Here is a 57,671-nt window from a genome sequence, read left to right as displayed (position 1 = left end):
CGCATAAGGCACGTACTATCATGGTAATCAAACGTTCAATGGCAACTGGTTATGCTGGACTCGATAATGACCTGTTCTACAACGAAAAAACTATGATGATTTTCGGTGATGCGAAGAAAGTGGTCGAGGATATGACCAAAGCAATTAATGGCACGGGTCACTAATTTCTAAAAAATAATGAAAGCCATCTTAGGGTGGCTTTTTTTATAATCTTATTTAATGTAGGCAAACAAAATTTATTCTAAACTACTATATAGTATTCAATTTAGCTTTCCTCATCTGTTTTATGGTATTTATTAAAAATTAAAGAAATCATTTATAACCCTTTCTATTATTTATATTGAATCTACTGTCTTATAGACTGGCAGGGTTAAGCCTGCAGGTTTAATTTAAATTGCTATTTCTTTTATAAAAAATATATTAAAGAAAATAATTGATCTGTTTTACGCCTTATATCTTCTATCTTTAATCCGTATACCTTACTTAATAGGAGTAGTAATGCATAGTATATTTGCTCGAAATAAATACTTTTAAAATGGTGGGCAATATGCTGCCTCACCTTTTCATATTGAATGCGGGAGAATAGGGAGTTTTAAATATTGCTATTCAGGAGGATTTAACCGGTTTGAAATTTTATGCATTATTCGACTTAAACTGGTCAAAAAAAACAGATCATATCCAAAAAATAAGTGGCATATCGGTTTTTTAACAGCTTTATATAATGAATTATTAAAAAGGTATTAAATATAAAAAAGCGACCGAAGAGGTCGCTTTTTCAGGGAGTTTTACGCTACAGATTCGGGTGCATTACGCCATAAGCTTTCTAGATCGTAGAACTTACGTGCAGTAGGTAGCATCACATGTACCACTACATATCCTAAATCAATCAGGATCCATTCTGCATCACGTTCACCTTCAATACCTATAGGACGGAAACCGGCTTTACGTGCTTCATCAGCAACATTATCAGCCAAAGCTTTTACATGACGTGTTGATGTACCACTTGCGATTACAATTGCATCAGCAACATTACTGATTGAACTGACATCAAGTTCAATAATATCTTTAGCTTTTACATCGGTTAAAGCATTGTGCACAACTTTTAAGCATTCCTGCACACTCTGGCTTTGAGAATTCATGGCGAGATCGTAAGAATTAGACACGCTGGGCGATGGTTCTAAATTCATAAAAAACATATTTTCCAGACTATTATTCAGTATCTAATATAGCGCTTTTATGAACAGATTTCAAATTATCGCGCGTAACATTTTATGTATTAAATCTGATCAGGAAAATATTTATTTTTCCAGTGAAAAGAAGCGTTTGAGTGAGCTCTTGGTTTATACTCTGCGGCAATAAATCCTGAATATTTACTTTGCTTTAACCAAGTGAAAATCTCTGAATAAGAAATCTGGGCCGTATCAGGCTCATGTCGTCCCGGGCAGTCAGCAAACTGGATATGTCCAATTGAAGCAATATTTTCTTGCAAGGATGCCAACACATCTTCACCCATCATTGCCATATGGTAGCAATCATATTGCATTTTTAAGGCTGGATGGTTGACTGCTTCAAGCATTTCCTGAGCCTGTGCTATGTTTTGTACCAAGAAGCGTGGCATGTCTGTGGCATTGATCATCTCAAAAACTGGCTGAATTCCCTGCTCTGTCGCAAGGTGACAGGCCAGTTTCAAGTTGTGTGCCAAGGTGTTTAGACAAGGCAGTAAATCTGCATCTTCGGGCTGTTTGCCGGCCAGTATATTTATACTGGGTACTTTAAGTGCTATAGCATAATCAATGGCCTGTTCAAGAGCACGATGAAAGGCAATTTCCTGCCCCGGGACTCCTGCTAGGCCATTACCGCCTTGCATCAGGTCGCCAGCCGGTACATTGATCAGACATAGACCCAATTTGTATTTGTGCAGCTGTCTGGCAATCTGTTCTATTTCGAGCTCATAAGGAAACTGGATTTCGACATGCTGGAAGCCATGCGCATGAGCAAGTGCAAAACGCTCAATGAGTGGCACTTCAGTAAAGATCATAGACAGATTGACTGCAAGCTTGCTCATATTTTCATTCCTTGAACAATTAAGATTTGACCTGCTGAATCACGGTAGCCAGGTCTTTTTTCGCAAAACCATTTTGCTGGTGTGAAGTTAACTGTGTTAAGGCCTGCTTTGCTACAGGTATATCAAGTTTGAACTGTTCTGCCAGCTTAACTGCATTTCCTAGATCTTTTGATAAAGTCTGCACTTTCCATTGTACCGGTTCAAATACATGAGTAGCCATACGCGGAGCAAGAATCTGAAACGGTTTTGAGTCGGCAAAACCACCTGCAAGTGCAGGAGCTAATAGCCGGGTATCAACACCAGCCTGTTCTGCTAGTGCAACTGCTTCGGCAATTAATGTACTGTTGGCCGCAACAATGAGCTGGTTGCAGATTTTGGTCGCCTGACCTGTGCCTGTTTCTCCCATACGAGTCACACGTTGTGACAAAACATTGTAGACTAAGGTGAGGTCCTGAATTTTTTCAGCATTTCCACCAGCGAAAATCACTAGTGTTCCCTGTTCGGCTCCTGCTGTACCCCCTGATACGGGAGAGTCAATCCAGTTGACATGTTGCCGTCGGGCTGCCTGTGCCAGTTCCAGGGTTTTATCTACTGATAGACTGGAAAAATCTACAATGGTCTGGCCGGGTTTTAAATAGGGCTGGATCTGGTTGAAAACTTGCTGGACAGCCTGATCATCTGCCAGACAAGTCAGAATAATTTTATAACGTCCCAGTTGCTCCAGATCTAATGCTTTTGCACCTGTGTCAAGCAGGGGGGCGCAAGCAGAAGCTGTCCGGTTCCAGACTGCGACCTGAAAGCCGGCATGAATCAGGCGTGCAGCCATGCGGCTTCCCATCAGTCCCATGCCTAAAAATGCTATTGGAGTGTCACGGTTAAAACTCATCAGTCTCGCTCTCTATTATTTGTATTGACGCGGCAGATATTCAATTTCAGGACGTTTATCTTTTTGACGGGCAAGACGTGTGTTTTTTGCTAGTAATAACTTGAATTGCCAGATTTTTTCTAGCCGTAATGACTGTTTTGGCTGATGTTGCATTGCTTCCAGAACCCGTTTTGCAGCCAGTAAAGCATCAGGTGAGCGTTGCAGCATTTCTTGTGCCAAAGCTTGAGCCCGTACTAGAGGCTGTTCATCCAAATGAGTTACTAAACCAATTTCTTTGGCATATTGAGCTTTGAAAATCCGTGCGGTCAGTGTTAATTCCTTAGCCAGATCTATACCCACCAGACCTTTTAAAGAACGTGACAGACCCATATCAGGAACTAGGCCCCAGCGACTTTCCATGATCGACATCTTTGTTTCAGGGTGGGCAATGCGAATATCGGCAGCCAGTGCAAGCTGCATTCCAGCACCAAAACAGAAACCTTCGAGGGCTGCAATTACCGGAACTGGCAGGTTTTGCCAGACCAGAAAGGCTTTCTGGAAAAGGCTTTGACCGGGTTTGAGCAGCTCCCAAACAGCATAGGCCCGGTTTTTAGGATTATTGAGGTCACCCAGATCAATACCCGCGCTAAATACATTGGCCTCACCTGTTAGAATAACACAGCGGATGGAACGATCTTTTTCTATAGTTTTGGCTGTACTGACCAGTTCACGTAACAAAGCAAAACTCATTGCATTACGTTTCTCTGGCCGGTTCAGATAGACTATCGCTATCCCATTATTTTTTTCTATACGCAGTAGTGCCATTTTTCTAACTCTTATTTTCTCTCTTGAGGCTGAGCATACCATTGCATGACCTCAGATGCATGACAGCCGAGTCACGTAAATGAGCTGTGTCTTGCATTTAAGTCAATTAATTTGCTTTAAGAAGCATCCAGAATGTGCCGGGCAGCAGTCTCAACTTCATGAATGATTGCTGTTAGTTCATCAAAACGGTTTAAGGTTTCCTGAATAAAAGCTTCATCTGCCTTACGGCGTTCTTTGCGCAAGGTAGAGACAAACTGTTCAAAACTTCCGCTGGTCTCCTGTAACTTGGGCGTACCTACATAACGGGTGGCGCCATATAGACGGTGCAGTACATGTTCAAGCTGGGGAAAATCTTCCAGCTCAATCAATTGCTGCATTTCAGCCAGTTCAGCCGGAAAACTGTCCACCAACATCTTAAGCAGATCATGGGCCAGGTCTTCCTTGTTCGCTGCCAGTTGAAGGCTTTGTTGCCAGTCCAGAACTTCAGGGTCTAGAGCATCAAGTAAAATACCGCTTTCAATTGCGGGAGGCTGATTAAACTGATTATTGGTCCACTGCGTCAGGATATGAATCAGCTGATCAATTTGAATGGGTTTGGTGACATAGTCATCCATCCCTACTTTCAGCAGTTTATTTTTTTCATCGGCTAAAGCATGAGCAGTCAGGGCGATAATCGGTAGATGGACTTCTCCCTCTAGCGTTGACTCCAGTGAGCGGATAGCCCGGGTGGTGTCAATTCCCGACATTACCGGCATCTGGATATCCATAAAGATCAGGTCAAATAGTTTTTCTTTGCGCTCAATCTGATGATGCAGGATATCTAGTGCTTCCTGCCCACTGAGCGCTTTGGTGGTTGTAACGTTAAGCTCGCCTAGTAATGCCTCAAGTACAATCAGATTTGGTAAGTGATCATCGACAGCCAATATATGCAAGCCACGGCCATTAAAACTTTCAAGGCTATCCTGTTCAAATACTGGCTGGTTGCTGAGTAGCTGAATTAATGCGGTACGGCTAAGAGGCTGATACAGAGGACGTGCACGATATTCAGTAAGAATATTCGGCTCAAGCACCATCTGGTATCCATAAACAGCAAGATGTCCCGAATAGCGGCTACGAATTTCTTTTAGTAATGCTTCACTGTCACCACTATGGTCTACAATGAGCCAAGTATTCTCACTCTGGTCTTTTAGCTGGTTCAGGCGGCTGAACAGATCCAGGATTGACTGTGTCTCAGTATGCTTAACCTGATAATTTTCCAGATAATGACGCAATACGTTAGCAGTAGCTGGATGGGCCAAGAAGGATAAAACATGAATATGTTCGAAATTCGGATGTTGCTGTTCATGCTCATCTTCTACGCCAAACATGGCGGTAAACCAGAATGTTGAGCCCTTTTCTGTAGGTGCACGCTCCTGATTATCTTCAAATCCGATTTGTCCCTGCATCAGGTGTACTAACTGTTTAGAGATTGCAAGCCCTAGACCTGTTCCTCCAAACTGGCGTGTTACCGAAGTATCACCCTGTGAGAAAGACTCAAACAGTTTTTTGCGATCAGTACCGCTCAGACCAATGCCGCTATCCTGCACACTGAAATGTAAGAGACATTGTTCCATACCATCTTGTTCCATCCGCGCCCGGACAATAATCTCGCCATCTGGGGTGAATTTGATTGCATTGGAAATCAAATTGGTCAGAATCTGCTTGAAGCGCAGTACATCACCTACAATATATTGCGGAACATCATCACCATAATAAAATGCCATATCGATCTGTTTTTGTGCGGCAAGGGGTGACAGCATATCCATTACATCAAAAATAGCTTCCTCAAGGTCAAATGGTGCAGTTTCAAGCTCAAGCTTACCGGCATCAATTTTAGAAAAATCCAGTACATCGTTAATCAGGGCCAGCAGGTGAGCAGAAGATTTACGGATAGTCTGCAAATACAGATTCTGCTCATTGCTAAGATTATCCTGCCTTAGCATCAAGTGAATAAAACCGTCAATACTGTTTAGTGGGGTACGTAACTCATGCGAGATATTGGCTAGAAATACTGACTTGGCCTGATTTGCAGAAATTGCCTGATCGCGTGCCTGGCGATAAGTAATATTCTGAACCTCTAAAGTATCCAGTGTCCGGCGCAGGTCATCCTCAGTCTGTTCGGTATGTTCTTTTAGCTCCAGAAAGCTAAAATGTAGGCGTTTCACTACATTGGCAATATCGCGCTGTAAGAGTCTCAGCTCGCCAGTACTGTTAATAATAATGTGCTGGTCTAAAGTATCGACATTTAACCGCTGTAGCTGCATGCGGATCTCATACATCGGTGCAATCCAGCGCCGTGAATAAAAATTCAGGCACAGTAACAGCAATAATAAGGTTAAAAGCCCGGTAGCGATCAACACTATCATGACCCGGTAACGCGCAATTTCCAATGGCTGGTTGTCCATTTCAATAACCAGCCAAGCTTTATTGGCTGGATCAGAAGATATCTGCAAGCCATAAAGATGATTGTGATGATAGGAAACAGGTCCAAAAAAGATAGAGTTTTGTGGAGGCTTTATTTGGGATGGCTCGCTTTGGAAGCCTATATCCAAATAGCTTTTACCATTTTTATCAATAATCATGGCACCTTGCAGGTGCTGCTCAATAAACATGTACTGTAGAATGTTACGTGCTTGAGTGTAACGGTCGGGGTTTTGACTAAGCAAATAAAACAACTGCTGGGCTACATGCTCATAGCGAGTCAGAATTGCAGTGGCTGTATGGCGCTGCTGGGCCTTAGCCGCATTCGAAGTTTCAGTTAAAACCAGTGCCGCGCCAACACATGCAAGAACCATAATGGGGACAAAAATCAAGGCAATAAGCTGCCCATAGGCATGATTTAAATGTAGGCGCTTGGATAGTTTCTTATTCAGATTCGACATGGCTTGAGCTGTTCATTCCCCATGCAGGCATATTAGCATGCTTTATATAAAACTGGCCGTGCATTAAGTGGTTTTAAGAAAAGCACGTTAAATGAGTGCAGGCGCAAGCATTTTTTCATACAATACTGATCACCTCGATATAGGTGCATACAATGACAACGATGACCCCTGACTTTACCGCGGATGAATTTCTGCTGGACTATTATGTTGGAAAAACTCCACTGGTACGTTTACAGCGCTTGGCTAACCACACTCGAGCGACTGTGCTGGCCAAGCTTGAAGGAAATAATCCAGCTGGCTCGGTAAAAGACCGCCCTGCTTATAATATGATTATGCAGGCTGAAAGGCGTGGACAGATCAAACCGGGTGATACGCTCATTGAAGCCACAAGTGGAAATACCGGTATAGCGCTAGCAATGGTAGCGGCTATGCGTGGTTATAAAATGAAGCTGATCATGCCGAGCAATATGAGTCAGGAACGTAAAGATGCTATGCTGGCTTATGGTGCTGAGCTGATTGAGGTGACACCACAGCAGGGAATGGAAGGTGCCCGTGACCTCGCGCTGCAAATGGAGCAGGACGGTAAAGGTCTGGTGCTTAACCAGTTTGGAAATCCGGACAATGTAGAGGCCCATTATCTCACCACAGGACCAGAAATCTGGAAACAGACGGGGGGTAGAATTACCCATTTTGTCAGCTCTATGGGTACGACCGGTACCATTATGGGGGTATCAAAATATCTTAAAGAGCAGAACCCGGATATCCAGATTGTGGGCTTGCAGCCATCTGAGGGTTCAAGTATTGCAGGTATTCGCCGCTGGCCCGAACAATATCTTCCTACAATTTTTGACCGTAGCCGTATTGACCGCACGATCGACATTCCACAGATTGAGGCTGAACGCACTATGCGCAGATTGGCCCGGGAAGAGGGAATTAGTGCCGGAACTTCATCAGGTGGAGCGGTCTGGGCTTCTTTACAGCTTGCAGAAGAAAATCCGGATGCCGTCATCGTTTGTATAATTTGTGATCGTGGTGACCGTTATCTGTCTACCGGTTTGTTTTCAGCTGAAGATAAATAATTATTCAAGAGAATTACATGCGCTTACCTGTCCTGATTTTTGATATCGAAACACTGACCGACTTGAAGGCAGGTGCGCACCTGTACAATCTGGATTTACCGGATGATGAGCTTGAACAGGCTTTGATTAAGCTGCGTCGCCAAGAAGCAGGGACCGATTTTCAGCGTCTGTCTTTACACGAGATTGTCTGTATTTCAGGCCTCTGGGTTGATGAACATGGCATGCGGCTATTTTCTTTTAGTCAGGAGCAGTATGCTGAGGCAGAGATTCTCAGAAAGTTTCTTTCCATTTTTGAAAAGCGTCATCCAACTCTGGTGAGCTGGAACGGGTCACAGTTTGACTTACCCGTTATTTTATTTCGCACCATGTATCATGGTCTTTCTGCTCCGAGCCTGTTTGATCAGGGCGAAATTGATATTCAGAAGCGCTATAATAATTACCAGAACCGTTATCATCACCGTCATGTCGATCTAATGGACGTGATGGCCATGTTTAATGGTCGCAATTTTCAGAAACTTGATGACGCTGCACAATTGCTGGGTTATCCGGGCAAGCGTACAGAAGGTTACCGAGTGTCTGAGCAGGTACAGCATGGTGAATGGCTAGAGCTAAGCCAACACTGTGAAGGAGATGTGCTAAATACTTGGCTGATCTATCTGCGCTGGCTACTTTTGAAAGGTCAATTGCTTGCAGAGGATCATCGTTTCTGGATTCAATCCACAATTGCGTATTTAAGCCAGCAGCCGCAACAGGCCGAGTTTGTTCGCCTGTGGCAAGACAGTTCGCAGCATACCGAATTTACTTCACATTATATTTTTCCTACAGTTAGAGATTAGGTTATTTCCTTGAGACACAAAGCTAAACCGCGTTCGGCTCAACCTGCGCATTATGTATTTAAGGTTGAGGCGCTTTCCCATGAAGGACGGGGTATTGCACACTATGGAAATGAGCCGGGACATCCGGCAGAAAAGCAGGGTAAAAAGGTTTTTATTACCGGTGCTTTGCCAGGAGAAACTGTTCAGGCCCGAATCACCCATCACACCAAAAGATTGGAAGAAGCAGACAGTGTTCAATTACTGAGTGAGCCATCCTCATATCGGATTGAACCCGTCTGTCCGCATTTTGGTCTATGCGGAGGATGCAGTCTTCAACATATGCACCCAGATGAACAGATCCGTTTCAAGCAAGACGTCCTGGCTTCACATCTTAAGCATTTTGCTGCCATTGAACCTGAAGAGTGGCTACCCGCTTTACGTTCGACCCGAGAAGACTACCGTCGTAAAGCCCGTATAGGGGTGCGATTTTTAGCTAAAGAGCAAAAGCTGAAATTTGGTTTTCGTGAGCGTCAAACTAATCATCTGGTTTCTATTCAGACTTGCAAGGTACTGGACCGAGCTATGGCTGACCACTTAAATGGGCTACAATTGTTACTCGAAAGTCTAACAGCCAAAGCAGCCATTGGGCATATAGAATTGGCCATGGGTGATCACGATATTGCTTTGGTCATTCGTAATATAGAGAAATTACCTCAAGTTGATGTCAACCAATTAACACAATATGCGTTAAGCAGGCAGTGGCAACTGTATTTGCAGCCTGCTGGACCAGAGAGTTTGTATCGGGTAGATCAGCCGGATGCATCAAAGTATTTGCATTATCGTCTGGAAGAGTTCGATATCGATTTTGCTTTTTCTCCACTAGATTTTACTCAGGTTAACTCTACGGTGAACTCGCAAATAGTCAGTCTGGCATGTAATTTGCTAAATCTACAGCCAGGTGAGCGTGTACTTGACCTGTTTTGTGGATTAGGAAACTTTTCTTTACCTCTGGCTCGCTGTGTAGGTGAGACCGGTCAAGTAATTGCTGTAGAGGGAAGTGAAGATATGGTTAAACGCGGTACTGAAAATGCCCGTAGCAATGAATTATTGAACGTGCATTTCTATTCACAAGATTTAACAAAAGATTTTTCTTCTCATTCTTGGGCAAAGCAGGGTTTTGATGCATTATTAATTGATCCTCCGCGGGCAGGAGCAGAAGAAGTAATGCATTATCTTCCTAATTTTAATGCGAAAAGAATCGTTTATGTTTCATGTAATCCAGCAACTCTGGCAAGAGATGCAGGTATTTTGGTAGAGCATGGGTATCAGTTAAAAAAAGCTGGTGTGATGGATATGTTTACTCATACCGGGCACGTAGAATCAATTGTGTTATTTGAAAAAATTAACAAGATAACCGATTAAAAAACATGAGTTACATGTGTATAGGAGAAGGGTATGGTCACAGTACGTGAGCAGCTTCCTGGACGACTAACCGAGTTGTCTGATGAAGCGACTGTCGAGCATGCCGAAGAAGCACAGCTGGATTTAGTCTCATGGCTAGACCGTGTGCGTGATATTCTGGGTGGGGCAGAGCTGAAGCAGCTAGAAGAAGTCGCTCAGCTAACATTAGAAAAAGAGCTGGAAACCAACGTCAATCACCGATCCAACACCTTTTATACCGGTGTGGAAATGGCAGATATTCTGGCGCATCTGCATGTAGATGAAGATACGCTCTCAGCGGCTATGTTGTACCGCAGTGTACGTGAAGGGATTACCAGTCTTGAACTGGTGCAGGAACGATTTGGTGAGAATGTCTATAACTTGGTCAAGGGCACCTTGGCCATGGGTAAACTCTCTGAACTGATTGAAAAAAATAAACGTCTCGAAGATCATTTTAATAATAATCAGCGCGAGCATTTGACCGGCATTTATAAAATGCTGATTTCAGTCACTGAAGATGTGCGTGTGGTCTTAATTAAGCTGGCTGAACGTACGTATGCCTTGCGTGAACTGGCTAAGTCTTCTAAAGAGCGTCAGGAGCGGGTAGCACGGGAAATTCTGACGATTTACTCGCCACTGGCGCACCGTTTGGGCATTGCACAGCTTAAGTGGGAGCTTGAGGATCTGGCATTTCGCTACTTGGCTCCTGAGCGTTATAAAGAAATTGCATCTTTACTCAATGAAAAACGTCTGGAACGTGAACATTATATTCAATTTGTCATCGATAAACTGAAAAATGAACTGGCTGATTACGGGATCGAGGCAGAGATTACCGGCCGTGCCAAACATATTTATTCAATTTACCGTAAGATGAAAAGCAAGAGCTTAAGTTTTGATCAGCTCTATGATATTCGTGCTTTGCGGGTACTCGTGCACAGCGTACCAGAGTGTTATCACGCTCTCGGGATCGTGCATCAAATCTGGCGACATATACCGCATCAGTTCGATGACTATATTACCAACCCTAAAGGCAATGGTTACCGCTCCTTGCATACCGCAGTAATTGCAGAAAATAAGTCTCTAGAGGTTCAAATCCGGACTTATGACATGCATGAAGAAGCTGAGCTTGGTGTATGTTCACACTTTAACTATAAGGAAGGTTCTAAAACCACTGACCATTCCTTTAATCATCGCTTGCATTCTTTACGGGCGGTTCTTGAGCATTATCAGGAGCGTAATGAAAGTAGTGGCTATCAGCAGAGTGATGAAACCGAGAATTTTGAGCATATTCAAGAATTTGAGGATTTTGAGAAAATTTATGTCTTTAGCCGTGATGGTGACATTAAAGAATTACCCCGGGGTTCGACCGTACTTGATTTTGCCTACCATGTACATACTGAAGTCGGCAACAAATGCTATGCCGCACGGGTCAACCAGCGTTACGTCCCTTTAACCTACAGCCTGAAAACAGGTGAGCAGGTAGAAATTCTTACCAAAAAAGACCGGGAACCGAACCGGGACTGGCTGGTGAATTCTCTAGGTTATATTCGCACCGCGCGAGCACGCGATAAGTTGCGTCACTGGTTCAGACAGCAGGACCGGAGCAAAAATCTTGAAGTGGGGCGTGATCTGCTGAATAAAGAGTTATCGCGTCTGGCAATTCATCCAAAGAGCATTGATTTAAGTGATTATTGCAATCATTTTAACGTTAAAAGTGGTGATGATATTCTGATTGGGCTGGTGAATGGAGACCTGAGCCTGCATGCCCTGATTAATCAGGTGAACCGGCACATGCATCTGGATCAGGACGAGCCTGAGCTGGTACTCAAACCGACACTGAATCCACGTGCCAGTCATACTTTATCGGCGCATGGTATCCTGATCGACGGGCTGGACAATGTCGAGTTGCATATTGCCCAATGCTGTCAGCCAGTACACGGTGAAAGTATTGCAGGTTATATTACCTTAAACCGAGGAGTCAGCATTCATAAGGTGGGATGCCCGGATTATATGCGTATGATCAGTCAAGAGCCTGAGCGTGCAGTTGAAGCAGACTGGGAAATGCAGCCTACTCGTGGCCAGAGTGTGCAGATTGTGGTAGAAGCCTATGACCGTCGTGGTTTGCTTAAAGATCTGACTCAGGTCATCTTTGCAGACCAGATCAATATCCGGCAGGTCAATACTATCTCTGAAGCTGATGGTATTGCCAATATGAAGTTGTTGATTGAGGTTAAAGGGCTAGCACAATTATCACGTTTGCTTGCCCGTTTGGAGCAGCAACCAGGAATTATCAGCGCACGCCGTCTGGTTCAAGGTAGTTAGATCTAAAATTTCTGAAAAAATATGCTTCCAGCGAGAAGCATATTTTTATTTTAATCGGTAGATCGGTAGAAGTAGAAATTTTTTAATCTATTTTTTTCGGCTTAAAGCTAAATTGGTCAGGCGGTTTATAAATTGCGGGCTGATCTGTGAAAGCTGAAAAAGAAATTTGGTTTTTAGGCCAACTGGCTGATGTGTAGGAGTTAAAAAAGTAGTTTTCATATTGGCAAGCTGATAAATTTTTTGAGCAACATCTTCTGGTGTCAACGAAATACCCATATTCTGGATGGTGCCGGCATCCATATCTTTTACCATAGCAGTCTGCACAAATAATGGCATAACATCTAAAACACGAATTCCAAATTTTTGCCACTCTACATCAAGCCCTTCGGTAATACCGCGTACTGCAAACTTGCTGGCTGAATAGGAAACCAGGTCAGCCTGTCCATAAATAGCTGAGGCAGAAGAGAGGTTGATCACGCGGGCAAAAGTGGCTGTTTTTAAGTAAGGTAGAACTGCATGGCAACCATTTATCACACCCTTAATGTTAATGTCAACTGTACGGTGATGGGCAGAAATTGGTGTATTTTCAAAAGCACCAGAGTATAAAACTCCTGCATTATTAACCAGAATATTGAGTTCTCCAGCCCAGCTAACAAATTCGTCTAATGCCATGTTCCATTGATGATAGTCGGAAACATCCAGTTGCCCCGCCATTGCATTGGATCCTAAAGCTTGTGCCAATTGCTGTGCTTGTGCGTAGTTAATATCATATAGACCAACTTTGTAACCCTTCTGGTAGAAGAGCCGTGCAACTGCGGCGCCAATTCCTTGAGCTGCACCACTGATCAATATACTGTGTGTCATACTTATTCTCTTTATTGATATTTTAATTATTAACAATCAGCCTGACTGTTATTGCAGGCCTATCTTAACAAAAGCCACATGATTTGGCACAGGTGAATGTAAAGCAGGACAAAAGATGAAAAATTCAGAGCAGTCAATTAAGGAGCTATTGGCGATTATGCAGGAACTCCGGCAAAAATGCCCATGGGATCGCGAACAGACACCCTTGAGCCTGACACGCTATGCAATTGAAGAAGCCTATGAGGTCGAAGCCGCAATACGTGAAGGCGATATAAGCGAAATCCGTGATGAACTGGGAGATCTGCTGCTACAGGTAGTATTCCAGGCACAGATGTACAGTGAACAAGGTGCATTTGATTTTCAGGATGTGGTCCAGGCGATTTGTCAGAAACTTGTGCGTCGTCATCCCCATGTGTTTAAAACTGAACAATGTGATCGTCTAACTCAAGAAGATGTCAGCCAGCTCTGGCAACAGGTTAAGCAGCAGGAAAAACAAGGTAAGCCTGCTGCCCGACTAAATGAAATCAAGCATGGCCCAGCATTAGTTCAGGCCGAACAAATACAGAAGAATGTGGCAAAAATCGGTTTTGATTTTCCGGATGTAAATAGTGCTTATAGGAAACTTGAAGAGGAGTTGCTCGAACTGAAAGAGGCGATATATCATCAAAATTCCGATGAAATTATGGATGAGTTTGGCGATTGTCTATTTTCACTGATCAATGTAGGCCGTAAACTTCATGTTTCCAGTGAGATGGCTTTACTTTCAACCATCCATAAATTTAGAACCCGTTTTGCTTTTATCGAGGATCAGGCCATACAGCAACAGCGAACTTTAGAACAGCTGAGTCTGGAAGAAATGGATCAACTCTGGGAGCAAGCTAAACAACAATTAAAATGAAGAGCTCTATATCGTGATGAAAAAAATCAATAAATTTTTCCGGTTAAAAGAAATATTATCTCTAATGTTGGGTTTGCTGGGGTGTCTCTGGCTAGCAAGTGCCGGTCAGGTACAGGCGCAACAGTTTGATGATTCTTATTTGAAATGGAAAAACCAGCAATTGGATCATGACCGCCGCTTATTGCAGCAAACTGGTTCAATGATGATGTCATCGGGACCAGCAGCCCAGATCAGTACAGAAAAAGTAAGCCTGAACCGTGGTACTGCTGATCAGTTGCAGCAGGTACTGAGCGGCGTGGGCGAAAAGAAAGCTCAGGCAATTGTGGAATATCGTAACAAAAATGGAAAATTCAATAGCATCGAAGATTTGCAGAAGGTCAAAGGCATTGGGCCCAAGCTATTTGAAAAAAATAAATCGCGTCTGACATTGTAAGTTGTTACGCTAGTTGATATAAGAACTCAACAAACAATAGGGCAATATTGAGATTCAAATTGCCCTTTAATCATGTTGGAGCTATGATTACAGCATCTTAGCAAATTTACGTCCTGACGTAGGAGACAGCGTCTTTTGCAAACTTTGCGCGCGTCAAAATGTGGTTTATCAACCACTCAATTACCTTCTTCTATTTTAGATGTTATCGAAAGTTTAACCAAGGCCGGTTATGAAGCTTATATCGTTGGTGGCGGTGTAAGAGACCTGATGCTGGGGTTAAACCCTAAAGATTTCGATGCTGTAACCAATGCAACTCCTTCACAGATCAAGGATGTATTTGGGCGTCGCTGCCGTATTATTGGCCGCCGTTTTGAATTGGCTCATGTGTATTCTGGCCGTGAACTGATTGAAGTGGCAACTTTTCGTGCTCCTCCTAAAAAAGCTGTGACCAGTGCCTCAGGCATGATCCTGCGTGATAATAACTGGGGCAGTATCGAACAAGACTTTTCCCGCCGTGATTTTTCTATTAACGCCCTGTATTATCAGCCGCATAAAGGTATTGTGCTTGATTTTTGTGATGCGGTTCAGGATATCAAAAATAAAACCTTGCGTTTGCTTGGTGATCCGGTACAGCGTTTTGAAGAAGATCCAGTACGGATGCTACGCACTTTGCGTTTTGCAGCTAAACTGAATTTCAAAATTGATCCAGCTATTCTGAAAATTTTTACAGCCGAGCTGGCACAACTGCTCCGTGATGTGTCTCCGCACCGTTTGTATGACGAATCACAAAAGCTGTTTACTATGGGGCATCTGGCACGTGTGCTACCGATGCTTATTGATTTTGATATCTGGAAGCAGTTATTTGCAGATATCCGCCCGAATATTACTGCCTTTATAGAGTTGGCTGCGAAAAATACTGATTATCGTATTCAGATCGGTAAAACTATTAATCCAGCATTCTTCTATGCTGTACTACTTTGGGAGCCCTTCCTGGAGCGCTATGAATTTTATAGCGGTAAGGGTATTGTCGCTGCTGAGGCGCGTGCTCAGGCTGGGCTGGATGTACTTAAGCGTCAAGCCACACGTACTGTTATTCCACGTTTTGCAGAAACCTTTATTCGTGAAGTCTGGGAAATGCAGAGCCGGTTGCTAAATCCGAAACCTCAGCAAATTGAAGCCTTGGCCAGCCATGCGCGTTTCCGTGCCGGCTTTGACTTTTTATTATTGCGTGAGAAGGCAGGGGACCCAACGACTCAGGGAATGGGGCAATGGTGGGATGCTTACCAGAATATGGGAGCTGATGAAAAAGAAAAAACTATTAGTCAGTATAACCGGCAGCGTGCCAAGAATCGCCGTAAACAGAACGAAGATGTACTGGATGAAGTAAAGCACCTGGAAATTGAACCCTTAGTCGATATCCCCGAACCGCGTAGCCGACGTGCTAGAAAAACACGTAAGCCGGAGGTTGATCATGAAGCGGTTAAAGCAGCAGAATCTGTGGGAGACTTCAATAGTGATCATCCGATTATGAAGCGCAAACGGGTAAAGCGTGACCTCAGTCAAGTGGTATTTGGACCAACACAATGAGTACCATTGCTTATATTGGCCTAGGCAGCAATCTCGGTGACTCACGCCAGATTTTAACTCAAGCTGTATCAAGACTTAGTACGTTGGGGCCGGTAAAAGTTTCCAGGTTATATCAGAGTCCGCCTATGGGGCCTCAAGACCAGCCGCATTATTATAATGCCGTAGCACAGCTTGAAACTGTGCTTGAGCCTTTGCCTCTATTAGATCAGTTGCAAGCTTTTGAGCAGGAAGCCGGGCGGGTGCGTCTACGCCGGTGGGGCGAGCGGACACTAGATCTGGATCTTTTGCTTTATGGTCAGCAGTCTATACAACATGAACGGCTGAATGTGCCACATATTGGTCTGCTGGAGCGGGATTTTGTCGTTATTCCACTGCTTGATCTGGATGCGAGTCTCAGCGTAAACGGACAGCTACTTCAACAACTGGATTTGGTCCAGCAATCAGAACTTACTGTTTTGGCCGATGAACAATGGGCCAGCATTTAATCTATATATTTAAGATACTGTGCAAGAGGATATCTTCATGATTAGTCTGAGTGATTTAAGACAGTTCAAAGCTCAGGGGCGTAAATTTTCTTGCCTGACTTGCTATGATTCCAGTATGGCAAAAGCCATGGAACTTGCTGAAATTGATTCTATTCTGATTGGTGATTCACTGGGAATGACAATTCAGGGTCATGACTCAACATTACCGGTACTGGTTGAAGATATGGCTTATCATACTGCGGCAGTGCGTCGTGGTAATCAGCATGCCATGATTATGACTGATCTTCCTTTCATGAGTTACGCCACTCTGGAAGATGCGCTCAAAAATGCTCGCATCGTAATGCAGGCCGGTGCTCAGATGGTCAAGATTGAAGGTGGGGCATGGTTATCTGAAACAGTACAGAATCTGACCCGTAATGGTATTCCGGTTTGTGTACATCTTGGTCTAACGCCGCAGTCTGTTCATGTTCTCGGTGGTTACAAGCTACAGGCAAAAAGTCGTGAAGCCGCTGATCAGCTAATTGCTGACTGTAGAGCATTAGTTGAAGCAGGGGCAGCGGTATTATTACTCGAATGTGTACCTGCCCAGCTGGGTAAAGAAATTACTGAACTGTTTCCGCATACTCCAGTGATCGGTATTGGTGCTGGTGCAGAGACGGATGGCCAGGTATTGGTCGTACAGGATATGTTGGGACTGTCTTTTGGGCGTGTAGCACGCTTTGTGCGTAATTTTATGAAAGAGCAAAGTGGTGAAACTGCAATTCTGGATGCTTTCAAGGCCTACCATCAGGCAGTACAGAATCAGTCTTTTCCAGCTAGAGAACATACTTTCCAGGTTGAGTTGTAATTTATGAAAACTGAAGTGACCATTCAAGGATTAAGTGCCTCTCTAAATCCTGCTCGTACAGCGCGTAAAATTATCGGTTTTGTACCGACTATGGGAAATTTACACGAAGGTCATCTGAATTTAGTGCGTGAGGCACGTAAATTATGTGATGTTATTGTCGTCAGTATTTTCGTAAATCCAATCCAGTTTGGACCGAATGAAGATTTCGAAAATTATCCGCGTACCCTGGAGCAGGATAGTCACCTGCTGGCAGATGCTGGCTGCGATATAATTTTTGCACCAAGTGTAGAGCAAATGTATGGTTCACAACCTCGTCTGACCAATATTAGCGTGGGTAAAATTACGGATGATCTGTGTGGGAAATCACGTCCGGGTCACTTCGATGGTGTAGCTGTAGTCGTAACCAAGCTGTTTAATATAGTACAGCCGAATTATGCATTTTTTGGCCAGAAAGATTATCAGCAATTGGCAGTCATTCGCCAGCTGGTACGTGATTTGAATTTGCCTCTCGAGGTCATTGGAGTGCCAATTACCCGAGCTACAGATGGACTGGCTTTGAGTTCACGTAATGGTTATCTGAGTACTGAAGAACGTCAGCTTGCTCCGTCAATTTATCAAAGTTTAAAAAATGCTGAACTCGAGTTACAGCAGGGCCAAGCTTTGTCACAAGTGTTAGATCATGTGAAAAGTCAATTGACACAGGCGGGTCTGGTTGTGGAGTATGTAGAGGCGCGCACGCCTGAGCTCCAGGCTGTACATGAGTTTAATCAGAGTCTTGTATTGTTTGTAGCAGCCAAGCTTGGAAATACACGTCTGATTGACAACTTGCAGGTCAATTATTCTCACTGAAGCATAAAGATATAATAAGGACAGTTATTGCCATGAAGCGTATTTTGATCGTGACAGGACAATCCGGTTCAGGAAAATCATCTGCATTGCAGGTTCTTGAAGATTTGGGTTATTACTGTATCGACAACCTGCCATTGGCATTGCTGACAGAAATTGTTTTAAAATTAGATCGTGAAAATAATCTTGAGCAGCTGGCACTTGGTGTAGATGTACGTAGTACCCGGGCCGATTTACAAGAATTTGATCAGGTTTTTGAGCAGTTACAACAGCATGGGTCAGTTGATGTCATTTATCTGACTACACAGGATCAGGAACTGATTGCGCGATTTAGTGCTTCACGACGTCCGCATCCTTTGGCGAGCCGGTTTAAGAGCCTGAATGAATGTATTCAGGAAGAGAAACAGCTGCTCATGCCTATTCAGTTTCGTGCCACTGTACATATTGATACGACTGATAAAAGTGTACATGACCTGAAACACACCTTGCTTTCAAAATTGGGGCAAGCTAACCGTTTAATCCTGATTTTACAGTCATTCGGTTATAAGCATGGTATTCCATTAGATGCAGATTATGTATTTGATGTAAGGCATTTGCCCAACCCGCATTGGGACCTGGAATTACGCAAGTATTCGGGACTGGATGAGCCGGTAAGAAAATTCCTTGAATCAAGTGATCAACCCAATGAGATGTTCTTGGATATTTACCACTTTCTCAACAAGTGGCTCCCGGCCTTCGCCAAAGGCCATCGTCATTATATGACAGTATCAATCGGATGTACGGGTGGGCAACATCGTTCAGTTTATATCGTGGATAGACTAAAAAAATCGCTTGAGGCACAATGGTCTATTCAGGTCTTACATAGAGAAATGAAGCACTGGTCATGATTGATACAACAGTTGACGTAATTAACAAACTAGGTTTACATGCGCGTGCATCAGGTAAGTTGATTGAGGTTACGACCAAGTTTCGTTCTTCAATTCAGATCGGTAAAAATGATAAACTGATTGATGCAAAAAATATTATGTCCTTACTCATGCTTGGTGCAGGTAAGGGTACCACTTTGCGAATTGTGATTGACGGTCCGGATGAAGAAAAAGCTTTATCGGAAATTCAGGCATTATTTGCAGCAAAATTTTATGAGGCTGAATAACTGTGGCGCGTCGTCCAACACGTTTTACTGAAGAAGACTTTGAAGTTTTAGAGGGACGTGCAAGTAAAACTGAACAAAAAAAAGCAGTTCAGCGCATGGCTGCTTTAGGTGCACAACTGGCAGAGCTGCCACGTAAGCAAATTGAGAAGCTGCCGGTAGAAGAGCGTTTAATAGACGCTTTACTGGAAGTTGAATCAATAACTTCACATGAAGCCCGTCGGCGTCAATTCCAGCGGATCGGTAAACTGCTGCGTAATGAAGATGAAACCATGATTCTTTCTTACCTGACGCCACAGCAAGGTGCGAAAAAACAGGCACAGCTCATGCGTTGGGTAGACCGTATTATTGACCAGGGGGATCCGGTCATTAATGAGTTTGTAAAACTTTATAATGCTGCCGAACGCCATACTTTACGTCAACATCTGCTGCGAATTCAGCGTGATGTTGCCAAGCAGGTAAGTGAAGAAGAATTGCTTGAATCTAAAAACAAACTGGTCAACTATATCCAGCAGGTTGCTTTAATCTCGGATCAGAGATAACACAGTTAAGCAAAAGCGGCATGTATGCCGCTTTTTTATTGTAATCACTGAATGCATTATAATTTTTTAACTGAATCTTCATGCAGTGATTCATTGAGCTGGTCAATGACAATGGCCCAGTCATCGTCTGACTTCATGTGTTCCCGAATAAACTGGCTTTGTGCGGTGGTCCAGAAATCAGCTTCACTGATATAGACAGGAGCTGCCAGTTGATGCTGTTCAATAAATTGAGCAATAGCTGCTTCAGAAGAATCAAGCCCGAGCTGCTGAAATAAATGGGTCATGCGCGTAGTAGTTTTACTGCTCACTGCTATTCTCCTTATGTAAATAGGATTTTTTATAGTATTTAAGATAATGAAATAAATAAATTTTAATAATTTATCTAACTTGCTATGTATATAACTATATAAAGATTTATAACTTTACTTCAAGAATGAGATAAAAGCTGCAACGTTCGCTGATCTTCAGCGCCCTGAAAATATTTGTCTAGCAAAATTTGAAATAAAGGATTTTTGTGCTCACTGGCTCTCTTGAACAGTGTTAAAGAGGATTTTAATTTCATGTCATCAGGCGAGCCGAAAATTATATGAATATCTGTTTCAGATAAGACAGCTAGAACTTGGCAGAGTTCCAGATAACGCTGGCCCAAAATTGGATGACGCAGGAAAGCTTGGGCTTCTTCCAGGTTATTGATACCGTAATAGGTCGCGGCATGGCTATGCCCTAATCCTTTAAGCTGTGGAAAGATAAACCACATCCAGTGGCTGCGCTTATGTCCGGTTCTAAGCTCATCCAGTGCTTGATTATAATATTGTGCCTGAGCTTGTATAAAACGGTTTAAATCCGCCATTTTACTTACTCCTATTTTTAATGGAAGCCAGCAGTTAAGCTGGCTGGTATGGAGTACGTCATTTAGAATTGGCTATTTTAGCCAAATTCACCTACTGAGCGCTCCTTGGCCCATTCACGTAAAATAAATTTTTGCAATTTTCCGGTGGAGGTCTTCGGAATATCAGTGATGATGATCTCTTTAGGCACCTTGAAGCGGGCTAGTCCCTGTTTACAGTGTTCAGTAAGTTCTTCCGCAGAAATACTTATACCCTCTTTTAACTCCACAAAAGCACAGGGTACTTCCTGCCAGCGTGGGTCCGGTTTGGCAACTACTGCAGCAGTTAGCACTGCCGGATGCTGATAAAGCACCTCTTCAACCTCAAGTGATGAAATATTTTCTCCGCCCGAAATAATTACATCCTTGGCACGATCAGTAATCTTGGCATAGCCATCAGGCTGACATACGGCGAGATCACCGGTATGGAACCAGCCCCCTTTAAACGCCTCTGCTGTTGCTTCCGGATTTTTTAAATAACCCTTCATGACAATATTACCGCGGAACATGATTTCCCCCATGCTCTGTCCATCATTTGGCACAGGTAGCATGGTTTCTGGGTCAAGTACCTTCATACCATCTTGAAGCGGATATGGAACACCTTGACGTGAATGTAATTGTGCCTGCTCCTGTATGGTCAGGTCACTCCAGCCTGCCTGTGATGCACAAAGTGCAGATGGGCCATAAGTTTCTGTCAATCCGTAAACATGCGTAACATTGATACCAATATTACGCATGCCTTCAATAATTGCAGCAGGTGGCGCAGCACCAGCCACCATGACTTCAACGCGATGATCAAAATAAGTTCGTTTCTCTGCTGGTGTATTGATCAGCATGGAAAGCACTATTGGAGCTCCACAGAAATAATCCACCTTATGCTCGGCAATCAGTTTAAAGATCAGTTCTGGGTCAACTTTGCGCAGGCAGACATTGGTCCCACCATTTGCTGCCATGGTCCAGGCAAAACACCAGCCATTACAGTGAAATAAGGGCAGGGTCCATAAATACGTTGCACGTGGCGTCATGCCACAGGCAATGATATTACTTGCAGCATTGATATACGCACCGCGATGATGATAAACCACTCCCTTGGGGTTGCCGGTAGTGCCTGAGGTATAGTTCAGACTAATAGCATCCCATTCATCTTGCGGTAGATGCCATTCAAAATCAGCATTGCCTTCAGTCAGCCAGTCTTCATATTCAATTTCACCAATCGGTGCATTAAAGCAGTTTTCATATTCGGCATCATCCACATCTATGACATAAATATCTTGTGAAACCAGTGCCAGCGCTTCTTTTGCTAAAGTAGAAAACTCAGGGTCGACCAGTAAAACTTTACTCTCTGCATGTTCGAGCATAAAGGCTAAAGTTTTGGCATCCAGGCGGGTATTTAAGGTGTTCAGAACTGCCCCTGCCATTGGTACAGCAAAATGTGCCTCAATCATCGCAGGCACATTTGGCAAAAGCACCGATACAGTATCGTTTTTCTGGATACCCAGCTTTTGCAGCTGATCGGCAAACTGCCGACAGCGCTGATAGGTTTCCCGCCAGCTAATCTGGCGTGAACCATGAATAATCGCTGCCTGATGAGGGTAGATATATGCTGCACGTTCTAGATAACGTAGAGGAGAAAGTGCCACGAAATTTGCAGGGGTGCGCGGTAATTCATCATAAGCACTCACCATTTTTATAACTCCCTTTCATCATTGTTTTATTCTTTCAGCTTATGAAAAGATAGGTCTTTCAGGTCCGGACTTCATTTATGCTTTAGTCTTAGTTCCTGTTTAATTACTATATAAATCAAATATTTAATTTTGATTCTAAAACTAAAAGATTATTCTTTCAAATTATGGTGAAAGCTGTTTTGTAGGTTCAGTTCATTATGTACAATAAACTAAATCACTCACAATACAGGATTTTATCGTTTTTGCTGTTTCTTCATAAAGCCAAGACGTGTAAAATTCTTAACGAAATTTGTTCTATCCACCGTTTTTATATTTTTGAGGTTTTCCTCGATCATAATCTCGCGGTGAAATGCCCTATGGTACGGGGCATCACTCCTTAAGGATTCATTTTATGCCAATTATCACGTTGCCAAACGGCGATCAAAAACAATTTGATCAAGCTGTTTCTGTTATGGACGTTGCCCAAAGCATTGGACCCGGGCTTGCAAAAAATACAGTTGCCGGTCGTGTAAACGGTCAACTGGTTGATGCTTCTGACCTCATTACAGAAGATGCAACCTTGCAAATCATTACCCCGAAAGATGAAGAAGGCGTCGAGATTATCCGTCATTCTTGCGCACATTTAGTGGGTCATGCAGTTAAGCAGCTGTTTCCAGAAGCGAAAATGGTGATTGGTCCGGTCATTGAAGAAGGTTTCTACTACGACATCTGGATGCCACGTCCGTTTACTCTGGATGATATGGCAGCGATTGAAGAGCGTATGAAAAAGCTCATCGATCAGGATTATGATGTCATCAAGAAAATGACCCCCCGTGATGAAGTAATTGCTGAATTTACTGCACGCGGAGAAGAGTATAAATTACGTCTGATTGCAGACATGCCAGAAGAAACCCAGATGGGGCTGTATTATCATCAGGACTATCTGGATATGTGCCGTGGACCACATGTACCTAATACCAAATTCTTGAAATCATTCAAACTGACTAAAATCTCTGGCGCTTACTGGCGTGGAGATGCCAAGAATGAACAGCTGCAACGTATCTATGGTACTGCATGGGCAGACAAGAAACAGCTTGCGGCTTATATCAAGCGTATTGAAGAAGCTGAAAAGCGTGATCACCGTAAAATCGGTAAAGCGCTCGATCTGTTCCATATGCAGGAAGAGGCACCAGGCATGGTGTTCTGGCACCCGAATGGCTGGACTATTTACCAGGTTCTTGAGCAGTACATGCGTAAAGTACAGCAGGATAATGGCTATCTAGAAATCAAGACTCCACAGATCGTAGACTTTACACTCTGGGAAAAATCGGGTCATGCGGCTAACTATGCCGACAATATGTTTACGACCCACTCTGAAAGCCGTAACTATGCCGTAAAGCCAATGAACTGCCCATGTCATGTTCAGGTGTTTAATCAGGGCCTGAAATCTTATCGTGACCTGCCGATCCGTCTGGCCGAATTTGGTTCGTGCCACCGTAACGAGCCGTCTGGTTCACTTCATGGTATTATGCGTGTTCGCGGCTTTACTCAAGATGATGCACATATCTTCTGTACCAAAGAGCAGATCGGGTCTGAAGTTGCAGACTTCATCAAATTGACCCTGGACGTCTATAAAGATTTCGGTTTTGAAGATGTGCAGATGAAGTTGTCTACACGTCCAGAAAAACGTGTAGGTGATGATGCACTTTGGGACATGGCTGAAAAATCTCTGGCAGATGCACTCGATGCGGCAGGTTTGGAATGGGAGCTGCAGCCGGGTGAGGGTGCATTCTATGGTCCGAAGATTGAATTCTCACTGAAAGACTGCTTAGGCCGTGTCTGGCAATGTGGTACAATCCAGTGTGACTTTAATTTGCCAGAACGTTTAGATGCTTCATTTGTGACTGAAGATAATGAACGTGATCAGCCGGTTATGTTACATCGTGCAATTCTTGGCAGTTTTGAACGTTTTATTGGTATACTTATTGAACATTATGCGGGCTTTATGCCACCTTGGCTTGCGCCAGTTCAAGCATGTGTCATGAACATTACCGATTCTCAGGCACAGGCCTGCGAGCAGGTAGTGGCCAAACTTAAGGAAAACGGAATTCGTGCAATTTCTGACTTGAGAAATGAGAAAATCGGCTTTAAGATTCGTGAACGTACACTTGAGCGCATTCCTTACTTGCTGGTTCTAGGTGATCGGGAAGTAGAGGAAGGTACGGTCAACGTGCGTACCCGCTCAGGAAAAAATTTAGGTACTATGTCTATTGATGCCTTCAATGACTTAGTGAAAGTAGCCGTAGCCGAACGCGGCCGGTATATTGTGGAGTAATAAAGATTAAACAGCCTGACCGTAACCAGCAACAAGGTGCTAAGAGTAACCGTCCTGCCATTAATGACGAGATCCGTGCGAAAGAAGTACGCCTCGTTGCTGCGGATGGTGAACAAAAAGGAATCGTTTCACTTGCTGAAGCGTTGCGTGCTGCAGAAGAATCAGATCTTGACCTGGTCGAGATCGTTGCTAATGCAGAACCGCCTGTTTGTAAAATCATGGATTACAACAAGCACTTGTTTGACCTAAAGCAAAAGCAAAAAGATGCAAAGAAAAAACAGCATCAGGTGCAAGTCAAAGAGATCAAGTTGCGTCCAGCTACTGATGTTGGTGATTACCAAGTTAAATTGCGTGCAATTATCAAGTTCTTGGAAGAAGGAAATAAAGTAAAGATTACTTTACGTTTCCGTGGCCGTGAAATGGCTCACCAGCAACTTGGTTTGGCTCAATTGCAAAAGATTGAAGCAGATGTCGCTGAAATTGGTGTAGTTGAACAGGCACCAAAAATGGAAGGCCGTCAAATGGGTATGTTACTTGGACCGAAAAAGAAAAAGTAATTATCTCATATCAAAAAGCACCGCGAATGCGGTGCTTTTTTATTGAAGAGTTAAAAATTTAACCCTTTATTCTTGAGAAGCAGGAATCTCATAAACTTTGCCAGCTTCACTTTCATTAGCTTTACGGCCAATTGCAATCTGGCGTGGCAGTTTCTCTTCAGGCACAATTCGCTGCAATTCGATGATCAATAAGCCATCTTCATAATCAGCTTGTTGTACTTCAATATGCTCGTCCAGACGTAATGAAAGCTTGAAGGAACGACGTGCAATTCCTTTATGCAGGTACTCAACACTATGATCGCCTGTTTCATTGTCTGGCTTGCCGGTAATAGTCAGAACCCGGTTTTCCAGATTAATCGCCAATTCCTGCTGTTTAAAACCGGCAGTTGCCACCACAATACGGTACTGATTATCGCCCAGCTTTTCAATATTGTAAGGTGGATAGTTCGGTGCCTCACTTTGCATGGCGTAGTCGAATAAATCATTTAAACGGTCAAAACCAATACTACGACGGAAAAGTGGACTAAGGCTTACGCTACTCATTGATATAACCTCCTGATGAGTTCAGCAAAGTTGTATAAACAAGAACTACTGTTACGCTTGGCATCAACAGTAATTACCAGCAATATCCGGAAGATCATTGCTGTACTAGATATATCGGTATGCCAGTAAAAAAAATCAAGAGAGATTTTTAAAAAATTCTCAAATCTCTTGCTATGAGAATTTGTGCACTTTAAATAGGGTTATTTCAGTCATAAACTTCAAACTTTTAATGGTGCAGTCACAGAAGTTATTTATAAAACTGTGTTATAAAGACAGATATAATGCGTTTGTTCATGACAATAACTATAGCAGTGAAAGGATAAAAAATGATTGATCTATATTATTGGGCTACGCCAAATGGCCATAAAATTACGATTGCCCTTGAAGAAATGGAGCTGGATTATCAGATTTTTCCGATCAATATTATGGAAAATGACCAGTTTCAGCCAGACTTTCTGAAAATTTCTCCTAACAATAAAATTCCGGCAATTGTTGATCAGGATGGGCCACGTGGTGAACCTATTTCTGTTTTTGAATCAGGCGCAATTTTGCAATATCTGGGTCGCAAAACGGGCCTTTTCTATTCACAGGATGAGCAGGAACGGGTAGAGGTTGAACAATGGTTAATGTGGCAAATGGGCGGACTTGGCCCGATGCTTGGGCAAAATCATCATTTTAACCGTTTTGCGCCGGAAAAAATTCCATATGCCATAGAGCGCTATCTAAATGAAACAAAGCGCTTGTATAGCGTATTAAACAAACAGCTCATCGGCCAAAAATTTGTAGCTGGGGAATACTCTATTGCAGATATGGCAATTTTACCCTGGATTTTACGCTATGAATGGCAGGGAATTCAGTTAGAAGACTATCCAAATGTGAAAGAATATGTAGAGCGCCTGACAGCACGTCCTGCCATACAGCGGGCTTTAACTATTCAGCTTTAATTTATTGTAGAGTAGATAACCCAGCCATAGAGACAGTTTATACTTCAGTCCTTATCTGGGACTGATCTTCAATGGCATACCTTCTACTGTTTATATCTGCATTTGGTGCAGCGACTCTATTACCCTTGCAGTCTGAGGCAGTATTGCTTGGTTTGCTGACGCAACAACATTATTCAGCTTTATTGCTATTAATGGTTGCCAGTGCCGGAAACATTTTAGGTTCATGTATAAATTGGTGGCTGGGAATTCATATTGAACACTATAAGCATAAGAAGTGGTTTCCGGTATCTGAAGCCAAGATACAAAAAGCACAGAACTTTTATTATAAATATGGATATTGGTCACTGTTACTTAGCTGGTTACCAGTCATTGGTGATCCGATTACCCTAATTGCGGGGCTGTTAAAAGAAAATTTTTTAAGATTTCTGTTGATGGTGACCTTGGCCAAAACAGGACGTTATCTTTTTATTTATTTAGCTTATATTTTATTTTAATACAGGAAGTAGAATAGCTACTTCCTGTATTTCTGGAAATTTACTGGCATTCTTCCAGCTTAAAATGAATCTGGTCTTTAAAGTGTGACTTTTTATAAATCCAGAATTTACGCGGAGCAGAAACTTGTACCTGTGAAACCGCCTGTATTACTGCCTGGTCAAGTGCGTAGGTTCCTGAACCCTGCTGTATTTTTACTTTTTTAATATTACCCTGTCTATTGCTTTTAAAACTAAATTTAATGCTACGATCATAACCATTCAACTGGTCGCGATTAATTTCCAGTTGAGGCTGATTTAGATACTGGAAAGGAACTTTTTTATTCTGTTGCTGAGTCAGCCAGTTTTCTGAATTAAAATTATAAAGACAGTCCTGACCGGCATTGTCGTCTAATTTCAGGCTAAAAGCCTGATAGCCAATCACTGGCAAAGCTGTGTCATTTTCAATATAGGCTTTGACTTGAGCTTGTTGCACAGCATTCAGCAGGATGTCGTCAAGAGTTTTAATACCCGTACTTTCCTGAATTGCAGCTTTATTAACCTTACCTGTTTCATCTGCATAAATACGAATGATGGCGTGGCGATCTTGGCCCTTTAAATCCTCATCTTTATAAACTGGCTGAGGAAAACGGACCCACTGAATGCGTGTTGTTAAATGTGCAGGTAATGCAGAACTGGTTTGTGGGGTAAGTTTCATAGTTGCTGGTGCCGCAGCATAACTTGTACTTAGCGGCAGACCCATTAGAAATAGAACAGGAAGAGCATATTTCATAAGTTCATTCATTTCATTATTAGATAAAGTGAGCCGTTGCCCGTTCGGCCAGCTCTGGCGGCTAAGTATTATCTGTTTCTATCCAGATGACAATATAAAAGAAGTCTGAAAAGGCCTAGGCGCCCCAAGCCAAATATCTATTTGAATTGATTATCTGAACTCTGGGTTATATCTATACCAAATAGATCTTTGGTTTTGGCCCAACTAACTACGACTACAGCCATGGTCATGCAGCCGCCAAATACTGTCGCCATAACTGTACCCATATATTTGGCCGCCAGGCCCGATTCAAATGCGCCCAGTTCATTTGAAGATGAAACAAACATTCCATTTACGGCAGCTACACGGCCCCGCATATTTTCGGGAGGAAAAATCTGTAAAATAGTCTGTCGGATAACTACAGAAATACTGTCACAAGCTCCAGTCATGGCAAGAGCGAAAAGTGAAAGCCACACATGATCTGAAAAGGCAAACAGCAGGGTAAATATACCAAAACCAGCAACTGCCAGTAACATGTTGCGCCAGGCATGCTGAGTGGGAGGGAATTTGGTTAAAGCTATCATGGTAACTAGGGCGCCAATTGAAGGAGCAGCGCGCAAGTAGCCTAGGCCCTCGGGTCCGACCTTCAAAATATCTTCTGCAAAAATGGGCAGCAGTGCGATGACACCACCGAACAGGACTGAAACAAGGTCCAGAGAAATGGCCCACAGTACAATTTTGGTTTTCCAGATAAAGCGAAACCCCTCACCCAGTGAATCCAGCACTCGATGTTCTTCCATCACAGGAAAATTACGTTTTTGAAGCAGATTAATAAGCATAAAACATAGGGCAAGTAATATTGAAACAGCAATCAGGCTGGTTTCGCGGCCAAGAAAGGCCAACATAAAACCACCTAGCATCGGGCCTAAAATCACACCACTTTGCCAGCCAATGGTGGTCCATGTTGCGCCATTGGCATAGATGGCTTTGGGAATCAGAAAAGGTTTTAGGGAGGTCGCAGAAGGGTTGTAAAAACCGCGAATGGTGCCTAGTCCAAAAATAACTGCATAGATTCCCCAAGAAAGACTGTTAATTGTGATCGAATCTATTGCATAGGCATGAAAGAGCCACCATAAGATAAGCGGCAAGGGGGCTGCAAAAAACAGGCAAACTTTCATAATCGTCTGCTTGTTAAAACGGTCAGCAAAATAGCCACCCCATAAGGAAAGTGCAATAAATGGTATGGCTTCTGCCAGTCCAATCAGCCCCAATGTGAGAGGATCTTTGGTAATTTGATAAAGAGAATAGGCAACAATAATTTCTTGAATCAGAATGGCAAGAGTGAGACAAAACTGGTTGAGTGTAATAATCGAGAAGTCTCGATACCGCAAGGCGGCAAAAGCATCATGCTGGTTAGACATATAAGAGGGTTCTACATATTTTTGTAGTGATTATACTCCTGAATAAAAGCTGAAATTTCCATCATTTCTAAATTATTCAAGAAATATATCTTCTGTATTGAAGCCCGATTAAAATCATGAAAATCCGATTAATTGCTTTTGTTTTAGGCAGAGTTGCTATAAAATGTCGCCTTCCTTACCTGCAGGTCGTTATTGCAATGGTGCAGACGAGCCGAACAGGTGCTTAAAGAGGTTGTTATGGCAAAGTTAAAAACTCGCCGTGGTGCAGCTAAACGTTTCAAAGCGACTGCAAACGGTTTCAAGCGTAAACAAGCGTTCAAACGCCACATTTTGACCAAAAAATCTGCTAAGCGTATCCGTCAATTGCGCGGCTGTGTAATGGTTCACGTAAGTGACGTTGCTTCAGTTCGTCGTATGTGCCCATACATCTAAGGAGATTATAAATGGCTCGTGTAAAACGTGGTGTACAGGCTCATCGCCGTCACAAAAAAATTCTTGCTCGTGCTAAAGGTTACTATGGCGCTCGTTCACGCGTTTACCGCGTAGCGTTCCAAGCAGTAATCAAAGCTGGTCAATACGCTTACCGTGACCGTCGTCAGAAGAAACGTCAGTTCCGTTCTTTATGGATTGCACGTATCAATGCTGGTGCGCGTCAAAACGGTCTGTCTTACAGCCGTATGATTTCTGGTCTGAAAAAAGCTCAGGTAATCATCGACCGTCGCGTACTTGCTGACATCGCTATGCATGATGCAGTTGCTTTTGCTGCTTTAGCTGAAAAAGCTAAAGGTGCGTTAGCTGCTTAATCATCTTCGATGATCTAAAAAAGACTGCTTTTGCAGTCTTTTTTATTATCTTTAAAAACATCTGGTCGTAAGTAAAGTAAGCCTTTAAATTGTTGAAAATAGTTAAAATATTTTATTTATTACTATAAGGCCCAAAATTATTCTTCCAGCACTAATTTTTATCATGAGCGGGAGCAACTCGCTTATAAATCTTGTATAAAACTTTAAATTTTTATTTTGACTGATAATAATGATGAGTAAATCTAAAAATAGAAACTGATTTAATTCATAAATTGTACCAAGTTTCTCTAAGCTGATTATTAGAGTTCTGACATTGCGTTCATACTGGGTCATAGACTCAATATGAACACAACTTTGGGTTAGAAAAATATTTAGCAGTTACAATCCAAAATAATAGGCGACGACACAAATTACGATTGTTAAAAGAAGCAATTTAATCACATTTCCCATGCCGGCTTTATGTGTACCTGCTGGTACTTTTTCTTTACGTACGGGTTGTGCCAGGGTAACTGCTGGACTATCTAGTGGGGTTGCTACCGGTTCTACATAAGTTAACTGTGCAGATTTATAGTGATTGGCAACTTTAACGATCAGCTTGCTGAGCAGGTCATCAATTTTTTGAGAAAAATGTCTCAGGTTAATCTGTTCTTCAGGCGTTAAAGTCGTACCCTGCTCATCAAAAGGATGTTTACGCTTATACTCGACAAATTCTGACAGTGCAGTTACCCGGTGTAATAGTTCATGTGCAATATCGGCAGAATAGTCAGTTGGAATTAAGGCCAAATATTGTAATGATATACTGTCAGACGCTACTTGGGATGCTGGCTCACTGACACCGTAATATGGTAGGTGGCGGTTTGCAGGCTCTACATAACCTTGGGCAAATTGGGTTCTGAAAAGTTCCTGTTCAATGAACTGGTGTATTTCATCCCAATTGGCATCTTGCAGGTCAATATCAACCAGTTTGGATAAACGCCCTGGTAACTCATAGCTCCAGAATGTTTCATGACGCTTATCCAGACGTTGTCCAGCAGGTGCTTCAAAATCGTTTTCAGCAATATACCATTCAGCCAGTTCCTTTCCGAAAATCCATGCTGTCTTTTTTTGATGCTCATGACTGACAATAAAATGAGCAAATGGCAACAGCTCAACATTTGCATTCGGGTTTTTCTCATCAATCAATAAATTTGAACTATGCAGACTTAAACGGTAAACCCCACGTTTCTTTAAACCCTCCAGCCAGATTTGAAAATGCTGGGCTAGCAAGTGCTGTGTATGCAAGTTGCGAAAACTGAAGATATGTTGCTGAAAAATAGAATGATGTAGCCAGCGGCTAAAGGGCAGGTCATGGCTTAAATATTCATTGCCATAAGTAACGAGACTTAATTGTTGTTTCCAGATTTGATCGAGTGCCATTAGGGTTGATCTCATTGTCATTCATCTTATCTTATACTTTTTATAAATCATCCTGCCAATCTAATTTTCCTGCCTGATGGCTTCATCAATCCGGATAAAAACTGTTAGAATGCAGAGTTTTATTATATTTCCAACTTTGATGCTTTGAGAGTTAATATGTCACTGGAAGCCCTGACCACTGAAGCGCTGGCTGCAATTGCAGCGGCTCAAGACCTTGCTACACTCGACCAAGTACGCGTTCAATTTACGGGTAAAAAAAGCCAGCTAGCAGAACAGTCCAAGGCACTGGGCAAAATGGACCCTGAAGAACGTAAGATTCAGGGCGCTGCCATTCATGCCGTACGTGAAGCGATCAATACTGCGCTAACAGAACGTCAGAAAGAATTACAGCAGGCTGCATTACAACAAAAACTTGCCAGTGAGACTATTGATATTACTTTGCCAGGCCGTGGCCAGCGCATGGGCAGTATCCATCCGGTGACTCAGGTGCAAGAGCGCATCTGTCAGTTCTTTACTAAAGCCGGTTTTACTATTGCAACCGGACCAGAAGTTGAAGATGACTATCATAACTTTGAAGCATTGAATATTCCTGGCCACCATCCGGCACGTGCCATGCATGATACTTTCTATTTTGATGCCAAGCATTTATTGCGTACGCATACTTCGGGTGTACAAATTCGCACTATGGAAACGTCTGAGCCGCCTATTCGTATTGTATGCCCGGGCCGCGTTTACCGTTGTGATTCGGACCAGACCCATTCACCAATGTTTCACCAGATTGAAGGATTATATGTCGCAGAAAATACCAGCTTTGCAGAACTTAAAGGCCTGCTGATTAACCTGCTTAATGAGTTCTTTGAAAAGGACTTGAAGGTCCGTTTCCGCCCTTCATATTTCCCGTTTACTGAGCCTAGTGCGGAAGTGGATATTATGGATGAACGTGGCCGCTGGCTGGAAGTGCTGGGCTGCGGTATGGTACATCCGAACGTACTGCAAGCTGCTGGTATAGACCCTGAAAAATATAAAGGCTTCGCATTTGGTCTGGGAGTAGAGCGCTTCGCTATGCTGCGTTATGGCATCAATGACCTGCGGATGTTCTACCAGAATGATGTGCGTTTCTTGCGCCAATTTGCTTAAGACAAGATTTGAAAATTTGTAAGGTTTAATCGATATGAAAATTAGCGAAAATTGGTTACGTAGCTGGGTAAATCCGGCCATCGATAGTGAAACGCTGTCAAATCAACTGACAATGCTCGGTCTTGAAGTCGATGATATGTCACCGGCAGCAAAACCTTTTACCGGAGTTGTCGTGGGTGAAGTTCTAAGTGTAGAGCAGCATCCCGATGCAGACCGTCTGCGTGTAACGACTGTTAATATTGGTTCGGATGAGCCTTTACAGATTGTATGCGGTGCACCTAATGTGCGTGCAGGTATGAAAGCAGCAGTCGCAACAATTGGGGCAGTTTTGCCTGGTGATTTCAAAATTAAAAAAGGCAAACTTCGTGGTGTTGAATCTCAGGGAATGCTCTGTGGTGCCTCTGAAATTGATCTTGAAGATAAACTTGATGGACTGCTTGAGCTGCCAGATGATGCACCGATTGGTATGAACGTCCGTGAATATCTTAATCTTGACGATCATATCATTGATATCAGTATTACACCTAACCGTGGTGACTGCTTTAGCATTCGCGGTATTGCCCGTGAAATTGGAGTAATTAACCAGTTGGCAGTTACTGCACCTGAAGTTGCAGACGTTGCAGTCACTATTGCCGATGAAAAGAAAGTGATAGTGGACACTGCTGGCTGTCCACGTTACCTGGGCCGGGTTATTAAACATGTAAATACCAAAGCAGCTACTCCACTCTGGATGGAGCAGGCTCTGGCCCGTTCCGGAATTCGTCAGCATAGTATTCTGGTCGATATTACCAACTATGTATTAATGGAGCTAGGCCAACCATTACATGCTTTTGACGCTGGCAATGTACAAGGTGCGGTACATGTCCGTCAGGCAAACCCGCAAGAAAAACTGGTCTTGCTCAATGAGCAGGAAGTTACACTTTCTGAGGATATAATGGTCATAGCTGATGATGAAAAAGCATTAGCAATTGCCGGAATTATGGGAGGCCTGTCTTCTGCAGTTTCTGATGAAACTACGGAAATCTTCCTTGAGTCTGCATTCTTTGCACCACTTGCTATTGCTGGACGTGCCCGCCGTTTCGGACTGCATACGGATGCTTCACAGCGCTATGAACGTGGCGTGGATTTTGAGTTGCCAATACTGGCCATGAACCGCGCATCTCAATTGATTCAGGAACTGGCAGGTGGTGACTTCGGTCCAATTACAGTGGTGGAACAGTCTGAGCTTTTACCAACACGTGATGCCATTGAGCTGAAACAGACACAGGTTGACCAATTACTAGGTTATCAGCTTGATGGAGAGTTTATTACAGACGCTTTAACGCGTTTAGGCTGCCGGGTTGAAATACGAGCTGAAGGACACTGGATAGTTGTGCCACCTTCACATCGTTATGACTTGGCCATATATCAAGACCTGATCGAAGAAGTCGCTCGAATAGATGGTTATGACAACATCCAGATCAGTCTACCGGTCATTGATGTCAAACTGGCAAAATATCAGGATCAGCTTGAGCTTGGTCAATTACGTCAGACTATCGCAACCTTGGGATACCAGGAAGCCATCAGCTTCAGTTTTGCTGATGCTAAACTTGAAAAGCAGCTTAATCCACAGGTACATCCATTAATGTTGGCAAATCCGATCTCAAGTGATCTCGCTGCCATGCGAAGTACTTTATTATCGAGCCTGATTCCATGTGTACAATATAACCTGAACCGTCAGCAAAACCGTGTGCGCCTGTTTGAACTGGGTTTGCGCTTTGACTATCAGAATGCAACTGATATCTCTGGTCTTCAGCAAATTCCAACTCTGGCCCTTATTGCAGTTGGATCCCGTGTACCTGAATCTTGGCATGCTAAAACTCAAGTGATGGATTTCTTTGATTTAAAGGGTGATGTAGAAGCAATTTTGGCAGCAGGCCGGATTAAGGTCGAGTATGTTCCTTCAGAACGATCATGGTTACATCCTGGTCAGTCAGCCGAAATTCTGGTGGATGGAAAAACCGTGGGTTATCTGGGACGTTTGCATCCTTCACTAGAAGATGAGCTTGATTTAGGTATCACTTGGGTTGCCGAACTGGATCAAAAGGCTGTTTTGCAATCTTATGTATCTAATTTTACAGAATTATCACGTTTTCCATCGGTTCGACGTGATATTGCACTTTTAATTAGTGATAAGATAAATGTTAGTGAAATTCAGCAGTTAATCGAACAAACAGGCAGTGAGCTGCTTCACTCAGCTTGGCTGTTTGATGTGTATACGGGTCAAGGTGTTGAAGAGGGCAAACGCTCACTAGCATTTGCGCTGTTGTGGCAACACCCAACACGTACGCTTGAAGATGCTGAAATTAAATCAGGTATGGATAAAATTATTGAAGTGTTGGAAAACACTTATCAAGCGACATTGAGGGCCTCATGACAGCATTAACTAAAGCAGAAATGGCCGATCATCTTAGTGAGCTTACGAGCCTGAACCGCCGTGAAGCGAAACAAATGGTTGAGTTATTTTTTGATGAGATTAGTCAAGCTTTGATTGCCGGTGAACAGGTAAAACTCTCCGGTTTTGGTAACTTTGAGTTACGCGATAAGCGCCAGCGCCCAGGTCGTAACCCAAAAACAGGTGAAGAAATTCCAATTTCAGCACGTCGTGTAGTGACTTTCCGAGCAGGACAGAAATTTAGACAACGTGTGGGGAATGAGCAGGTCGATTGACCTGCTTTTTTTTAATTATTTTTAGGTCGGCTCTGAATTGTAAGACACTGGAGCAGAAATTTTTAAAAACTATAGAAGAAGAGAGGAAAGCCTGAAAGATAATAAAAATGTTAGATAGAAAGATAACTTATAATTTTTTAAAGATTTAGACAATAAAAAAGAGAGCCAAAGGCTCTCTTTTTTGACAAATAATCGTATAGATTATTGAGCAGCTTTTTCAGTAGCTGGAGCGTCAGTAGCTGTAGCATTAGTTGCATTAGCATCAGCAGCTGGAGCTTTAGTTGCAGCGTCAGCAGCATCAGTAGCAGCGCCAGCAGCATCAGTAGCAGCGTCAGCAGCTTGGTCAGCAGCTTGAGCAGCATCAGTAGCAGCTTGTTCAGCAGCAGGAGCAGCTTCTACAGCAGCAGCGTCAGCAGCAGTTTCTGCTTCGTTTGCAGCAGCAGTAGCTTCAGTAGCAGCAGCGTTTGCATCAGCAGCAGCATCTTCAGTTTTTTTAGCACAACCAACGAAAGCTAGGGTAGTAGCAACTGCAGCAGCAATAGCGATTTTCTTGAATAACATGGCATCACTCTCATAAAAAAGTTGAGATTAAAAAAAACCTGAGCCAGCCTGTTTTGTGCTTTTATTATTCCTAACGTTAGATAGGTAACAACGCATGGAGCAGACTAACTGGGCTGTAAATATGCTATCACTGCCATTTTTTAATTACTACTGCCTAACCTTAAAAAAAGGTCAAAAAATGCAAAAAAACGTCTGATTTTTAACAGAAAATAACAATGGAAAATGAAAAATACATTGGACAAGTACTAAATAAATGCTTAAAAGTTATAGGTTTTTTTAAATGAAGGCTTTATTAATCAAAAGCTTGTAAACAAATTAAACATGAAGTTAAGTCGTTTGTATCAATATGTAAAACTTGTCAACTAAAATATAAAGACCATCGTTATAGATGGCCTTTATATTATGAGTACTTACTTTACAGTTCTTGCTTATTGCTTGCGTTTCATCTGATCAAAGAAATCATCATTGGTCTTGGTTTCTTTCATACGGTCAAGCAGGAATTCCATAGCTGCCAGTTCATCCATAGGATGAAGAAGTTTGCGCAGAATCCAGACTTTGCGCAGATTCTCTTCACTCATCAGGCGCTCTTCACGACGCGTTCCTGATTTCTTGATATTCATGGCAGGGAAAACACGCTTTTCTGCAATACGGCGGTCTAGGGTGATTTCTTGGTTACCTGTACCTTTAAATTCCTCATAGATGACGTCATCCATCTTGCTGCCAGTTTCAATCAGGGCAGTTGAGATGATCGTCAAAGAGCCGCCTTCTTCGATATTACGTGCAGCACCGAAGAAACGTTTAGGACGTTCTAAAGCATGTGCATCTAAACCACCAGTCAGTACTTTGCCTGATGATGGAATTACCGTGTTATAAGCACGGGCCAGACGGGTAATCGAGTCAAGCAGGATTACCACATCTTTTTTATGTTCAACTAGACGTTTAGCTTTTTCAATAACCATTTCAGCTACCTGAACATGGCGAGCAGGTGATTCATCAAAGGTAGATGCTACTACTTCACCACGAACCGTCCGCTCCATTTCAGTTACTTCTTCTGGACGTTCATCGATGAGCAGCACGATCAGAAAAACTTCCGGGTTGTTACGAACAATTGACTGAGCAATATTCTGCAGCAACATGGTCTTACCGGCTTTTGGTGGCGCTACAATAATTGAACGCTGACCTTTACCAATCGGAGCAACCAGGTCAACCACACGTGCTGTCAAGTCTTCCGTTGTACCATTACCAAGTTCCATTACCAGCTGTTCGGTTGGAAAGAGTGGGGTCAGGTTTTCAAAGAGAATCTTGTTACGTGAGTTTTCAGGTGTGTCATAGTTAATCTGGTTAACTTTAAGCAGGGCAAAATAACGTTCACCCTCCTTTGGCGGGCGAATAGTACCTGTAATGGTATCACCCGTACGTAAATTAAAACGGCGAATTTGGGATGGACTGACATAGATATCGTCTGGGCCTGCGAGATACGAACCCGCAGCTGAACGTAAGAAGCCAAAACCGTCAGAGAGAATTTCAAGTACACCATCACCAAAAATTTCTTCGCCATTCATAGCATGACGTTTCAAGATGGCAAAAATAATATCTTGCTTGCGGTTACGAGCCATTCCTTCAAGGCCCATAAACTCAGCAATTTTAATAAGTTCGCCAATCGGTTTTTTCTTGAGTTCGGTTAAGTTCATAGATGGTCAGATAGGTCTAAAAAGGGACATATGAAGTGGAAGTTAAGAAGAAGCAAAAGTCGGCCGCATGCAATATGAGTAAGTCCGTCGTAATTGCACAATAACAAACTCAGATGACTGATTAGTTGTATCGAAGAGAAATGTATAAAACACTTTCTGTTGCCGAGCGGCGATCTTATGTTTTGTATCTTTTAAGAAAGTGGAGAGCGAGAATTGCTCCAACGTTTCTTGAGCATGAAATATAAGTCAGAACAGGAAGTTTGTCAATTTAAGCATGAAAAAAATACGCTATTTTATAACAGCGTATTTTTATAACGGATGTTTAAAACCAGATTAGATATTTTCGTCAATAAATGCAGCCAGTTTCGAGCGTGGAGCAGCACCTACCTGCTGACCTACAACTTCGCCATTCTTAAACATCAACAGTGCTGGAATATTACGGATATTGTATTTTACAGCCGTATCTTCGCATGAAGTCACGTCAACTTTAACGATTTTGACCTTGCCTTCGTATTCACGTGATAAATCTTCAAGTACAGGAGCAATTGCCTTACATGGGGCACACCATCCTGCCCAGAAATCTACCAGCACTGGAGTTTCAGCGTCCAGAACATCTGCCTGGAAGTTTTCATCAGTTGTATTAACAATATTAGCAGACATGGGTATGACTCCAAAAGTATTTTAAAGATAGCATTGTAATTTTGCGAATATTACACAGCCATCAGGTTCAATGAAAGAGTTAAAGTTATTTTTCCTCTTATCTGTTGTTTTGTCTAATGGAAGCTCACGATACTGACAATCGTGATACACAATCATTAAGTAAAACAAAAAATATAAACTCGAGTAAATGTTGAGTAAACGTCTTTTAAATTCATAGCATGTGAATTACTCTAAGCGACAATTCGGTGAAGGTATGTGTAAAGAATGTCTGATTTTTTGATCGATGAAGAATTGCTTGCTGCCATAGACATGGGGTCAAACAGTTTTCATCTTGCAATTGCCAGAGTTGATCATGGGGAAGTCAAAAAAGTTGCCTCAATGTCAGAAAAAGTTCAACTGGCGGCCGGCCTTGATGAAAATAAAAACTTGACTGAAGCTGCACAACAGCGGGGTTTAGCCTGCCTTGCCCGTTTTGTGGCGCGTTTGGGTTCAGTACAACCTACCCGCATGCGAATTGTAGCAACCAATGCCTTGCGTCAAGCGAAAAACGGGCATGAATTTATTCAAAAAGCTGCCGAAATCTTGCCAAAGCCGATTGAAATCATTGCAGGGCGTGAAGAAGCCCGTCTGATTTATCTGGGAGTTTCACATACTATTGCTAATGGTGGCCGCCGGCTAGTCGTCGATATTGGTGGCGGTTCAACTGAGCTGATTATTGGTGAAGAGTTTGAACCCTTGCATACTGAATCTTTACAGATGGGTTGTGTGGCCTATACCAAAGCCTATTTTGCTGACGGCTCTATTTCTGTAAAAGCTTTTGATAAAGCTGTGGTTGCTGCACGTAAAGAGCTCTCTGCAATAGCTAATACCTATAAAACTGAAGGATGGGATACTGTCGTAGGCTCAAGTGGAACCATTAAGGCCTGCCGTCAGATTATGGTTAATATGGGGTTGAGTGACGAGCAGGAAAAAGTTACCCGTGAAGGTCTATATAAATTAAAAGAGAAACTGCTTAAGTTTAAGCATGCTTCTGAAATTGATTTCGAAGGTTTAAAAGATGACCGGCGTGCTGTTTTACCTGCCGGGATTGCCATCTTGTATGCTGTATTTGAAGTCCTGGAGCTAGATAAACTGGTGTATTCAGATGGTGCACTTCGTGAAGGGGTGATGTATGACCTGTTGGGACGTTTTAAGCATGAAGATATTCGGGACCGTAGTGTACAGGCATTGATGGGACGCTATAACGCTGATCCGAAACAGGCAGAGCGTGTAGTAAAAACTGCCCAGCAACTATTTGATGGCGTGGCAGAATCATTAAATCTGACTTGTGATGATCGCGATCTGCTACGTCGTGCCGCCTATGTGCATGAAATTGGTCTTGCAATCAGTCATGGTGGATATCATCGTCATGGTGCCTATTTACTTCAACATTCCGATATTCCGGGATTCTCCCAGATTGATCAAAATCATCTGTCTCGGCTGGTGGGCTTTCATCGCCGCAAGCTGCGTCATGAAGCAAAAATTGAAGTAACGCGGGCAGGAGGCGAAAAACTGGCCTATCTTTGCCTGTTATTACGTTTAGCAGTTTTAATCAATCATAGTCGCAGTGATCAGGTGCTTCCTGCCATTGAACTGTCTGTAGTAAATGATCAACAATGGCAACTCAGTGTTTCGGGTGATGCCAAACAATGGCCTCTGCTGATTGCAGATTTGCAGGATGAGCAAGTGCAGTTCAAGCATTGGGATATTGAGTTGAATATTCAGTCGGAAAAATTTATCAATTAACTCAATTTTGTTAATTCAGGAATAATACTCGGCCTATGAAGAACAAAGCTGCTCAATCTAAAGCATGGAAAACAGTTCAAATTGCACGTCACCCGGAACGTCCGCAATTTCTGGATTATGTGGGCGAAATTTTTACAGAGTTCGATGCGTTGCATGGTGATCGCGTTTTTGGCGATGATGGCGCGATGATCGGCGGATTGGCTCGTTTTGATGGCCAGCCGGTGATGGTGGTAGGACAGCACCGCGGTCGTAGCACTCGTGAGAAATTGCAACATAATTTTGGGATGTGCAATCCTGAAGGCTATCGCAAGTCACAACGTCTACTCGATATGGCAGAGAGATTCAATCTGCCGGTATTTACGTTTATTGACACTATGGGCGCATACCCGGGTGTAGGGGCTGAAGAGCGGGGACAGGCTGAAGCTATCGCCAGTAGTCTTGCCCAGCTTTCAAGCCTGAAAGTTCCGGTTATTGCAACGGTACTGGGTGAAGGCGGTTCTGGCGGAGCGCTGGGAATCGGGGTTGCAGACCGCGTGATTATGCTGTCACACAGTATTTATTCTGTAATCTCGCCAGAAGGATGTGCCTCTATTTTATGGAAAACTGCTGAAAAGGCAGAACAGGCCAGTGAAGCGTTATCATTAACAGCAGATAAACTTCAGGCACTGGGTATTGTAGAATATGTCGTCGATGAAGGTGAGGGAGCACATTTACATCCCGAACTGGTTATGGACCGTCTTCAAGAAGTGCTTAAACAGGCACTTGATGAATTGAAAGGAATGGATGCTAGCGAACGATGCGAGGCACGTTACCAACGTTTAATGAAGTTTGGCAGCGAGAATTCAGGTCTGGTTGCTTAAAACAGCTTGAGCAGTTTTCACCAGAAACTTCTTTCCTGATCGGATGTAGTGGGGGCATGGATTCCATGCTCCTATTATATTTTATGGCGGCGCTTTGCCCCGGACGGATCAGGGCTATCTATGTTGATCACCAGTTACAGGCTCAGAGTAGGGACTGGGGTATTCATGTGCAAGCTGAATGTATGAAGCTTGATGTTCCATGCATTGTGCAGCCTGTACATGTAAATGCAGGTAATCTTGAACGTCAGGCCCGTGAAGCGCGCTATCAGGCTTATCATCAGCATATTAAATCTGGCGAAGTACTTGTTCTTGCTCATCATCAGCAGGATCAGGCTGAAACCGTATTGTTAAGATTGTTTTCTGGCACAGGTATTTCTGGACTCTCTGCTATGAGACAACTGGATCAGCGTCATGAAATGCCAATCTGGCGTCCGATGCTGTCCCTCTCCCGTGAGCAGATTTGCCAATGGGCTGAACAATTAAACATCAGTTTTATTGATGATCCTTCAAATAATAATACCCATTACGACCGTGCCTGGTGCCGAACAATGCTCTGGCCGCTCTTAGCTTCCCGCTTTTCTAAAATGCAGCAGGCAGTCTCCCGCACAGCTTCATTAATGCAGGATGCCGATGAGATTCTGCAGGAATTATTACAAGAGGATTTAAAAAATTGTGGCAATGCACAGCAGCTTGATCTCGCAAGATTAAAACTACTTTCAAAACCCCGACAGCGACAACTGCTTTCAGCATGGATGAAAGGTGAAGATATATATCGGCCAGCTTTTGAAATGGTTGAGCGGATTCAGCATGAAGTTATTGCTGCCAAAGCCGATGCACAGGCGGCGCTACACTGGAACAAGTATTATTATGTTCGTTATCATGGGCAGCTTCACCGTTTACAGGCAGATGAATATCTGGCTGAGAAAAATACTCAGCTCATTTTTGAACAAAGTCTTATTCCCGAGCTTTCTCATGTTTACCAAACTGCTTCTGGCCATTATCAGATTCAACCGCAAGCAGTCGGTTTATCAGCAGATTTATTGAAACAGAATCTTGTATTAACATCGCGGCAAGGTGGGGAAAGAATTCATCTTTATGGCCGGGTAGGTGCATGGCCGCTCAAAAAGGCTATTCAGGAAGCACAAATTTTTCCTTGGCAGCGTCATCAGATTCAAATATTAAGCCGAGATAATGTTATGCTTGGGGTTTTTACGCCCAAAGGGTTTTGGTTGGCGCAATCTCCATATTGTGAGCGAGGTGGCTGGCAACCGGTATTAATCACTCAGCAACAACAAATGTAAATGACGAGCATTGAACATGAGCACAGCTTTAAATTGCAATATCTGTTTTATTGGCGGTGGCAATATGGCACAAGCCTTAATTGGTGGCCTGTTAGCACGTGGGTTGCCTGCTACCCGTATTACAGTAGCTGATCCGGTTGAACAGATTCGTTCATTGCTTCAGGAAAAAGATATCCATGTGACTGAAGACAATGTTGCAGCTATTCATGATGCCGATGTGGTCGTTCTGGCTGTTAAACCACAGGTATTGGCTAAGGTATTGCAACCTTTAAAAGGTCTGTTTGCTGGAAAACTGCTTATTTCAATTGTAGCAGGTGCTCAGATTGCAACTATCGCTGAGCTGGTCGAGAGTGATCAGGTGGTACGGGTAATGCCGAATACACCGGCACTGGTACAGACTGGTGCACACGGATTATATGCCAGCCCTGCTGTGCAGCAGGCGGACCGTGATCTGGCTAGCCAGATTCTGGCATCGACCGGTTTGACCTTGTGGGTTAATACCGAAGAACAGATTGATGCCGTTACTGCGGTCTCTGGGTCTGGCCCGGCATATTTTTTCTATATGATGGAAAGTATGATACAGGCGGGTAAAAATCTTGGTCTGGATGAGAAAGTAGCTACCGCACTGACTTTACAAACAGCTTTAGGTGCTGCACAAATGGCGATTACCAGCTCCAGCTCACCGTCTGAGTTACGTAAAAATGTAACCTCACCGAACGGCACAACACAGGCTGCACTGGAAATGTTTGATCGTGCCCAGATTTCCCAGAATATTCAGGCTGCACTTGCTGCAGCGAAAAAACGCAGCCAGGAACTCGCACAAGAGCTGAGTGAAAGCACTAAATAATTTGATTTGATTAGGAAAGTTAAAGTATGGGTGCAAATTCTGCGCTAATTTTTGGCATTATCATTAACGTAGCGATTTTGCTCGTCTTCTTCCGTTTCTTGGTCCAGTTGGCTGCGGTGAATCCTTACAACCCGGTAGTAATGTCTACGGTCAAGGCAACCAAGATTGTTGATGTGTTCGGCCGTATCCTGCCAACACTCGGTAAAGGCCGTGTAAATCTGGCAGCTCTGGTTCTGATCGTGGTGTTATATCTGCTCAAGATTTTCGGCCTGATGTATCTGTCTGGTGTTATGCCAAACAGCCCTGTGCATCTGGTGATCTTGACTTTTGTGACCATGATTCAGGATTTATTACGTTTCTGTCGCTATCTGATTTTTGCAACGATCATCCTAAGCTGGGTGGTGATGTTTACCCAGTCGCGCGGGCCTTATATTGAAGTCATTCAAGATCTGGCTGAACCTTTATTGGCACCGTTTCGCCGCTTGATGCCTAATATGGGGATGATTGACCTGTCTCCAATTTTGGCATTCCTGGCGCTCTATATTGCCGAGATTTTGATGAATGAAGTTGCCCGGATTTTGTTAGTGGGTTTATAAAGCGCTAAAATAAAAAAGGACCGTTAGGTCCTTTTTTATTTTCTGGTGATTGGGTAAAGCAAGTCGTAACTTAGTGTGCCTCTTCCCAGTTACAACCTTTACCTACTTCTACCAGTAAAGGTACAGAGATTTCGACTACCGACTCCATAACCTCAGCCAGTTGAGGGGCCAGCTCATCTGCGATATTTTCATCAACCTCGAATACCAGTTCATCATGAACCTGAAGTAATAAACGCGCCTGATCTTTCGGTAAGATTTTATCTACCGAAATCATGGCCAGTTTAATAATATCTGCCGCGCTTCCCTGTAATGGTGCGTTAATCGCAGCACGTTCAGCTGCTTTGCGTACCATCATGTTACGGGCATCAATATCTGGTGTGTATAAACGGCGACCAAATAGCGTGTCTACAAAGCCCTGTTCCAAAGCCAGTTGACGGGTACGTTGCATATACTCATAAATTCCCGGATAACGGTGAAAATACTGTTTGATATAATCCTGCGATTCCTGACGGGTAAAACCAAGCTGACGAATCAGACCGAACTCAGACATGCCATACAGTAGTCCAAAGTTTACAGCTTTAGCCTGCCGGCGCTGGTCATTGGTGACGTCTTCAAGGGCGATTCCCAAAACTTCAGCTGCTGTACGGCGATGAACATCCTGACCGTGGCGGAAAGCATCTAGCAGGGCATCATCTTGCGAGAAATGGGCCATTAAACGCAATTCGATTTGCGAATAGTCAGCAGCCAGCAAGACACGACCAGCCGGAGCAATAAAGGCTTTACGAATCTGTCGGCCAATTTCTCCGCGAATTGGAATGTTTTGTAAGTTCGGATCAGATGATGACAGACGTCCGGTGGCAGTAAGTGCCTGATGGTAGCTGGTATGTACCCGATGGGTAGAATTATTGGACTGCTTGACCAGAGCATCTGTATAGGTGCTCTTCAATTTAGCAAGACTGCGGTGTTCCAGAATTACAGCAGCAATTGGATGCTCGATTTTTTCCAGAATACTTTCGCTAGTACTGAACTGGCCTGTGGCAGTCTTTTTACCACCTTTAATGCCGAGTTTTTCAAAAAGTACTTCACCTACCTGTTTCGGAGAAGCAATATTGAACGTTTCACCAGCCATTTCCATTGCTTGCTGTTCCAGCTCCTGCATGGTTTTGGCAAACTCTACGCTGAGCTGGTCCAGAAAGCCGTGGTCTAGACGTATACCATCTTCTTCCATACCCGTCAGAATACGGGCAACCGGCATTTCAATATTATATAAAATATTGCAAAGTTCCGGATGAGCTTTTAATTTTTCAGCCAGTACTTCATAGAGGCGATAAGTAACGTGGGCATCTTCGGCTGCATAAGGTGAAGCCACTTCCAGCTCAATCTGGTTAAAAATCTTCTGCTTGGCACCTTTCCCCGCAACCTGCTCAAAGGTAGTGGTCAGGTGACTTAAATATAGGCGCGCGACATCATCCATACCATGACGGGTAGCCACCGAGTTCAGCACGTAAGAGGCCAGCATGGTGTCAAAAAACCAGCCCTTGAGTTCAATTCCATGATTGGCAAAGATATGGGCATCATATTTAAGATGATGGCCAATTTTTTCAACCTGATCATTTTCCAGAATAGGCTTGATTTGAGCCATAACCTGTTCACGGTTCAGCTGCTCAGGTGCACCTGCATAGTCATGTGCCAGAGGAACGTAATATGCATCTTTTGCATCAAAGGCGACAGAGAAGCCGACCATTTCTGCTACCCGGTAGTCCAGACTTGTTGTTTCAGTATCAATAGCAAAGCGGGTTTCGCTAGACATACGCTGAAATAACAGTTCCCAGTCTGCCTGGGTCAGCACGGTATGATAAGTTGCTTCGCCCAGCCGGTCTTCTTCACTGCTCAAAGTAGCATGTTCATCTGGTATATCTTTATTTGCAGGTAAAGCCGTAGCTTGAGCTGAAGCCTGTTTATAAGTAGTGTTATTTGGATTATGGGGGTGATCTAGGGATTGTAGCTGATTACGGAACTCAAGTTCGGTATACAGATTACGCAAGGTTTCTACATGCGGATCTGCCAGTTTTAGGTCTTCCCAGCTTATATTCAAGTCAAGATCACATACAATGGTAGCCAGCTGATGGTCAATGGTTATACCTTCGAGATTATCCTTAATACTCTGGCCGACTCTACCCTTAATATGTTCTACATTTTCTAGAATGCCCCCAAGTGAACCGTATTCATTGAGTAGTTTAGCAGCAGTTTTTGCCCCTACACCTGGTACACCCATAATACCATCTGAGGCATCACCCATCAGGGTCAGGTAGTCAATAATCTGGTGAGGCCATACTCCAAACTTCTCAAAGACTCCCTGAATATCCATCGGTTTGTCTTTAAAACTGTCTTCCAGTGTCACTTTATCTGTGACCAGCTGTGCCATATCCTTGTCACCAGTAGAGATCAGGACCTGATGGCCGGCAGCTTCAGCGCGTTTTGCCAGTGTTCCAATGATGTCATCAGCTTCGGCACCCGGCAGGGAATAAAGGGGAATACCTAAAGCCCGGATCAGGGCATGCAGATAAGGAATTTGCTGGGAGAGTTCACTTGGCATGCTTGGGCGGTCACCTTTATAAAGTGGCGACAGCTCATGGCGGAAAGTAGGCTCGGGTGTATCAAAAATTACAGCCATATGGGTGGGCTGGATGCGGCGCATCAGTTTTTGTATTGCAGAAATCGCGCCACGGATTGCATTGGTATGTAACCCGGTTGAAGTGGTTAATTGAGGCAGCGCATGAAATGCCCGGAATAAAAAATAGGACCCATCAACCAAGACAAATGGTGGCATTGAATACTTCCTTACAATCGAATGGCTTTATTCTACGTGAATTTTCTCTGCAATGCAGAATATGAATTTTGCAGCAGTTTGTATGCAAATTCTTTTATCTGATAAGAGATCGGTTAAGATAGCCAAAATTGGACAGGAATACTCAATTTGCCCATGTATAACAAAGATAAGCAGGGATATTTCATTTTTCTTCTGATCATACTTGTCGTTATTTTTGCTGGCTCTGCAGTTGTTAATTTTGAGCTTGGCATGGTCGGCGCCAGTTTATTTTTCAGCATATTACTCATCCAGCTGGTTTCAAATATGCAACAGCGTTTGCAGCAGCTAGAACAGCGGGCGAAATTTATACAGCCAGTAACCGATCTGGTTTGGCAAAAAGCAGGGATATATGCAAGTGTGCTGTTTGGGGCAGTGATCTATTTAAGTGACTGGCGCAGTATGCTCTGGCTTGCAATTATAATTTTTATCATTTGTCTGATTCATTTGCTTAACCGGTTGCAACAACGTTTGGCTAATCTGGAGCAGCATCATTCACTGGCTGAACCTTCTTTACTTCCGTTACCCGCCCGGCAACTGCAAAGCAGGCAAGAAGCAGAAATACTTTCCGAACAGACTTCTCCTTCAGGGCCAGCTCATACCGGATCTTCTGTTACCGAACCAGATAGAGTACCAGCAGTAGCACCAGAACCGGCTGCTTCAAGCTGGTGGCAGCCTGCCATTAACTGGATGGTACATGGTAATCCAATCTTGCGAGTCGCTGTGGCAGTGCTGATGATCGGAGTCATATTATTACTCCGCTTTGCCAGTGAACACTGGCAACTCAGCTTGGGTTTTCGCTTAGGGTTTATTGCTTGTATTGGCGGTGCTATTACATTTTTTGGCTATAGTCTGCAAAAGAGAAATCTTTTATTTGCTGTTGCATTACAGGGGGTAGGACTCGCTGTTATTTTCCTGACACTGGTATTTGCCCATCATTATGGAGTTATTACCAGCCTGTCTATAGCCAGTATGCTCTTTGCAGCACTGTTGATAGTGACCAGTTATTTGAGCCTCAAACAGCATGCTGTTTATCTGGCTATACTAGCTTTAGGAATGGCCTATGCGGCGCCCCTGGTCATTCCACAGTATCATCCGGATACAGTGTTTTTACTGGGCTATTATTTATTAATTAATCTGGCAGTGGCTGTAGTTAATTTTGTTCAGTCCTGGAAAATTCTTAATCACATTGCATTCTTCGTCACCATGCTGTTAGGTGGTAGTGTCATCGTCATATATAGCGAAGCAAAACAGTATCTCATCCTTGATCTCATCATCTGGCTGCATATTCTGCTCTTTATCTGGCTAAGTATTCGCTACAGCCAGTTAATTGCACGTAAACACGCATTAAGTTTAAGACAATTACTTAGCCATCCTGAGCAAGAACAGGGCCGTTTACAGCCATTGCTTGATGTGAGCCTGATCTTTAGTGTGCCCGTGCTGGGTTTTTCCCTGCATGCCTGGTTAATGCGCGATAACACATTTGCTTTGACTCTAGGTGCTGCCTTGCTGGCGCTCATCTATGCCGGATTAACACTCTGGATTCGTCAGCGACAGCAGGAGCTATCTTTACTCGCTAAAAGTTTCTTTATTTTATCGGTTGCTTTTATTGCGCTAATTTTTCCGCTGGCCCAAGGGGCACACTGGAGCACCATTGGCTGGGTCGTACAGGGCGCCGCTCTAATTGTCTGGGGCGTAACTGAACGCTACCGATTTAGCCGTTATATTGGGGTAGCATTACTTTTGCTAAGTTCAGTGACCCTGTTTTATCAAATCTGGAGCCAAATCCAGTTTCCGGTTTTAAGTACAGCAATTTATGCGTTTGCCCAGCTGATATCAGTATATTACCTGTTACAGCATCAGCCCTCTGAAGAAAGGTATTTTAGTAGCAGTGTATTAAGCTGTATTTTACTGGCTTTAGGTCTTTATGCGGGAGCCGCCGCCGCTGTACACAGTCTTGGTCTGCAAGGGCAGGGTTTAAGCCCATATCTGGCTATGGCAGCTCTTTTATCTGCAGTATTTACAGCATTTATGCACTGGAAAACCCAAGTAAATTGGTTGCTGGTACAGTTATTTATCAATACGCTATTTTTATTATTTTTAGGTGCTGCGATCTGGCAGGAAAATTTGTGGACTAATCTGGCATGGAGTACATCGGGGTCTCAATATTCGTTCCTGTTTGCTTCGGCCGTTACTGCTTTTATAACATTATGGACAAAACCTGAACATAACAGTCAATCAGTAAAAGAATTTTGGGCTGCGGTTAGCTGGTTATTGTTGGCTGTTACTGGTTTGGCTATTTTGCCAACAACGCCACTTCTGGCACTGGGCTTAATTCCTGCATTGTATGGCGCTTGGGTAATTTACTCAAAAACACCTTTACTGATGCATTCTATTACAGTGTGGTGTTTAAGTCTGTTGTGGCTGACTGGCCTGAGCATTGATGTTCAGGTTGCTGAATATGCCTACTGGACAGTAATTCTTAATCCTGCCGATCTGCTTTCGATTGGAGTAATGGCTGGTTTACTCTGGGCGATTTATCAATATCGATTCCATGATAAAAATCTGGAATGGACATTCAAGATTGGTTCGATTCTGGTGAGCTTGCTGGTTATGAGCAGTATCATGGTACGTGGCTTACATCATTACATGGGTACGCCACTTTGGGGAACAGCAATTTGGAGTAATGGGACAGTTCAGCTCAGTTTAACCCTGTTGTGGGTTATCCTTGCTTTTATCCTGATGACGCTGGCCAGTCGCCGCTTGTTGCGACAGATCTGGTTTATCGGTGCAGCCTTACTGGCTATTGTAGTGGCAAAACTGGTCTTTCTGGATCTATCGCAAAGTGGCACTATTACCCGGGTGTTCTCGTTTATTGGGGCCGGAATCGTGATGCTGATTATTGCTTATCTGGCACCTCTGCCACCTGCCATACAACAGTCGACAGATGATGAGCCTAAAGTTTAGGCTCACGTTTTATTTCTCTGGCATTCGCATATGTATCAATATCTTCATTAGCCAATGCAGCAGTGAGAGGGGGGCGGTCAACAAATCCCATTTTGGGAACAGGAATTTCAATCTGATTATCGACAAAGCCATTACGGATCAATTCCTGCATTTCATCACGGACCTGCAGATAATTTTCCCGGCTACACCATACGGCGAACAATAGTTCAATTGATGATTCTCGAAATGCCGTTACTGTCACTGCCGGTTTAGGTTCGTCCAAAACCAGAGGATACTTATTGGCAACTTCCAGCAGAACTTCCCGTACTTTAATAATATCTTCATGGAAATTAATCGCGAGGGTAATGGGGATGCGCCGTATAGGAAATTTTGACAGATTCATGACTGGTGCCCGAATCAGCTGTTCATTCGGCAAACGCACATAAACATTATCGAGGGTGAGCAATTTGACCGAAAGCAGATCAATTGACAGAACCTCGCCTTCAATCACATGGCCACGGATGAGAGTAATCTGGATGGTATCACCGACCTCAAAGGAACCTTCACCAATCAGGAAGAGACCGCTAATCAGGTTGGTTGCAGAGGTCTGCGAAGCAAAACCTAAAGCTACTGTTAAAATACCGGCGGCGCCAAGAAAAACGCTAAGTTTGAAACCGGCTTCCTTTAAACTGGCAATTACAAAAAGCAGAAAGATAAAATAAAAAATACCGCGGCGCCAGACTAGGCGCTGATGAGCATTAAAACGTAAACCTACCGTACGGATAAAAGTATTGGAAATTACCCGGGCAATCAAGAAACCAATCAGGCAAAGTACCAGCCCCACCAAGATTTCACTTAAACGGTCCAGATTAATATTGGTAAAGATTCCTTTGAGGCTTTGGGTCACTTCTTTTGGAATATTTGTATCAGCCATGACCACCTCTTAGAAGAATGAATCAAACATGTTAAATAGTGCTCCACCTGGAGAGCGCGGGGGATGAATATACTGAACCTCGCCAGCCAGAGGCGGGGTCTGGTTTTCAATTCTTACCCGCGGAGGACGGTCCAGTCCTTCATGCAGAACTTTAATCTGTGAAGTCCATAAACGGCCAGTTTTTCCGCTATAAAACAAAGGCAAGGCAGGTACAGGCACATTCATGCGGTCAAAACGCAGCTGCTGATTGCTGGTATTATGAAAATGAATAGGGGTTACTGCGCGAAAAGCACGCGGTTTAAGCTGGCTTAGTTCAGTACGGCCATCCACTGCAGTGGCATAGCACATTTCACCGGTACGCTGGTCTGGGCCAAACCAAGTATCTTTAGAAAGAATGACCGGTAAATCGAATAAAGGATCTCGCTGACTTTCTACAAAACCGGCAATCCATAAGGGAGTGCTGATATAAAGCGTACCGCGTTGCCCTGCTGGAATGTAAATTGGATTGACCGGTTTAATTACGACAGAGCGGTCAGCCAGACGAGGCATGAGCTGGAATTTGCTATGTGTTTTTTTAAACATATAACGTTCAATCTCAACCGGCTGTGGAAAGATAAAATCTGGTTCTTCAATGATACGCCATTCCTGCTCATCATCATGCTGAAACTGTGGTCGATGATATTCAAGTTGCCACTCGCGCTGACTGCGAGTCAGACGAAAAAATAATGAACCGAACTGCCAGGCTTTATTCTGGTTCATATCAAATTGCTGTTCACCCCACCACTTGATAGTAGAAGATTCAGGCTCGAAATTTTCATTGTAATTTGTCAAGACCAGTTATTCCTTTCATCACATCTTTAGCAAAAAACAGACTTCACGCTGTCATATGCATAGAGTACACTCAAAACCAATTTTTCTATTATTATAAGTTGTGATGCAAATACTTAAACAACTACAAATACCTTACAGTTTTGCAAAACGTCATGGCGTCATCTTGCGTTATGAAGGGGACCAAGTCTATATCATGCGTCGTGAAGACACGACTCCCCTTGCTTTGCAGGAGGCTCGTCGGCTACTGGGCCGCCCGGTACATTATCAGTTATGCAGTGCGCAAGAGTTCAATAGTTTATTAGGATCCAGTTATGCCGGTGATACCGGTGAATCACAGCAGGTAGCTGCAGGGCTCGAAGACCATCCGGATTTGCTGAGCCTGGCAGATCAGGTACCTGAAGCAGAAGACCTGATGGATCAGGAAGATGATGCACCCATCGTTCGTCTGATTAATGCCTTGCTGTCTGAGGCAATTCGTGTCGGTGCATCCGATATCCATATTGAATCTTTTGAGAAAAAACTTTCAGTTCGTCTGCGGGTCGATGGACAGTTGCGAGAAATCGTTCAGCCACGGCGGGAGCTTGCACCTTTGCTGGTGTCCCGGATTAAAGTAATGGCCCGTCTGGATATTGCCGAAAAACGTATTCCACAAGATGGCCGTATTTCACTTCGTCTTGCCGGACGCGAAGTTGATGTTCGTGTTTCGACCTTACCTTCTTCGCATGGTGAGCGGGTTGTTATGCGTCTGCTCGACAAACAGGCGGGTCGTCTTAATATGACGCATCTCGGCCTGATTGCAGAAGATTATGAACGGTTAAAAACTTTGGTGCACCGACCCCATGGTATTATTCTGGTGACCGGTCCAACCGGTTCTGGTAAAACCACGACTTTATATGCGGCTTTGTCTGATCTGAATGATGGTAGCCGTAATATCCTGACAGCCGAAGATCCTATTGAATACCAACTTGAAGGAATTGGCCAGACCCAGGTTAACACCAAAGTAGATATGACTTTTGCGCGGGCTTTAAAAGCTATGCTGCGTCAGGACCCAGATGTGGTTATGGTCGGGGAAATTCGTGATCTGGAAACAGCTGAAATCGCAGTGCAGGCCTCTTTGACCGGCCACCTTGTACTTTCTACACTCCATACCAATACCGCTATTGGTGCAGTAACACGTCTAAAAGATATGGGCATTGAACCTTTTTTACTTTCAAGTTCTTTAATTGGTGTGGTGGCTCAGCGTCTGGTACGTACTTTATGTGCACATTGTGTTAATTGGCGTGAGGCTGATAGTTTTGAGCAGCATATCTTTAACTCTTTTGAACAGATAGAACCGGTTCGTTTACCTGTACCTAAGGGCTGCGAACACTGTGCCCATACCGGCTTTACTGGGCGTACAGCTATTTATGAGATTGTTCCGATTGATGAGCAGATGCGCCGTCTGATTCATGGGAATGCAGCAGAGTATGAGCTGGAAAATTTTGCCCGCAGACATGCAGGTTCAATTCGCGAAGACGGCTTGCGTAAAGTATTGCAGGGTAAAACAACTTTAGAAGAAGTGCTTCGCGTTACCAATGAAGCAGCCGAATAAGTCATTTTATAAGAATATTAATCAGGGCATTATAAAATTCTGTTTTTGAATTTTATAATGCCATTTTACTTTTAAGTCGTAATTTTTAAATCAACATTAATATTATTGCGAGTCGCGTTTGAATATGGACAGACAATATGAGCAGCTTCAACCAGTTTTTCCGCTTCAGTCTGGTCCATTCCTTCTAAATGAATATTGAGTGTGACTTCAATACCAAAACCGGTCGGTATCGGCCCAATTCCTACTTCGCCGTCAATATAAGCATCTTTAGGCATGCTATATTTATCACGGCCCGCAACAAATTTCATTGCACCCAAGAAGCAGGCAGAATAGCCAGCCGCAAATAATTGTTCAGGGTTAGTGCCACCACCAGGACCGCCCATTTCCTTTGGTACAGCCAGTTTTACATCTAAAATCTCGTCAGATGAGGTTGCGCGACCATCACGGCCACCTGTTGCTTTTGCATGTGCACGATAAACTACTTTTTCTAAAGCCATTTTATTACCTATAAGCGAATAGTTGTAGTGTTATCGTGGCGTATTAAAGACCAGAATAAATTGGTTTTTTTGTAAAAAAATCTAAAACTAAATTAAATCAGAACGTGACCAGTTTTCGATGTTGCATGAGAGGCATAGAGCTACGTACAGACTGCTGTTCTTGCAGGTCAAAAGGAACGGTAATCAGGCCCGGACCTTCATTGTTAACCATAGCCAGCAGCTGGCCGCGTGAGTCTGCTGCGGCTGTATGTCCCCAAGTCTGGCGCTTTTCACCATGCCAACCCTGCTGCGCTGCACCTAAAACCTGACATTGGCTATCCATTGCGCGAGCTTGTAAAAGTAACTGCCAGTGTAATTGGCCTGTAGTGTAAGTAAAAGCAGCTGGCGCAGTTAAAATATTAGCACCACGCTGACGTAGGGTTAGAGCCAGCTCTGGAAAGCGAAGGTCATAACACACCATAAGCCCGATTTGGCCAAATGGTGTATGAATAACTACAGGCTCGTCACCAGGTTCAAATACTTTAGATTCCTGGTAACCACCTACAGCATCCCCAACCTGAACATCAAACAGATGAATTTTGTCATAACGTCCTTCGGTTTTTTCCGGACTGATACATAAACTGGTCGTACGTACCCGACCATCTTTTATGGTAGAGCCATCAGGACGAAACGGGCAGGGCAATGTACCTGCAATGATCCAAAGATTATAATGATGTGCCAGCTGCTCTAACCGGCGCTGAATATGTTCAAACTGTTCAGCCGTTTCACGCTGTTTACCTGCTGCAAAACAGACGAAATTTTCCGGAAATACAATAAGCTCGGCACCTTCAGCCTTACTCTGCTGCATCAAACGTTCAATCTCGATGAAGTTATCTTCAATCAGATTTTGGGAATTCATTTGAACAACAGAAAGTAATGGCATCAGCTACTCCGTTTGTTTAGGCTTCAGGTCGAAGGCGCATTTTTACGTTCAGATACCTGATCCAGTGTATCCTGTTCTTTTTGCAACTGTTTCACCAGAGGTTCAAACATGTTCTGGTTATTCTGGTTGAGTTTCATTAGGGTTCGGTGAGCATCGAGTACAGTAGTCAACATAGCACCATGAGTTACATGCTCTTCAACAAGTGTACGTGTGCAAACGTTTGGATCACCGCAGTAATTTAAAATTACAAAAACCTGCCCCAGCCCCATACTATTGGCCAGAGTCGTAATATCGGAATTGGTAGAGAGCATGACAGCCTGAATATTATGGGTCTGCTTAAGTTTTAAGCCCAGCTTCGCCAAAATACCTAATACAGTACTGTCAATAAAAGTGGTCTGGGTCAAATCGACGATTGCACCCACGACACCTGCTTGTTGCTCAATTTTACCAAGTAGTTTGTCTAGACTTATACAAGATTGGGCTCGCACTTCACCAATAAGTTTGAAAATATGCGTTCCATTCAAGCTTGCATATTCAACATGACCTGTTGACATATAAATGCCATTTGCAGAGAAGGATATGAAAATTATCACATAGGGGGGCTACAGACTCAAGTGGCCGATAGTCATCATAGCTATAGCTAAAGAGTATTATATTGATAAATCAGTTAATTCTTTCGACATAGACTTAAGATAGCAATGTCATCTGCAACATGACTCGGAGGCTCAAATGACTGTTTTTCCAGATGTTGGACCAGTTGTTCAAACTGTTCATTCAAACGCCCATCAAAGGGTTCAAGGGCGCCATCTGAACAGATAATGAACCGTGCATGCTGGTTCAGATAACATTCAAACTCTTCAACTTCTAGATCATCTGTCAAGCCTAATGGAAAGCTGCTCGTACTTAAAATTTTCGGTGGTTTATGTGGTTCAAACAAAATAGCGGGCGGATAATGTCCCGCGCTGGACCAGCGGAGTTGATGGGTTTCGAGGTTTAAAATTCCGGCAATCATGGTGATATGCTTTTCAATATTTTCTTGCATCAGCATACCGTTTAGTTTCTTGATCAGTTCACAGGGTGTTTTAGAGCGTCCATGAAAGGCAGCCATCCATGAGGTTAACAAGCTGCTGGTTACCCCATGGCCTGAAACATCTGCTAAATAGAAAATAATTTCTTTATCATTCAGCTTCCAGTAGTCATACCAGTCACCGGACAGATAGGCTGAAGGTTGAAAAAAAGTTTCTATTTCATAATCTTTTAAGGCTAAAGGATTAGGTAAAAGACGTTTTTGCAGTTCTGCGGCTGAGGGCAGATCACGACTATCCTGATTACGTTTATACTGTGCATCTATTTTTAACAACGCCTGATCAGGCTGATCCGGTAGATCATTCCAAATCCAGCCAGCTAACGCTCCCTGTTCCCAGGCTTTGGCAAGTGCAGCCCCCTCATGCTGAAAAGCAATAACTACAGTAGGTAAATTCCACTGATAAACCAGGAAATCTTCTACATCTGCAATTGCAATAATTGTCGGGTCGTATAAATCGATATCCTCAATATGAATCATTTGCAGATTCGGAAGCGCATGTAAAGCCCGATCCAAATAAGGAATAGGGCGAGTGGGCTGAATAAAATACATAAGAGGCGTTGATTTACCTGTTTTAAACAAATTTTAAGTTCATCATAATAGATATACTAATTATATAAATCAAAGTGTTGCTAGAGTAACTGAAAAGGATCTAGCAAAACTATTTATCAATTAGTTAATCCGAGATAATTTCAGGATCCGCATTTTCATCATCTGCCTCATCATCAATAAAAGTGATTTCAGCATCAGTGCCCTTTTTCTGGGCAATCTCATAGTTTTTACGCTGTAAATAAATATCACGGATGGCAGCATAACGGTCGCCCTGTAAGACATCTTCAACATCAAGTAGCTGGGAACGAATATCGATACCACGTAGCATCTGGTCCCCCCAGTAAAGGCCCTCGTGATCTTCAAAAATATATTTTTGTGGTCGTGCCTGACTGTCTACTACGCGACCTACAGTATCACGAAAAGTACTCGGACCTAAAACAGGTAATACCAGATAAGGCCCGGACGGCACTCCCCAATAGCCCAAAGTTGTACCAAAGTTCTCGTCTTCACTCTCTAAACCTACACGTCTCGCTGGATCAGCAAAACCTAAACTGGATAGGGTATTTACTGTAAAACGACCAAGAGTTTTTGCTGCGCGGGCCGGACGTCCTTGCATAAGCTGGTTTACTGCGTTCCAGGGTTCACCTAAATTCTTGCGGAAATTGCGGTAGGTTCCCCGCACATCAGTAGGTATCTTTTCTACATATTGCACAGCAACCGGTCGAATAATAGTGCGATCAAGCGCATCGTTTAATTCATAGATCTGACGATTCAGAGGTTGTAAAGGATCTTTGACCTCCTCAGGCTGTGCTGCATTAGCATTTACCTTTAAGTCTTGACGGGTAACATTCTTGAGCTGCCTTAAAGCTTCTAAACGAGAAGGATGAGACGGATGAGACGGATCAATCACCTCAGCATCAGGAACCTGTTCTGCTGAAGCCGAAACAGGCTGGGCAATCTCCTGAGCGAAACTAGAAGAAGCAAAACCGGCAGCCAGTAAGCTTGCCCATAAAAAATGAAAGTGAGGCATAAAAATTCCTAAAACTTCTACAAGCAGTATTAAAGCAAATTTGTTTGAAATATGGTGAAAAAAAGATGTTTTGTTTAAGAATTATCCAGATGAACGATATTTTGTAAAATACCGCTTGCGTTAGGGAATAAATGGCCTATAATGCACATCCATCGGCGGTGATGAAGATTAAAACTTCTGATAAAACAGCAACTTAGTTAAATATAGTTAAGTCGGGTTTTGTTAGATAAGTTTAAAATAATCTGAATTACCAGTTGACTTTCTGAAAAGAAAGCGTAATATAGCCGACCTAGCTTGCTGCTGACGAAGCAGTAAGAAGATCATTAAGAGAATATGAAGAACAACTTGTGTGGATTTTTACTGGTTGATCGATCGAAATAATTTTCATTGATTGAATGGTAGAAATTTCTCGAAGTTTATTTGAGTAAATTTTTAGTCAGAAGATTAATGAGCCAGAATTGGTACCTTGTCTATAA

54 protein-coding genes (1 of these 54 running past the window's edge) are annotated in these 57,671 nt (G+C 43.3%); 30 read left to right on the top strand and 24 right to left on the bottom strand.

Annotation, left to right across the window (positions count from 1 at the left end; translation table 11 throughout):
- Nucleotides 1–164, top strand: the 3' portion of a protein-coding gene (locus N518_RS0108815; protein ID WP_005023470.1) for an NAD(P)(+) transhydrogenase (Re/Si-specific) subunit beta. It extends 1,294 nt beyond the left edge of the window; 164 of the gene's 1,458 nt are visible here — the last part of the coding sequence; its start codon lies beyond the left edge, outside the window; the stop codon is at nucleotides 162–164.
- Between the two features lie 621 nt (nucleotides 165–785).
- On the opposite strand, the gene rsfS is transcribed toward N518_RS0108815, so the two are convergent.
- From rsfS to N518_RS0108790, 5 genes are all read right to left on the bottom strand, one after another.
- The gene (rsfS, locus tag N518_RS0108810; protein WP_005016239.1) at nucleotides 786–1,187 is read right to left on the bottom strand and encodes a ribosome silencing factor; all 402 of its coding nucleotides are present in this window, start codon (nucleotides 1,185–1,187) and stop codon (nucleotides 786–788) included.
- Between the two features lie 89 nt (nucleotides 1,188–1,276).
- The gene (locus N518_RS0108805) at nucleotides 1,277–2,065 is read right to left on the bottom strand and encodes a hydroxypyruvate isomerase family protein (protein ID WP_005023472.1); all 789 of its coding nucleotides are present in this window, start codon (nucleotides 2,063–2,065) and stop codon (nucleotides 1,277–1,279) included.
- 19 nt (nucleotides 2,066–2,084) lie between these two features.
- Nucleotides 2,085–2,951, bottom strand: coding sequence for an NAD(P)-dependent oxidoreductase (locus tag N518_RS0108800; protein ID WP_005023474.1), 867 nt, complete (start codon nucleotides 2,949–2,951; stop codon nucleotides 2,085–2,087).
- Between the two features lie 15 nt (nucleotides 2,952–2,966).
- Nucleotides 2,967–3,755 carry a crotonase/enoyl-CoA hydratase family protein gene (locus N518_RS0108795; RefSeq protein ID WP_005023477.1) on the bottom strand — a complete coding sequence of 263 codons (789 nt, stop codon included), beginning with the start codon at nucleotides 3,753–3,755 and terminating at the stop codon, nucleotides 2,967–2,969.
- Between the two features lie 116 nt (nucleotides 3,756–3,871).
- A complete protein-coding gene (locus N518_RS0108790; protein WP_005023479.1) occupies nucleotides 3,872–6,676 on the bottom strand; it encodes an ATP-binding protein in 2,805 nt (934 codons plus the stop codon).
- Between the two features lie 152 nt (nucleotides 6,677–6,828).
- Between N518_RS0108790 and cysM the strand changes: the two genes are divergently transcribed.
- From cysM to N518_RS0108770, 4 genes are read left to right on the top strand one after another with little or no spacing between them, the layout of a single operon-like run.
- Nucleotides 6,829–7,755, top strand: a complete 927-nt coding sequence (gene cysM / locus N518_RS0108785) for a cysteine synthase CysM (protein ID WP_026444153.1) — start codon at nucleotides 6,829–6,831, stop codon at nucleotides 7,753–7,755.
- A 17-nt stretch (nucleotides 7,756–7,772) separates the two neighbouring features.
- A complete protein-coding gene (locus N518_RS0108780) occupies nucleotides 7,773–8,591 on the top strand; it encodes a 3'-5' exonuclease (protein ID WP_017400777.1) in 819 nt (272 codons plus the stop codon).
- Between the two features lie 9 nt (nucleotides 8,592–8,600).
- Nucleotides 8,601–9,992, top strand: coding sequence for a 23S rRNA (uracil(1939)-C(5))-methyltransferase RlmD (gene rlmD, locus N518_RS0108775; RefSeq protein WP_026444152.1), 1,392 nt, complete (start codon nucleotides 8,601–8,603; stop codon nucleotides 9,990–9,992).
- A 33-nt stretch (nucleotides 9,993–10,025) separates the two neighbouring features.
- A complete protein-coding gene (locus tag N518_RS0108770; protein ID WP_026444151.1) occupies nucleotides 10,026–12,332 on the top strand; it encodes a RelA/SpoT family protein in 2,307 nt (768 codons plus the stop codon).
- An 87-nt stretch (nucleotides 12,333–12,419) separates the two neighbouring features.
- Here the strand turns inward: N518_RS0108770 and N518_RS0108765 are convergent, their stop codons facing one another.
- Nucleotides 12,420–13,196 carry an SDR family oxidoreductase gene (locus tag N518_RS0108765; RefSeq protein ID WP_026444150.1) on the bottom strand — a complete coding sequence of 259 codons (777 nt, stop codon included), beginning with the start codon at nucleotides 13,194–13,196 and terminating at the stop codon, nucleotides 12,420–12,422.
- Nucleotides 13,197–13,332: 136 nt separating this feature from the next.
- Between N518_RS0108765 and mazG the strand changes: the two genes are divergently transcribed.
- The 9 genes from mazG to yjgA all read left to right on the top strand — a co-directional run bounded on the left by mazG (nucleotide 13,333) and on the right by yjgA (nucleotide 19,984).
- Nucleotides 13,333–14,094 carry a nucleoside triphosphate pyrophosphohydrolase gene (gene mazG / locus N518_RS0108760; RefSeq protein WP_026444149.1) on the top strand — a complete coding sequence of 254 codons (762 nt, stop codon included), beginning with the start codon at nucleotides 13,333–13,335 and terminating at the stop codon, nucleotides 14,092–14,094.
- A 16-nt stretch (nucleotides 14,095–14,110) separates the two neighbouring features.
- Entirely contained in the window at nucleotides 14,111–14,527 is a 417-nt protein-coding gene (locus N518_RS0108755) for a ComEA family DNA-binding protein (protein WP_026444148.1), read from the top strand.
- 135 nt (nucleotides 14,528–14,662) lie between these two features.
- Nucleotides 14,663–16,114 carry a polynucleotide adenylyltransferase PcnB gene (gene pcnB, locus N518_RS0108750; RefSeq protein WP_026444147.1) on the top strand — a complete coding sequence of 484 codons (1,452 nt, stop codon included), beginning with the start codon at nucleotides 14,663–14,665 and terminating at the stop codon, nucleotides 16,112–16,114.
- Nucleotides 16,111–16,599 carry a 2-amino-4-hydroxy-6-hydroxymethyldihydropteridine diphosphokinase gene (gene folK, locus N518_RS0108745; protein WP_005406001.1) on the top strand — a complete coding sequence of 163 codons (489 nt, stop codon included), beginning with the start codon at nucleotides 16,111–16,113 and terminating at the stop codon, nucleotides 16,597–16,599. The genes pcnB and folK overlap by 4 nt, the downstream gene beginning before the upstream one ends.
- Before the next feature lie 37 nt (nucleotides 16,600–16,636).
- The gene (gene panB / locus N518_RS0108740; protein ID WP_026444146.1) at nucleotides 16,637–17,446 is read left to right on the top strand and encodes a 3-methyl-2-oxobutanoate hydroxymethyltransferase; all 810 of its coding nucleotides are present in this window, start codon (nucleotides 16,637–16,639) and stop codon (nucleotides 17,444–17,446) included.
- A gap of 3 nt (nucleotides 17,447–17,449) precedes the next feature.
- Nucleotides 17,450–18,295 carry a pantoate--beta-alanine ligase gene (gene panC / locus N518_RS0108735; protein WP_026444145.1) on the top strand — a complete coding sequence of 282 codons (846 nt, stop codon included), beginning with the start codon at nucleotides 17,450–17,452 and terminating at the stop codon, nucleotides 18,293–18,295.
- A 32-nt stretch (nucleotides 18,296–18,327) separates the two neighbouring features.
- Nucleotides 18,328–19,179 carry an RNase adapter RapZ gene (rapZ, locus tag N518_RS0108730; RefSeq protein WP_005016211.1) on the top strand — a complete coding sequence of 284 codons (852 nt, stop codon included), beginning with the start codon at nucleotides 18,328–18,330 and terminating at the stop codon, nucleotides 19,177–19,179.
- Nucleotides 19,176–19,445 carry an HPr family phosphocarrier protein gene (locus N518_RS0108725; RefSeq protein WP_005016209.1) on the top strand — a complete coding sequence of 90 codons (270 nt, stop codon included), beginning with the start codon at nucleotides 19,176–19,178 and terminating at the stop codon, nucleotides 19,443–19,445. Before rapZ ends, N518_RS0108725 begins: the two co-directional genes overlap by 4 nt.
- Nucleotides 19,446–19,447: 2 nt before the next feature.
- Entirely contained in the window at nucleotides 19,448–19,984 is a 537-nt protein-coding gene (gene yjgA / locus N518_RS0108720) for a ribosome biogenesis factor YjgA (RefSeq protein WP_005016207.1), read from the top strand.
- Between the two features lie 56 nt (nucleotides 19,985–20,040).
- Here yjgA and N518_RS0108715 read toward each other — a convergent pair whose 3' ends face one another.
- The 3 genes from N518_RS0108715 to N518_RS0108705 all read right to left on the bottom strand — a co-directional run bounded on the left by N518_RS0108715 (nucleotide 20,041) and on the right by N518_RS0108705 (nucleotide 22,555).
- Entirely contained in the window at nucleotides 20,041–20,292 is a 252-nt protein-coding gene (locus N518_RS0108715; protein ID WP_005405770.1) for a DUF2789 domain-containing protein, read from the bottom strand.
- A 119-nt stretch (nucleotides 20,293–20,411) separates the two neighbouring features.
- Nucleotides 20,412–20,834, bottom strand: a complete 423-nt coding sequence (locus tag N518_RS0108710) for a DUF1810 domain-containing protein (RefSeq protein WP_017400784.1) — start codon at nucleotides 20,832–20,834, stop codon at nucleotides 20,412–20,414.
- A 77-nt stretch (nucleotides 20,835–20,911) separates the two neighbouring features.
- A complete protein-coding gene (locus N518_RS0108705; RefSeq protein WP_005016197.1) occupies nucleotides 20,912–22,555 on the bottom strand; it encodes an acyl-CoA synthetase in 1,644 nt (547 codons plus the stop codon).
- Nucleotides 22,556–22,946: 391 nt separating this feature from the next.
- Between N518_RS0108705 and thrS the strand changes: the two genes are divergently transcribed.
- Together thrS and infC are read left to right on the top strand one after the other, a co-directional pair.
- Complete coding sequence (gene thrS, locus N518_RS0108700) at nucleotides 22,947–24,869, top strand: threonine--tRNA ligase (protein WP_017400786.1); 1,923 nt, start codon at nucleotides 22,947–22,949, stop codon at nucleotides 24,867–24,869.
- A gap of 5 nt (nucleotides 24,870–24,874) precedes the next feature.
- Nucleotides 24,875–25,426 (top strand): translation initiation factor IF-3, encoded by a 552-nt coding sequence (infC, locus tag N518_RS0108695; RefSeq protein ID WP_080548202.1) that lies wholly within the window; start codon nucleotides 24,875–24,877, stop codon nucleotides 25,424–25,426.
- Nucleotides 25,427–25,492: 66 nt separating this feature from the next.
- On the opposite strand, the gene N518_RS0108690 is transcribed toward infC, so the two are convergent.
- Nucleotides 25,493–25,969: an Hsp20 family protein gene (locus N518_RS0108690; RefSeq protein ID WP_005016188.1), complete on the bottom strand. Its 477-nt coding sequence runs from the start codon at nucleotides 25,967–25,969 to the stop codon at nucleotides 25,493–25,495.
- A gap of 326 nt (nucleotides 25,970–26,295) precedes the next feature.
- On the opposite strand from N518_RS0108690, the gene N518_RS0108685 reads away from it, so the two are divergent.
- Nucleotides 26,296–26,913, top strand: a complete 618-nt coding sequence (locus tag N518_RS0108685; RefSeq protein WP_026444143.1) for a glutathione S-transferase N-terminal domain-containing protein — start codon at nucleotides 26,296–26,298, stop codon at nucleotides 26,911–26,913.
- A 71-nt stretch (nucleotides 26,914–26,984) separates the two neighbouring features.
- On the top strand, nucleotides 26,985–27,407 hold the full coding sequence (locus N518_RS0108680) for a YqaA family protein (protein ID WP_026444142.1): 423 nt from the start codon (nucleotides 26,985–26,987) through the stop codon (nucleotides 27,405–27,407).
- 40 nt (nucleotides 27,408–27,447) lie between these two features.
- Here N518_RS0108680 and N518_RS0108675 read toward each other — a convergent pair whose 3' ends face one another.
- Both N518_RS0108675 and N518_RS0108670 read right to left on the bottom strand, forming a co-directional pair.
- Nucleotides 27,448–28,176, bottom strand: a complete 729-nt coding sequence (locus N518_RS0108675; RefSeq protein WP_026444141.1) for a TonB family protein — start codon at nucleotides 28,174–28,176, stop codon at nucleotides 27,448–27,450.
- Nucleotides 28,177–28,313: 137 nt separating this feature from the next.
- The gene (locus tag N518_RS0108670) at nucleotides 28,314–29,576 is read right to left on the bottom strand and encodes an MFS transporter (RefSeq protein ID WP_005016179.1); all 1,263 of its coding nucleotides are present in this window, start codon (nucleotides 29,574–29,576) and stop codon (nucleotides 28,314–28,316) included.
- Between the two features lie 237 nt (nucleotides 29,577–29,813).
- On the opposite strand from N518_RS0108670, the gene rpmI reads away from it, so the two are divergent.
- Complete coding sequence (gene rpmI / locus N518_RS0108665; RefSeq protein WP_001096359.1) at nucleotides 29,814–30,008, top strand: 50S ribosomal protein L35; 195 nt, start codon at nucleotides 29,814–29,816, stop codon at nucleotides 30,006–30,008.
- Nucleotides 30,009–30,019: 11 nt separating this feature from the next.
- Nucleotides 30,020–30,379 (top strand): 50S ribosomal protein L20, encoded by a 360-nt coding sequence (gene rplT / locus N518_RS0108660; protein WP_005016178.1) that lies wholly within the window; start codon nucleotides 30,020–30,022, stop codon nucleotides 30,377–30,379.
- 378 nt (nucleotides 30,380–30,757) lie between these two features.
- Here the strand turns inward: rplT and N518_RS0108650 are convergent, their stop codons facing one another.
- On the bottom strand, nucleotides 30,758–31,795 hold the full coding sequence (locus N518_RS0108650; RefSeq protein ID WP_005016177.1) for a hypothetical protein: 1,038 nt from the start codon (nucleotides 31,793–31,795) through the stop codon (nucleotides 30,758–30,760).
- A 156-nt stretch (nucleotides 31,796–31,951) separates the two neighbouring features.
- Between N518_RS0108650 and pheS the strand changes: the two genes are divergently transcribed.
- The 3 genes from pheS to N518_RS0108635 are packed head-to-tail and all read left to right on the top strand — an operon-like array spanning nucleotide 31,952 to nucleotide 35,641.
- Entirely contained in the window at nucleotides 31,952–32,932 is a 981-nt protein-coding gene (gene pheS / locus N518_RS0108645) for a phenylalanine--tRNA ligase subunit alpha (protein ID WP_005016174.1), read from the top strand.
- A 34-nt stretch (nucleotides 32,933–32,966) separates the two neighbouring features.
- Nucleotides 32,967–35,348, top strand: a complete 2,382-nt coding sequence (gene pheT / locus N518_RS0108640; RefSeq protein WP_026444140.1) for a phenylalanine--tRNA ligase subunit beta — start codon at nucleotides 32,967–32,969, stop codon at nucleotides 35,346–35,348.
- Complete coding sequence (locus N518_RS0108635; RefSeq protein ID WP_005016170.1) at nucleotides 35,345–35,641, top strand: integration host factor subunit alpha; 297 nt, start codon at nucleotides 35,345–35,347, stop codon at nucleotides 35,639–35,641. The genes pheT and N518_RS0108635 overlap by 4 nt, the downstream gene beginning before the upstream one ends.
- A 201-nt stretch (nucleotides 35,642–35,842) precedes the next feature.
- Here the strand turns inward: N518_RS0108635 and N518_RS0108630 are convergent, their stop codons facing one another.
- The 3 genes from N518_RS0108630 to trxA all read right to left on the bottom strand — a co-directional run bounded on the left by N518_RS0108630 (nucleotide 35,843) and on the right by trxA (nucleotide 38,553).
- Entirely contained in the window at nucleotides 35,843–36,202 is a 360-nt protein-coding gene (locus N518_RS0108630; protein ID WP_005016168.1) for a hypothetical protein, read from the bottom strand.
- A 428-nt stretch (nucleotides 36,203–36,630) separates the two neighbouring features.
- On the bottom strand, nucleotides 36,631–37,893 hold the full coding sequence (rho, locus tag N518_RS0108620; RefSeq protein WP_005016165.1) for a transcription termination factor Rho: 1,263 nt from the start codon (nucleotides 37,891–37,893) through the stop codon (nucleotides 36,631–36,633).
- Between the two features lie 333 nt (nucleotides 37,894–38,226).
- Nucleotides 38,227–38,553 carry a thioredoxin gene (trxA, locus tag N518_RS0108615; RefSeq protein ID WP_005016162.1) on the bottom strand — a complete coding sequence of 109 codons (327 nt, stop codon included), beginning with the start codon at nucleotides 38,551–38,553 and terminating at the stop codon, nucleotides 38,227–38,229.
- A gap of 264 nt (nucleotides 38,554–38,817) precedes the next feature.
- Between trxA and ppx the strand changes: the two genes are divergently transcribed.
- From ppx to N518_RS0108590, 5 genes are read left to right on the top strand one after another with little or no spacing between them, the layout of a single operon-like run.
- On the top strand, nucleotides 38,818–40,338 hold the full coding sequence (ppx, locus tag N518_RS0108610; RefSeq protein WP_005016160.1) for an exopolyphosphatase: 1,521 nt from the start codon (nucleotides 38,818–38,820) through the stop codon (nucleotides 40,336–40,338).
- 35 nt (nucleotides 40,339–40,373) lie between these two features.
- The gene (locus N518_RS0108605; protein WP_005016159.1) at nucleotides 40,374–41,198 is read left to right on the top strand and encodes an acetyl-CoA carboxylase carboxyltransferase subunit alpha; all 825 of its coding nucleotides are present in this window, start codon (nucleotides 40,374–40,376) and stop codon (nucleotides 41,196–41,198) included.
- The gene (gene tilS / locus N518_RS0108600; protein ID WP_081402530.1) at nucleotides 41,135–42,499 is read left to right on the top strand and encodes a tRNA lysidine(34) synthetase TilS; all 1,365 of its coding nucleotides are present in this window, start codon (nucleotides 41,135–41,137) and stop codon (nucleotides 42,497–42,499) included. Before N518_RS0108605 ends, tilS begins: the two co-directional genes overlap by 64 nt.
- A gap of 16 nt (nucleotides 42,500–42,515) precedes the next feature.
- Nucleotides 42,516–43,346: a pyrroline-5-carboxylate reductase gene (proC, locus tag N518_RS0108595; protein WP_005023535.1), complete on the top strand. Its 831-nt coding sequence runs from the start codon at nucleotides 42,516–42,518 to the stop codon at nucleotides 43,344–43,346.
- A gap of 26 nt (nucleotides 43,347–43,372) precedes the next feature.
- Complete coding sequence (locus tag N518_RS0108590) at nucleotides 43,373–43,942, top strand: YggT family protein (protein ID WP_005016149.1); 570 nt, start codon at nucleotides 43,373–43,375, stop codon at nucleotides 43,940–43,942.
- Nucleotides 43,943–44,012: 70 nt separating this feature from the next.
- Here N518_RS0108590 and polA read toward each other — a convergent pair whose 3' ends face one another.
- Nucleotides 44,013–46,772: a DNA polymerase I gene (gene polA, locus N518_RS0108585; protein WP_005023537.1), complete on the bottom strand. Its 2,760-nt coding sequence runs from the start codon at nucleotides 46,770–46,772 to the stop codon at nucleotides 44,013–44,015.
- 153 nt (nucleotides 46,773–46,925) lie between these two features.
- Here polA and N518_RS0108580 point away from each other — a divergent pair, with 153 nt between their 5' ends.
- Nucleotides 46,926–49,775 (top strand): DUF2339 domain-containing protein, encoded by a 2,850-nt coding sequence (locus tag N518_RS0108580; protein WP_005023539.1) that lies wholly within the window; start codon nucleotides 46,926–46,928, stop codon nucleotides 49,773–49,775.
- On the opposite strand, the gene N518_RS0108575 is transcribed toward N518_RS0108580, so the two are convergent.
- Both N518_RS0108575 and N518_RS0108570 read right to left on the bottom strand, forming a co-directional pair.
- A complete protein-coding gene (locus N518_RS0108575) occupies nucleotides 49,765–50,688 on the bottom strand; it encodes a mechanosensitive ion channel family protein (RefSeq protein ID WP_005023542.1) in 924 nt (307 codons plus the stop codon). The two genes, N518_RS0108580 and N518_RS0108575, sit on opposite strands and share 11 nt — an antisense overlap.
- A 9-nt stretch (nucleotides 50,689–50,697) precedes the next feature.
- On the bottom strand, nucleotides 50,698–51,519 hold the full coding sequence (locus N518_RS0108570; protein ID WP_005023544.1) for a hypothetical protein: 822 nt from the start codon (nucleotides 51,517–51,519) through the stop codon (nucleotides 50,698–50,700).
- A gap of 103 nt (nucleotides 51,520–51,622) precedes the next feature.
- On the opposite strand from N518_RS0108570, the gene gspE reads away from it, so the two are divergent.
- The gene (gene gspE / locus N518_RS0108565; RefSeq protein WP_005023546.1) at nucleotides 51,623–53,110 is read left to right on the top strand and encodes a type II secretion system ATPase GspE; all 1,488 of its coding nucleotides are present in this window, start codon (nucleotides 51,623–51,625) and stop codon (nucleotides 53,108–53,110) included.
- Between the two features lie 71 nt (nucleotides 53,111–53,181).
- On the opposite strand, the gene N518_RS0108560 is transcribed toward gspE, so the two are convergent.
- The 5 genes from N518_RS0108560 to N518_RS0108540 form a co-directional block, all read right to left on the bottom strand.
- A complete protein-coding gene (locus N518_RS0108560) occupies nucleotides 53,182–53,607 on the bottom strand; it encodes an organic hydroperoxide resistance protein (protein WP_005016136.1) in 426 nt (141 codons plus the stop codon).
- Between the two features lie 97 nt (nucleotides 53,608–53,704).
- Nucleotides 53,705–54,529, bottom strand: coding sequence for a carbon-nitrogen hydrolase family protein (locus N518_RS0108555; protein ID WP_017400793.1), 825 nt, complete (start codon nucleotides 54,527–54,529; stop codon nucleotides 53,705–53,707).
- A gap of 23 nt (nucleotides 54,530–54,552) precedes the next feature.
- Nucleotides 54,553–55,083, bottom strand: coding sequence for an anti-anti-sigma factor GigB (gigB, locus tag N518_RS0108550; protein WP_005016131.1), 531 nt, complete (start codon nucleotides 55,081–55,083; stop codon nucleotides 54,553–54,555).
- A gap of 113 nt (nucleotides 55,084–55,196) precedes the next feature.
- Entirely contained in the window at nucleotides 55,197–56,165 is a 969-nt protein-coding gene (gene gigA / locus N518_RS0108545; protein WP_005016128.1) for an RsbU family protein phosphatase GigA, read from the bottom strand.
- A 124-nt stretch (nucleotides 56,166–56,289) separates the two neighbouring features.
- Complete coding sequence (locus N518_RS0108540; RefSeq protein ID WP_017400794.1) at nucleotides 56,290–57,195, bottom strand: VacJ family lipoprotein; 906 nt, start codon at nucleotides 57,193–57,195, stop codon at nucleotides 56,290–56,292.
- Nucleotides 57,196–57,671 lie beyond the last annotated feature (476 nt).

It is taken from the genome of Acinetobacter sp. UNC436CL71CviS28 (genome assembly GCF_000620525.1).
In the GTDB taxonomy this organism is placed as follows: Bacteria; Pseudomonadota; Gammaproteobacteria; order Pseudomonadales; family Moraxellaceae; genus Acinetobacter; species Acinetobacter radioresistens.
Note: the sequence above shows the minus strand (reverse complement) of the source record. Positions and strands in the feature narration are given on the sequence as shown.

What these genes read in the sequence shown, in the direction of transcription:
- rsfS (WP_005016239.1), bottom strand. Translation starts at nt 1,187, where the DNA reads ATGAATTTAGAACCATCGCCCAGCGTGTCTAATTCTTACGATCTCGCC.
- N518_RS0108805 (WP_005023472.1), bottom strand. Translation starts at nt 2,065, where the DNA reads ATGAGCAAGCTTGCAGTCAATCTGTCTATGATCTTTACTGAAGTGCCA.
- N518_RS0108800 (WP_005023474.1), bottom strand. Translation starts at nt 2,951, where the DNA reads ATGAGTTTTAACCGTGACACTCCAATAGCATTTTTAGGCATGGGACTG.
- N518_RS0108795 (WP_005023477.1), bottom strand. Translation starts at nt 3,755, where the DNA reads ATGGCACTACTGCGTATAGAAAAAAATAATGGGATAGCGATAGTCTAT.
- N518_RS0108790 (WP_005023479.1), bottom strand. Translation starts at nt 6,676, where the DNA reads ATGTCGAATCTGAATAAGAAACTATCCAAGCGCCTACATTTAAATCAT.
- cysM (WP_026444153.1), top strand. Translation starts at nt 6,829, where the DNA reads ATGACAACGATGACCCCTGACTTTACCGCGGATGAATTTCTGCTGGAC.
- N518_RS0108780 (WP_017400777.1), top strand. Translation starts at nt 7,773, where the DNA reads ATGCGCTTACCTGTCCTGATTTTTGATATCGAAACACTGACCGACTTG.
- N518_RS0108770 (WP_026444151.1), top strand. Translation starts at nt 10,026, where the DNA reads ATGGTCACAGTACGTGAGCAGCTTCCTGGACGACTAACCGAGTTGTCT.
- N518_RS0108765 (WP_026444150.1), bottom strand. Translation starts at nt 13,196, where the DNA reads ATGACACACAGTATATTGATCAGTGGTGCAGCTCAAGGAATTGGCGCC.
- N518_RS0108755 (WP_026444148.1), top strand. Translation starts at nt 14,111, where the DNA reads ATGAAAAAAATCAATAAATTTTTCCGGTTAAAAGAAATATTATCTCTA.
- folK (WP_005406001.1), top strand. Translation starts at nt 16,111, where the DNA reads ATGAGTACCATTGCTTATATTGGCCTAGGCAGCAATCTCGGTGACTCA.
- panB (WP_026444146.1), top strand. Translation starts at nt 16,637, where the DNA reads ATGATTAGTCTGAGTGATTTAAGACAGTTCAAAGCTCAGGGGCGTAAA.
- panC (WP_026444145.1), top strand. Translation starts at nt 17,450, where the DNA reads ATGAAAACTGAAGTGACCATTCAAGGATTAAGTGCCTCTCTAAATCCT.
- rapZ (WP_005016211.1), top strand. Translation starts at nt 18,328, where the DNA reads ATGAAGCGTATTTTGATCGTGACAGGACAATCCGGTTCAGGAAAATCA.
- N518_RS0108725 (WP_005016209.1), top strand. Translation starts at nt 19,176, where the DNA reads ATGATTGATACAACAGTTGACGTAATTAACAAACTAGGTTTACATGCG.
- N518_RS0108710 (WP_017400784.1), bottom strand. Translation starts at nt 20,834, where the DNA reads ATGGCGGATTTAAACCGTTTTATACAAGCTCAGGCACAATATTATAAT.
- N518_RS0108705 (WP_005016197.1), bottom strand. Translation starts at nt 22,555, where the DNA reads ATGGTGAGTGCTTATGATGAATTACCGCGCACCCCTGCAAATTTCGTG.
- thrS (WP_017400786.1), top strand. Translation starts at nt 22,947, where the DNA reads ATGCCAATTATCACGTTGCCAAACGGCGATCAAAAACAATTTGATCAA.
- N518_RS0108690 (WP_005016188.1), bottom strand. Translation starts at nt 25,969, where the DNA reads ATGAGTAGCGTAAGCCTTAGTCCACTTTTCCGTCGTAGTATTGGTTTT.
- N518_RS0108685 (WP_026444143.1), top strand. Translation starts at nt 26,296, where the DNA reads ATGATTGATCTATATTATTGGGCTACGCCAAATGGCCATAAAATTACG.
- N518_RS0108680 (WP_026444142.1), top strand. Translation starts at nt 26,985, where the DNA reads ATGGCATACCTTCTACTGTTTATATCTGCATTTGGTGCAGCGACTCTA.
- N518_RS0108675 (WP_026444141.1), bottom strand. Translation starts at nt 28,176, where the DNA reads ATGAAATATGCTCTTCCTGTTCTATTTCTAATGGGTCTGCCGCTAAGT.
- N518_RS0108670 (WP_005016179.1), bottom strand. Translation starts at nt 29,576, where the DNA reads ATGTCTAACCAGCATGATGCTTTTGCCGCCTTGCGGTATCGAGACTTC.
- rpmI (WP_001096359.1), top strand. Translation starts at nt 29,814, where the DNA reads ATGGCAAAGTTAAAAACTCGCCGTGGTGCAGCTAAACGTTTCAAAGCG.
- rplT (WP_005016178.1), top strand. Translation starts at nt 30,020, where the DNA reads ATGGCTCGTGTAAAACGTGGTGTACAGGCTCATCGCCGTCACAAAAAA.
- N518_RS0108650 (WP_005016177.1), bottom strand. Translation starts at nt 31,795, where the DNA reads ATGGCACTCGATCAAATCTGGAAACAACAATTAAGTCTCGTTACTTAT.
- pheS (WP_005016174.1), top strand. Translation starts at nt 31,952, where the DNA reads ATGTCACTGGAAGCCCTGACCACTGAAGCGCTGGCTGCAATTGCAGCG.
- pheT (WP_026444140.1), top strand. Translation starts at nt 32,967, where the DNA reads ATGAAAATTAGCGAAAATTGGTTACGTAGCTGGGTAAATCCGGCCATC.
- N518_RS0108635 (WP_005016170.1), top strand. Translation starts at nt 35,345, where the DNA reads ATGACAGCATTAACTAAAGCAGAAATGGCCGATCATCTTAGTGAGCTT.
- N518_RS0108630 (WP_005016168.1), bottom strand. Translation starts at nt 36,202, where the DNA reads ATGTTATTCAAGAAAATCGCTATTGCTGCTGCAGTTGCTACTACCCTA.
- rho (WP_005016165.1), bottom strand. Translation starts at nt 37,893, where the DNA reads ATGAACTTAACCGAACTCAAGAAAAAACCGATTGGCGAACTTATTAAA.
- trxA (WP_005016162.1), bottom strand. Translation starts at nt 38,553, where the DNA reads ATGTCTGCTAATATTGTTAATACAACTGATGAAAACTTCCAGGCAGAT.
- ppx (WP_005016160.1), top strand. Translation starts at nt 38,818, where the DNA reads ATGTCTGATTTTTTGATCGATGAAGAATTGCTTGCTGCCATAGACATG.
- N518_RS0108605 (WP_005016159.1), top strand. Translation starts at nt 40,374, where the DNA reads ATGAAGAACAAAGCTGCTCAATCTAAAGCATGGAAAACAGTTCAAATT.
- tilS (WP_081402530.1), top strand. Translation starts at nt 41,135, where the DNA reads ATGCGAGGCACGTTACCAACGTTTAATGAAGTTTGGCAGCGAGAATTC.
- proC (WP_005023535.1), top strand. Translation starts at nt 42,516, where the DNA reads ATGAGCACAGCTTTAAATTGCAATATCTGTTTTATTGGCGGTGGCAAT.
- N518_RS0108590 (WP_005016149.1), top strand. Translation starts at nt 43,373, where the DNA reads ATGGGTGCAAATTCTGCGCTAATTTTTGGCATTATCATTAACGTAGCG.
- polA (WP_005023537.1), bottom strand. Translation starts at nt 46,772, where the DNA reads ATGCCACCATTTGTCTTGGTTGATGGGTCCTATTTTTTATTCCGGGCA.
- N518_RS0108580 (WP_005023539.1), top strand. Translation starts at nt 46,926, where the DNA reads ATGTATAACAAAGATAAGCAGGGATATTTCATTTTTCTTCTGATCATA.
- N518_RS0108575 (WP_005023542.1), bottom strand. Translation starts at nt 50,688, where the DNA reads ATGGCTGATACAAATATTCCAAAAGAAGTGACCCAAAGCCTCAAAGGA.
- gspE (WP_005023546.1), top strand. Translation starts at nt 51,623, where the DNA reads ATGCAAATACTTAAACAACTACAAATACCTTACAGTTTTGCAAAACGT.
- N518_RS0108560 (WP_005016136.1), bottom strand. Translation starts at nt 53,607, where the DNA reads ATGGCTTTAGAAAAAGTAGTTTATCGTGCACATGCAAAAGCAACAGGT.
- N518_RS0108555 (WP_017400793.1), bottom strand. Translation starts at nt 54,529, where the DNA reads ATGCCATTACTTTCTGTTGTTCAAATGAATTCCCAAAATCTGATTGAA.
- gigB (WP_005016131.1), bottom strand. Translation starts at nt 55,083, where the DNA reads ATGTCAACAGGTCATGTTGAATATGCAAGCTTGAATGGAACGCATATT.
- gigA (WP_005016128.1), bottom strand. Translation starts at nt 56,165, where the DNA reads ATGTATTTTATTCAGCCCACTCGCCCTATTCCTTATTTGGATCGGGCT.
- N518_RS0108540 (WP_017400794.1), bottom strand. Translation starts at nt 57,195, where the DNA reads ATGCCTCACTTTCATTTTTTATGGGCAAGCTTACTGGCTGCCGGTTTT.